At 63.9% G+C, this 43,729-nt stretch carries 49 protein-coding genes; 18 read left to right on the forward strand and 31 right to left on the reverse strand.

From position 1 onward, the window contains the following. From MVC20_RS06970 to rpsL, 4 genes are all read right to left on the reverse strand, one after another. Window positions 1-127, reverse strand: a 127-nt coding sequence (locus tag MVC20_RS06970; RefSeq protein WP_297539853.1) for a GTP-binding protein, incomplete at its 3' end; no start/stop codon positions are given. Window positions 128-211: 84 nt separating this feature from the next. Then, entirely contained in the window at window positions 212-2,335 is a 2,124-nt protein-coding gene (fusA, locus tag MVC20_RS06975) for an elongation factor G (RefSeq protein WP_297539742.1), read from the reverse strand. A gap of 20 nt (window positions 2,336-2,355) precedes the next feature. Continuing rightward, window positions 2,356-2,826: a 30S ribosomal protein S7 gene (gene rpsG / locus MVC20_RS06980; protein ID WP_297539744.1), complete on the reverse strand. Its 471-nt coding sequence runs from the start codon at window positions 2,824-2,826 to the stop codon at window positions 2,356-2,358. Between the two features lie 12 nt (window positions 2,827-2,838). Next, complete coding sequence (rpsL, locus tag MVC20_RS06985; RefSeq protein ID WP_008281863.1) at window positions 2,839-3,210, reverse strand: 30S ribosomal protein S12; 372 nt, start codon at window positions 3,208-3,210, stop codon at window positions 2,839-2,841. 329 nt (window positions 3,211-3,539) lie between these two features. Between rpsL and MVC20_RS06990 the strand changes: the two genes are divergently transcribed. Beyond that, complete coding sequence (locus MVC20_RS06990) at window positions 3,540-4,358, forward strand: putative rhamnosyl transferase (protein WP_297539747.1); 819 nt, start codon at window positions 3,540-3,542, stop codon at window positions 4,356-4,358. Window positions 4,359-4,371: 13 nt separating this feature from the next. Then, on the forward strand, window positions 4,372-5,190 hold the full coding sequence (locus tag MVC20_RS06995; RefSeq protein WP_297539749.1) for a glycosyltransferase: 819 nt from the start codon (window positions 4,372-4,374) through the stop codon (window positions 5,188-5,190). Here MVC20_RS06995 and MVC20_RS07000 read toward each other — a convergent pair. The 4 genes from MVC20_RS07000 to MVC20_RS07015 all read right to left on the reverse strand — a co-directional run bounded on the left by MVC20_RS07000 (window position 5,129) and on the right by MVC20_RS07015 (window position 9,925). Continuing rightward, window positions 5,129-6,049, reverse strand: a complete 921-nt coding sequence (locus MVC20_RS07000; protein ID WP_297539751.1) for a DMT family transporter — start codon at window positions 6,047-6,049, stop codon at window positions 5,129-5,131. The genes MVC20_RS06995 and MVC20_RS07000 overlap by 62 nt on opposite strands. Window positions 6,050-6,126: 77 nt before the next feature. Next, the gene (locus MVC20_RS07005) at window positions 6,127-6,906 is read right to left on the reverse strand and encodes a 3'(2'),5'-bisphosphate nucleotidase CysQ (RefSeq protein WP_297539753.1); all 780 of its coding nucleotides are present in this window, start codon (window positions 6,904-6,906) and stop codon (window positions 6,127-6,129) included. Then, complete coding sequence (locus tag MVC20_RS07010) at window positions 6,893-8,239, reverse strand: TldD/PmbA family protein (protein WP_297539754.1); 1,347 nt, start codon at window positions 8,237-8,239, stop codon at window positions 6,893-6,895. Before MVC20_RS07010 ends, MVC20_RS07005 begins: the two co-directional genes overlap by 14 nt. Before the next feature lie 117 nt (window positions 8,240-8,356). Beyond that, complete coding sequence (locus MVC20_RS07015) at window positions 8,357-9,925, reverse strand: DUF2125 domain-containing protein (RefSeq protein ID WP_297539756.1); 1,569 nt, start codon at window positions 9,923-9,925, stop codon at window positions 8,357-8,359. An 81-nt stretch (window positions 9,926-10,006) separates the two neighbouring features. Between MVC20_RS07015 and MVC20_RS07020 the strand changes: the two genes are divergently transcribed. Beyond that, entirely contained in the window at window positions 10,007-10,756 is a 750-nt protein-coding gene (locus MVC20_RS07020; RefSeq protein WP_297539758.1) for an SDR family oxidoreductase, read from the forward strand. Further along, the gene (locus tag MVC20_RS07025; protein ID WP_297539760.1) at window positions 10,753-11,385 is read left to right on the forward strand and encodes an enoyl-CoA hydratase/isomerase family protein; all 633 of its coding nucleotides are present in this window, start codon (window positions 10,753-10,755) and stop codon (window positions 11,383-11,385) included. The genes MVC20_RS07020 and MVC20_RS07025 overlap by 4 nt, the downstream gene beginning before the upstream one ends. Before the next feature lie 6 nt (window positions 11,386-11,391). Here MVC20_RS07025 and MVC20_RS07030 read toward each other — a convergent pair whose 3' ends face one another. From MVC20_RS07030 to rbfA, 4 genes are read right to left on the reverse strand one after another with little or no spacing between them, the layout of a single operon-like run. Further along, window positions 11,392-11,961, reverse strand: coding sequence for a DUF1643 domain-containing protein (locus MVC20_RS07030; protein ID WP_297539762.1), 570 nt, complete (start codon window positions 11,959-11,961; stop codon window positions 11,392-11,394). Further along, complete coding sequence (truB, locus tag MVC20_RS07035; protein ID WP_297539764.1) at window positions 11,958-12,863, reverse strand: tRNA pseudouridine(55) synthase TruB; 906 nt, start codon at window positions 12,861-12,863, stop codon at window positions 11,958-11,960. The genes MVC20_RS07030 and truB overlap by 4 nt, the downstream gene beginning before the upstream one ends. 36 nt (window positions 12,864-12,899) lie before the next feature. Further along, window positions 12,900-13,658, reverse strand: a complete 759-nt coding sequence (locus MVC20_RS07040; protein ID WP_297539765.1) for a phosphodiester glycosidase family protein — start codon at window positions 13,656-13,658, stop codon at window positions 12,900-12,902. Beyond that, complete coding sequence (gene rbfA, locus MVC20_RS07045) at window positions 13,645-14,040, reverse strand: 30S ribosome-binding factor RbfA (protein WP_297539767.1); 396 nt, start codon at window positions 14,038-14,040, stop codon at window positions 13,645-13,647. Before rbfA ends, MVC20_RS07040 begins: the two co-directional genes overlap by 14 nt. A gap of 162 nt (window positions 14,041-14,202) precedes the next feature. Here rbfA and dapB point away from each other — a divergent pair, with 162 nt between their 5' ends. Next, a complete protein-coding gene (dapB, locus tag MVC20_RS07050) occupies window positions 14,203-15,021 on the forward strand; it encodes a 4-hydroxy-tetrahydrodipicolinate reductase (RefSeq protein ID WP_297539769.1) in 819 nt (272 codons plus the stop codon). A gap of 56 nt (window positions 15,022-15,077) precedes the next feature. Then, entirely contained in the window at window positions 15,078-15,431 is a 354-nt protein-coding gene (locus MVC20_RS07055) for a dihydrodipicolinate reductase (RefSeq protein WP_297539771.1), read from the forward strand. A gap of 31 nt (window positions 15,432-15,462) precedes the next feature. Here MVC20_RS07055 and sigJ read toward each other — a convergent pair whose 3' ends face one another. The 4 genes from sigJ to MVC20_RS07075 form a co-directional block, all read right to left on the reverse strand. After that, window positions 15,463-16,335 (reverse strand): RNA polymerase sigma factor SigJ, encoded by an 873-nt coding sequence (gene sigJ, locus MVC20_RS07060; RefSeq protein ID WP_297539773.1) that lies wholly within the window; start codon window positions 16,333-16,335, stop codon window positions 15,463-15,465. Further along, window positions 16,332-16,871, reverse strand: a complete 540-nt coding sequence (locus tag MVC20_RS07065; protein WP_297539775.1) for a hypothetical protein — start codon at window positions 16,869-16,871, stop codon at window positions 16,332-16,334. Before MVC20_RS07065 ends, sigJ begins: the two co-directional genes overlap by 4 nt. Further along, window positions 16,868-17,251 carry a hypothetical protein gene (locus MVC20_RS07070; protein ID WP_297539777.1) on the reverse strand — a complete coding sequence of 128 codons (384 nt, stop codon included), beginning with the start codon at window positions 17,249-17,251 and terminating at the stop codon, window positions 16,868-16,870. Before MVC20_RS07070 ends, MVC20_RS07065 begins: the two co-directional genes overlap by 4 nt. 95 nt (window positions 17,252-17,346) lie before the next feature. Further along, window positions 17,347-17,538: a DUF1674 domain-containing protein gene (locus MVC20_RS07075; RefSeq protein WP_297539779.1), complete on the reverse strand. Its 192-nt coding sequence runs from the start codon at window positions 17,536-17,538 to the stop codon at window positions 17,347-17,349. Between the two features lie 69 nt (window positions 17,539-17,607). Between MVC20_RS07075 and MVC20_RS07080 the strand changes: the two genes are divergently transcribed. From MVC20_RS07080 to MVC20_RS07110, 7 genes are all read left to right on the forward strand, one after another. Continuing rightward, entirely contained in the window at window positions 17,608-18,876 is a 1,269-nt protein-coding gene (locus MVC20_RS07080) for an RsmB/NOP family class I SAM-dependent RNA methyltransferase (RefSeq protein ID WP_297539781.1), read from the forward strand. 95 nt (window positions 18,877-18,971) lie between these two features. Continuing rightward, window positions 18,972-20,726 carry a heparinase II/III family protein gene (locus tag MVC20_RS07085; protein ID WP_297539783.1) on the forward strand — a complete coding sequence of 585 codons (1,755 nt, stop codon included), beginning with the start codon at window positions 18,972-18,974 and terminating at the stop codon, window positions 20,724-20,726. 24 nt (window positions 20,727-20,750) lie between these two features. Continuing rightward, on the forward strand, window positions 20,751-22,340 hold the full coding sequence (gene purH, locus MVC20_RS07090) for a bifunctional phosphoribosylaminoimidazolecarboxamide formyltransferase/IMP cyclohydrolase (protein WP_297539785.1): 1,590 nt from the start codon (window positions 20,751-20,753) through the stop codon (window positions 22,338-22,340). Between the two features lie 7 nt (window positions 22,341-22,347). Then, window positions 22,348-22,818 carry a signal peptidase II gene (lspA, locus tag MVC20_RS07095; protein ID WP_297539787.1) on the forward strand — a complete coding sequence of 157 codons (471 nt, stop codon included), beginning with the start codon at window positions 22,348-22,350 and terminating at the stop codon, window positions 22,816-22,818. Between the two features lie 51 nt (window positions 22,819-22,869). Then, window positions 22,870-23,385 carry a DUF3035 domain-containing protein gene (locus MVC20_RS07100; RefSeq protein WP_297539789.1) on the forward strand — a complete coding sequence of 172 codons (516 nt, stop codon included), beginning with the start codon at window positions 22,870-22,872 and terminating at the stop codon, window positions 23,383-23,385. 74 nt (window positions 23,386-23,459) lie between these two features. Continuing rightward, entirely contained in the window at window positions 23,460-24,800 is a 1,341-nt protein-coding gene (locus tag MVC20_RS07105) for a pitrilysin family protein (protein WP_297539791.1), read from the forward strand. Continuing rightward, window positions 24,797-26,110 carry a pitrilysin family protein gene (locus MVC20_RS07110; RefSeq protein ID WP_297539793.1) on the forward strand — a complete coding sequence of 438 codons (1,314 nt, stop codon included), beginning with the start codon at window positions 24,797-24,799 and terminating at the stop codon, window positions 26,108-26,110. The genes MVC20_RS07105 and MVC20_RS07110 overlap by 4 nt, the downstream gene beginning before the upstream one ends. Here the strand turns inward: MVC20_RS07110 and MVC20_RS07115 are convergent. The 4 genes from MVC20_RS07115 to MVC20_RS07130 are packed head-to-tail and all read right to left on the reverse strand — an operon-like array spanning window position 26,103 to window position 29,474. Next, window positions 26,103-27,098, reverse strand: a complete 996-nt coding sequence (locus tag MVC20_RS07115) for a tetraacyldisaccharide 4'-kinase (protein WP_297539795.1) — start codon at window positions 27,096-27,098, stop codon at window positions 26,103-26,105. The genes MVC20_RS07110 and MVC20_RS07115 overlap by 8 nt on opposite strands. Next, on the reverse strand, window positions 27,095-28,315 hold the full coding sequence (locus tag MVC20_RS07120; protein WP_297539797.1) for a glycosyltransferase N-terminal domain-containing protein: 1,221 nt from the start codon (window positions 28,313-28,315) through the stop codon (window positions 27,095-27,097). Before MVC20_RS07120 ends, MVC20_RS07115 begins: the two co-directional genes overlap by 4 nt. After that, a complete protein-coding gene (locus MVC20_RS07125) occupies window positions 28,312-29,031 on the reverse strand; it encodes a 2-dehydro-3-deoxygalactonokinase (protein WP_297539799.1) in 720 nt (239 codons plus the stop codon). Before MVC20_RS07125 ends, MVC20_RS07120 begins: the two co-directional genes overlap by 4 nt. Continuing rightward, entirely contained in the window at window positions 29,028-29,474 is a 447-nt protein-coding gene (locus MVC20_RS07130) for a TIGR01244 family sulfur transferase (protein WP_297539801.1), read from the reverse strand. The genes MVC20_RS07125 and MVC20_RS07130 overlap by 4 nt, the downstream gene beginning before the upstream one ends. A 257-nt stretch (window positions 29,475-29,731) precedes the next feature. Between MVC20_RS07130 and MVC20_RS07135 the strand changes: the two genes are divergently transcribed. From MVC20_RS07135 to MVC20_RS07145, 3 genes are all read left to right on the forward strand, one after another. Continuing rightward, the gene (locus MVC20_RS07135; protein WP_297539803.1) at window positions 29,732-30,166 is read left to right on the forward strand and encodes a universal stress protein; all 435 of its coding nucleotides are present in this window, start codon (window positions 29,732-29,734) and stop codon (window positions 30,164-30,166) included. A 27-nt stretch (window positions 30,167-30,193) separates the two neighbouring features. Beyond that, complete coding sequence (locus MVC20_RS07140) at window positions 30,194-31,729, forward strand: alanine/glycine:cation symporter family protein (RefSeq protein WP_297539805.1); 1,536 nt, start codon at window positions 30,194-30,196, stop codon at window positions 31,727-31,729. A gap of 135 nt (window positions 31,730-31,864) precedes the next feature. Continuing rightward, window positions 31,865-32,149 carry a hypothetical protein gene (locus tag MVC20_RS07145; protein WP_297539807.1) on the forward strand — a complete coding sequence of 95 codons (285 nt, stop codon included), beginning with the start codon at window positions 31,865-31,867 and terminating at the stop codon, window positions 32,147-32,149. 63 nt (window positions 32,150-32,212) lie between these two features. Here MVC20_RS07145 and MVC20_RS07150 read toward each other — a convergent pair whose 3' ends face one another. The 3 genes from MVC20_RS07150 to MVC20_RS07160 form a co-directional block, all read right to left on the reverse strand. After that, complete coding sequence (locus MVC20_RS07150) at window positions 32,213-33,562, reverse strand: aminotransferase class III-fold pyridoxal phosphate-dependent enzyme (protein ID WP_297539809.1); 1,350 nt, start codon at window positions 33,560-33,562, stop codon at window positions 32,213-32,215. A gap of 112 nt (window positions 33,563-33,674) precedes the next feature. Beyond that, on the reverse strand, window positions 33,675-34,283 hold the full coding sequence (locus MVC20_RS07155; protein WP_297539811.1) for a DsbA family protein: 609 nt from the start codon (window positions 34,281-34,283) through the stop codon (window positions 33,675-33,677). Window positions 34,284-34,310: 27 nt separating this feature from the next. After that, on the reverse strand, window positions 34,311-34,820 hold the full coding sequence (locus tag MVC20_RS07160) for a DciA family protein (RefSeq protein WP_297539813.1): 510 nt from the start codon (window positions 34,818-34,820) through the stop codon (window positions 34,311-34,313). A gap of 82 nt (window positions 34,821-34,902) precedes the next feature. On the opposite strand from MVC20_RS07160, the gene mutY reads away from it, so the two are divergent. After that, entirely contained in the window at window positions 34,903-35,964 is a 1,062-nt protein-coding gene (gene mutY, locus MVC20_RS07165; RefSeq protein WP_297539815.1) for an A/G-specific adenine glycosylase, read from the forward strand. Between the two features lie 41 nt (window positions 35,965-36,005). Next, the gene (locus tag MVC20_RS07170) at window positions 36,006-37,145 is read left to right on the forward strand and encodes an alkane 1-monooxygenase (RefSeq protein WP_297539817.1); all 1,140 of its coding nucleotides are present in this window, start codon (window positions 36,006-36,008) and stop codon (window positions 37,143-37,145) included. Between the two features lie 175 nt (window positions 37,146-37,320). Here MVC20_RS07170 and MVC20_RS07175 read toward each other — a convergent pair whose 3' ends face one another. The 8 genes from MVC20_RS07175 to MVC20_RS07210 all read right to left on the reverse strand — a co-directional run. After that, window positions 37,321-37,989, reverse strand: a complete 669-nt coding sequence (locus MVC20_RS07175; RefSeq protein WP_297539819.1) for a cupin domain-containing protein — start codon at window positions 37,987-37,989, stop codon at window positions 37,321-37,323. 42 nt (window positions 37,990-38,031) lie between these two features. Further along, window positions 38,032-39,072, reverse strand: coding sequence for a fatty acid desaturase (locus MVC20_RS07180; RefSeq protein ID WP_297539820.1), 1,041 nt, complete (start codon window positions 39,070-39,072; stop codon window positions 38,032-38,034). A gap of 182 nt (window positions 39,073-39,254) precedes the next feature. Further along, the gene (locus MVC20_RS07185; protein ID WP_297539822.1) at window positions 39,255-40,106 is read right to left on the reverse strand and encodes a cytochrome c1; all 852 of its coding nucleotides are present in this window, start codon (window positions 40,104-40,106) and stop codon (window positions 39,255-39,257) included. 10 nt (window positions 40,107-40,116) lie between these two features. Beyond that, window positions 40,117-41,439 (reverse strand): cytochrome b, encoded by a 1,323-nt coding sequence (gene petB / locus MVC20_RS07190; protein ID WP_297539824.1) that lies wholly within the window; start codon window positions 41,437-41,439, stop codon window positions 40,117-40,119. Window positions 41,440-41,451: 12 nt separating this feature from the next. After that, window positions 41,452-42,012: a ubiquinol-cytochrome c reductase iron-sulfur subunit gene (petA, locus tag MVC20_RS07195; protein WP_297539846.1), complete on the reverse strand. Its 561-nt coding sequence runs from the start codon at window positions 42,010-42,012 to the stop codon at window positions 41,452-41,454. Window positions 42,013-42,221: 209 nt separating this feature from the next. Then, window positions 42,222-42,824 carry a glutathione S-transferase gene (locus tag MVC20_RS07200; RefSeq protein ID WP_297539847.1) on the reverse strand — a complete coding sequence of 201 codons (603 nt, stop codon included), beginning with the start codon at window positions 42,822-42,824 and terminating at the stop codon, window positions 42,222-42,224. Window positions 42,825-42,884: 60 nt separating this feature from the next. Beyond that, a complete protein-coding gene (locus tag MVC20_RS07205) occupies window positions 42,885-43,505 on the reverse strand; it encodes an FMN-binding negative transcriptional regulator (RefSeq protein ID WP_297539849.1) in 621 nt (206 codons plus the stop codon). Window positions 43,506-43,509: 4 nt separating this feature from the next. Beyond that, window positions 43,510-43,729 (reverse strand): hypothetical protein (locus tag MVC20_RS07210; protein WP_297539851.1); only part of this gene is annotated, 220 nt, incomplete at its 5' end.

Below are 43,729 nucleotides of genomic sequence, written 5' to 3' on the forward strand. Positions count from 1 at the left end.
CATAGGCCCGGAACTCGCCGAAATACTTGGTGATCGCCGCCGTCAACGTCGTCTTGCCGTGGTCAACGTGACCGATCGTGCCGATGTTCACATGCGGCTTGTTACGTGCAAACTTTTCCTTTGCCATGGTTCTGGCTCCTTCTTGTGTCTGATGCGGTGCGCCGTGGCGCACCCTACGGGGGTGGTAGGGTGGGCAGATTGCCCACCGCCGTTATGCGTATTTCTTCTGGATCTCTTCCGAGATGTTGTGCGGCACCGGCTCGTAATGCGAGAATTGCATCGTGAACTGGGCGCGTCCCGAAGACATCGAGCGCAGCGTGTTGATATAGCCGAACATGTTGGCCAGCGGCACGTTGGCGTTGATCGCGATGGCATTGCCACGCTGATCCTGACCCGAAACCTGACCGCGCCGCGACGTCAAATCGCCGATGACGTTGCCGGTATACTCTTCGGGTGTCACCACCTCGACCTTCATGATCGGCTCGAGCAGTTTCGCCCCGGCTTTCTTCAGACCTTCGCGCATGCCCATCCGGCCCGCGATCTCGAACGCCATAACCGACGAGTCGACATCGTGGAACTTACCGTCGATCAAGGCGACCTTGAAGTCGATCACCGGGAACCCGGCGAGCGGACCGCTGTCCATCACCGAGCGGATACCCTTTTCGACGCCCGGGATATATTCCTTGGGCACGGCACCGCCGACGATCTTGCTCTCGAAGGTGAAGCCTTCGCCTGGCTCTGTCGGCGTGATGACCAGCTTGACCTCGGCGAACTGACCCGAACCACCCGACTGTTTCTTGTGGGTGTAGGTGTGCTCGACCTCATGGCTGATGGTTTCACGATAGGCCACCTGCGGCGCACCGATGTTGGCCTCGACCTTGAACTCGCGACGCAGACGGTCGACCAGAATGTCGAGATGCAGTTCGCCCATGCCCTTCATGATGGTCTGACCGGACTCGAGGTCGGTTTCGACGCGGAAGGAGGGATCTTCTGCTGCCAGACGGGCCAGACCCGCCGACATCTTTTCCTGGTCGCCCTTGGTCTTGGGCTCGACGGCAATCTCGATCACCGGATCGGGGAAGGTCATGGTTTCAAGCACGACCGGCTTGGCCGGATCACAGAGCGTGTCACCGGTGGTGGTCTCTTTCAGACCGGCCAGAGCGATGATGTCGCCGGCAAAGGCTTCTTCGATCTCTTCGCGGTTGATCGCGTGCATCATCATCATCCGGCCAACGCGCTCTTTCTTGCCTTTGGTCGAATTGAGCATCGCATCGCCCTTCTTCATCACGCCGGAATAGATGCGTGTGAAGGTCAGCGAGCCAACGAAGGGGTCGTTCATGATCTTGAACGCGAGCGCCGAGAAGGGCTCGGCATCATCGGCGTGACGCGCGATGTTCCGGGTCTCGGTCTCGTCATCCGGGCTGAAGCCCATGTAGGGCGGCACGTCGAGCGGCGACGGCAAGAAGTCGATCACGGCGTTCAGAAGCGGCTGCACACCCTTGTTCTTGAAGGCAGAGCCAACCAGAACCGGCACGAAGCTGAGCGACAGCGTGCCCTTGCGGATCAGCGCGCGCAGGGTCTCTTCATCGGGCTCTTTGCCTTCGAGATAGCCTTCCATCGCGTCGTCGTCCATTTCGACGGCGATCTCGATCAGGTTGGCGCGCCATTCGTCGGCCATGTCCTTGAGGTCGTCACGGATCGGCTGGCGAACCCAGGACGCGCCCAGATCTTCACCCTTCCAGACCCACTCTTCCATCTTGATCAGGTCGATGATGCCTTCGAGCTGGTCCTCGGCACCGATCGGCAGGGCCACGGGTGCGGGGGTCGCCCCGGTGCGGTCCTTGATCATCTTGACGCAGTTGAAGAAATCCGCGCCGATCTTGTCCATCTTGTTGACGAACACCAGACGCGGCACCTTGTAGCGGTCAGCCTGACGCCACACGGTTTCGGTCTGCGGCTCGACACCGGCGTTCCCGTCCAGCAGACAGATCGCGCCATCGAGAACCGCCAGCGAACGCTCGACTTCAATGGTAAAGTCGACGTGGCCGGGGGTGTCGATGATGTTGAAGCGGTATTTGGTATCCGACGTGCCCTCGGCGGTCGGATCTTCCTGGCGCTGCCAGAAGGTCGTGGTCGCAGCCGAGGTGATGGTGATACCGCGTTCCTGCTCCTGCTCCATCCAGTCCATCGTTGCGGCGCCGTCGTGGACTTCGCCGATCTTGTGGGACTTGCCGGTGTAGAACAGAATGCGTTCGGTGGTCGTGGTCTTGCCCGCATCGATGTGGGCCATGATCCCGAAGTTCCGGTAACGCTGGAGGGGATAGTCGCGTGCCATGTTTCAAATGCCTCTGAGGTTTACCAGCGGTAATGGCTGAACGCTTTGTTCGCGTCTGCCATCTTGTGGGTGTCTTCGCGCTTCTTCACGGCCGAACCGCGGCTCTGGACCGCATCGAGCAGTTCCCCTGCCAGACGCTCTTCCATGGTGTTCTCATTGCGCGAGCGCGACGCGTTGATCAGCCAGCGAATGGCAAGAGCTTCGCGACGCTCGGGGCGCACTTCGACGGGCACCTGATAGGTGGCACCACCGACGCGGCGCGAGCGCACTTCGACCGACGGCTTGATGTTGTCGAGCGCTTCGTGGAACACTTCCACGGGCGCGCGCTTGATCTTGCCCTCGACGCGCTCGAGCGCGTTGTAGACGATCGCTTCGGCGACGGATTTCTTGCCGTCGATCATCAGGTTGTTCATGAACTTGGTCAGAACCCGATCGCCATACTTGGCGTCGGGCAGGACTTCGCGTTTTTCTGCGGCGTGACGACGAGACATCTGTGATTCCTCTTACTTCGGACGCTTCGCGCCATATTTCGAACGGCGCTGCTTACGATCCTTGACGCCTTGCGTATCGAGCACGCCGCGCAGGATGTGGTAACGCACACCGGGAAGGTCTTTTACACGGCCGCCACGGATCAGAACCACAGAGTGCTCCTGAAGGTTGTGGCTCTCGCCGGGGATGTAGCTGATGACCTCGAAGCCATTGGTCAGGCGCACCTTGGCAACCTTACGCATGGCCGAGTTCGGCTTCTTCGGCGTCGTTGTATAGACGCGCGTGCAAACGCCACGCTTCTGCGGGCAGCCCTGAAGATGCTGTGACTTGGTGGTTCTGACTTTCGGCTGCCGCGGCTTGCGGATCAGCTGTTGGATCGTTGGCATTCCGGTTCTTTCCCCGTCTCTCAACACATGTGTCTGCACAAGGACCAGCCCCATGCGGTTAATCAAAAGCGAATCGCGCGTCCGCAATACGCAAAGACCGCAATCGCACCCTGCATTCCGGGTCCGACGCGGTGGGTTTCCAGAGGATCGGGGCGCATTCGCCCGGATCTTGACCACTACAGTTCTGATACAGGCGACGGGGCGACCCCCTCAGCCATGGATGGGGCGCGTATAGGGGGAGTCGCGGGGGTTGTCAACAGGTCCGGACTTGCGTTCACCACGGGCCAATGCCACAGTCGTTCCAAGCAATTCAAGGCATGCGGCGCAGGATGGAGAATGCAAATTCGCAGGTGATCGGCCTGTGCCGGTTTTCCTATCCAGCCCTCGGTGGGTTTCAGGTCGAACATACCGAAACCGCAGAGCGCGAGGCGTATTTATACGCCCCCGAACGCATGCAGGAACGCTTTCGCCTGTTCGAGCAGTTTACCCTGCCTCCCTTGCGCGCGCAGACCGATCCGGATTTTACCTTGCTGGTGGTCATCGGCCCCAACATGCCCCGGCGCGATCACGAGCGGCTGATGGACAATCTCGCGTCGCTGCCACAGGCCCGCGTCGTGACCCGCGAACCGGGGCGGCATCGTGACGTGATGCGCGAGGTCATCAACGCAGCCGTTCTCGACAGCGATCAGCCATCCCTCCAATTCCGCATGGATGATGATGATGCGGTCTCTGTCCGCTTTGTCGAACGCCTGCGCAAACTGGCCCAGGCCGCGCGTGGCCTCTTGCGCAGCAACCGCCATGTCGCGATTGATTTTGTCAACGGTTTTGTCGCCACCCCCACACCCGAGGGTATCATGGCCTCGGCCACATTCCAGCATATGTGGACCCCGGCCCTCGCCCTCTCTGTTCGCCCCGGGGTGCGCCATACGATCATGAACTATTCCCACGCGCGCCTCTGGCAGAACATGCCCACCCTCTCTTGGCCCGAGGAACCGATGTTCGTGCGCGGGCACAACGGCTATAATGACTCGCGCCAAAAGGAAGGGGTGCGCATGCCCAAGCTCTCGTTGCTCGATGCCGAAGGCGAGGCACTCTTTCGCGATCATTTTCACATCGACGCGGACCGGGTCCGCGCGAGCTTTCGCTAGGGGACCGCAACAGATGCGTGTGATCGGGATTTGCCGGTTTTCATATCCCGCCCTGGGCGGCTTCAAACGCATGCATGACACGGTCGAGGAGCGCGAGGCCTATCTCTATGCCCCCGCCCGGATGGAACTGCGGTTTCGCCATTTCGAATGCCTGACCCTGCCCTCCATCGCGGCGCAGCAGAACCCCGATTTCACCTTTCTCGTGATGATCGGACAGAATATGCCCAAACCCTATCTGGAGCGCCTGCATGATCTGACCGCCCCGGTGCCGCAGATCAAGATCATCGAAAGCGAACCGATGAAGCATCGCCTTGCCATGCAACTGGCGATCAAGGAGGAACTGGGCGACGATACCGACCTCTCCATGCAATTCCGCCTCGATGATGACGATGCGGTCGGTCTCGGCTTTGTGCGTAGCCTGCGCTGGTTCGAGAAACACACCCGCACCATGCGCAAGAGCTGGCGCTACATGGCCATCGACTATAACCGTGGCTATTCCGTCACCCTGTCAGAACGCGGGATCGTCGCCGAAGAACTGCAAGCCCCGTTTTGGGCCTGCGGCCTTGCCGTGCTCTTTCGCCCCGGCGATCCGATGACCGTGATGAACTTTGGCCATCACAAGCTGCATTTCGACATGCCCACGCTGATCCAGCCCGGCCCGCATATGTATCTGCGCGCCAAACATGCCGATAACGACTCTCACGCCAAATACAAAACCGGCCCGATGCACCCGATTGATGCCCGCGAAGCTGCCTTTTTCAAGTCTCAGTTCAACGTGGACGAGGACCAAGTGAAAGCTGTTTTTTCAAATTCGCCTTGGCCCGCCGGTTGATCTGCGCCTCGCGGTACAGCGTAAAGAGCCCGCTGGCCACCACGATTGCCGCCCCGACCAAGGTCAGCGTCTGCGGCCAGTCGCCGAACACCAACCACCCCAGAATCAAGGCCCAAATCAGGCTGGTGTACCGAAACGGTGCCACGAAACTGATCTCGCCAACCCGCATCACCATGATTGAAAACAGATAGCCGCCGATGATCATCACCGCCGCGCCACAGATCAACAGCGCGGCCTGCCCATCGAGCGCGACCCACTCGCCTGTCAGGCTTCCCAGACCGAAGAAGGCCATGATGAAAAACGAGTTGAACAGCGTCACCAGCATCGAAGGCACATCGCGCGACAACCGCCGTGTGGCCAGATCGCGCAGCGTGACAAAGGCCACCGCCGCCAATCCGTAGACCGAATAGATGTTGAACCCTTCGGTGCCTGGCCGCACGATCAGCATCACGCCGACAAACCCGGCCAAGATCGCCGCCATCCGCCGCCAGCCCACCGGCTCGCGGAAAAAAAGCGCGGCGGCCAATGTCAGCGTCAGCGGCAAGGCCTGCATGATCGCGCTGATATTGGCCAGCGGCATATGGTAGAGAGCCGAGACAAAGAAATAGGCCGATCCGATTTCGCCCACCAGACGCCAGAACACCGGCCCCCAATCCTCGCGCGGCAAATGCCGCTTGAGCGCGCCCATCTTCCACGCGATCAGCGCAACAAGGATCGTCGTCACCACCCCGCGCAGAAACATCACCTGAAAGAGCGGAACCTGCCCGGCCAGCCCCTTGATCATGGCATCGTTCAGCGTGAACGCGGCCATTGACCCCATCATCAGAAGGGCACCGGTCAGATTGTCGGAGCGGGGCATGATGTGCCTGTTATTTAATCCTGTCGCCCGCGCATTAGACGCGGATCACCAGCGGGCGCAAGGGGGCGCTAGGTGGATCACGCGGCCAAGGCGGCGTGCAGCGCCCCATGCAACAGCGGGTTTGCCGCCAGCACGCCATCGACCATCGGCACCGGATTGTTGAACCGGAGCGGCACGGCGCGGCGGTCCGATGTGACCGCCCCCGCCTCGCGCAGGATCAGATCGCCCGCCGCAATGTCCCATTCCCATGATGGGCGCAGGGTCATCATCGCGTCATACCGCCCCTCGGCCACAAGGCTCAGGCGATAGGCCAGCGAGGGGCGAAAGGCACGGGCGACCTCGGGCACGCGGCCCCCCCGCCAATTCTCGGGCGCGTAATTGGGCTTGGCCGCCAATATCGACGCACCCGCCAGATCCGCCCGCGCCGTTGCCCGGATCGGAACACCGTTCAGCGTGGCCCCCTGCCCTGCGGCGGCGGCATAGAGCTTGTCGCGCATCGGCAGATAGACCACGGCGGCGATCACCACGCCGCCCTTGGCCACCGCCAAGGAATGGGCCCAACTGTCGCTGCCTTCGATGAAACTGCGCGTGCCGTCGATAGGATCGACGATGAACACCCGCTCCGCCTCCAGCCGCGCGGCTGTATCCTCGGTCTCTTCCGACAACCAGCCATAGCCGGGCCGCGCCGCGCGCAAGCGCTCGAGCAGCATGGCATTGACCGCCAGATCCGCCGCCGTCACCGGCCCGGCACCCCCCGGTTTGTCCTGCATGTCGAGCGGCCCGCCAACATAGCCCGTGGCAATGCGCCCCGCCGCATAGGCGGCCTCGGTCAAGAGCGCCAGATCATTCCCCGGCAAGCGTCAACCCCTCGACCAGCAGCGATGGCACCACCCGGCCGACATGCAGCCGCGCATCATTGGCCGGGATCATCCGGCGCAGCATCTCGGGGAGGCTTCCCGCGATGGTGCATTCGTTGACCGGATAGGCAATCTCGCCCTTCTCGACCCAGAACCCCGCCGCGCCCCGCGAATAGTCGCCTGTGTTGGGATTGATGGTAGAGCCGATCATCGACGTCACCAAGAGGCCCGTGCCCATCTCGCGGATCAGATCCTCCCGGCTCTGCGTGCCTTGGGTGAGCGCGATGTTCCACGTCCCCGGCGAGGGCGCGGAAGACGTGCCGCGCGTGGCATTGGCCGTGCTCTGCATCCCCAGCTTGCGCGCCGTGGCCAGATCGAGCGTCCAGCCCATCAGCACGCCATCCTGCACAATCGCCCGCTTGGCGGTCGGCAGCCCCTCGGCATCAAACGGGCGCGATCCGCTCACGCGCGGACCGTGCGGATCCTCCAGCACCGACAGCGCCTCGGGCAGCACCTGCTCGCCCAAACGCCCCCGCAGCCAGGACGACCCCCGCGCCACCGACGCCCCGTTGGCCGCCGCCAGCAGATGCCCGATCAAAGACCCGGAAATGCGCTCGTCGAACAGCACCGGATAGGCCCCGGTGCGCGGGCGACGCGCGCCCAGACGTTCCACCGCGCGCAGACCGGCCCTTTGCCCGATGTCCGACGCATCCCGCAAATCGCTGGCGAAAATCCGGCTGTCGCCATCATAATCGCGCTCCATCCCGGTGCCCGATCCGGCGATCGCCACGCAGGAAACCCCTGTTTCGCTGCGCGCGTAACCGCCCGAAAACCCGTTGCTCGCCGCGATATGCACGGCCCGGTGGCTATAGCCCGCCGTCGCCGATTGCACCTGGGTCACACCGGACACAGCCAAGGCCGCCGCTTCCGCCTCTTGCGCCATGCCCGCCAGGGCATCGGGTGCGGGCTCAGGCGCCGGATCACACAGTTCCAGCGCCGCCACATCCCAATCTTTCGCCAATTGCCCCGGCTCGGCCAGCCCGGCATAGGGATCAACCGGCGCTTCCCGCGCCATCGCGACCGCCCGCTCGGCCAGTGCCGCAATCGTCGCGGCCCCGGTATCCGAGGCCGACACGCTTGCCTGTCGCCCGCCGATCAGAACGCGCAGACCGATGTCCACACCCTCGGCGCGCTCTGCCTGCTCCAGCTTGCCACCGCGCATGTCGATTGTGGTCGACTGCCCGCGCAGGGCAATGGCATCCGCCGCCTCGGCCCCTGCCTTCAGGGCCGCGTCAATCAACGCATGGGTCAATTCATCGAGCGCTTTCGCCATCGGCATCTCCTTGTTGCCGCCCTGAGGTAGACCGCCACCCCCTCACGCGCAAGCCCGCGACGAAGCAAAAGGCCACGCGCCTGCGCCCGTGGCCCTGTCTTGCCGCTCATCTCCGCGTTATTTCAGGCGTTGCCCATTGGCCAGCACCTGACCTTCCTCGGTCACTTCGATGCGCGAGGTCAGTTCATCCTCGCCGCTGCCGGCGCGCGCGAACATACCCGCCATCATACGCACCATCATCGCCTGATCCTCGGCCACGAATCCCATCCCGATCAGCTTGTCCAGAAGGCCATTGCCCCCCACCAACCGCAGATCAATCGCGCCTTCCGGGGCTGGCACCCCGTCAAAGCTGGTCAGGTCCGTCTGATCAAAGGTAAACGCCCCCGCCCCGGTCAGCTTGGCCCCCGCAAGATCGACCGTCAGGTCATTGAGCACGACGCTCTCGATCTCGCCGGGCACCTCGTCCCCCTCTTCCAGCTTGGCCATCTGCGCAGGGTCCAGCAGGTCGTAAAAGAGCCGCCCCTTCCCCGACACATCAACGCTGATCGTGGCCGGATCACGCGGCAATTGCGCGCCCGGATCGAACATGGCCCAGATTGCATCGGCCATGGTGAATCCCCCGAACTCGAGCGCCAAGGCAAAGTCCTGCGCCGCGTCGCTTTTGACCACGGGCATCGCGAAATCGAACCCCATACGCGCCATCTCGGCCGTCACGGGAAAGGGCAGCCCGCTTCCGGCCAGGGCAATGCTGACGTCGCGCCCCTCGCCGCCATAGCGCAGACCATCCGGCCCCATGCCCACCTGCAGGGTTCCGGATGCCGAGCTCTGGGTGCCTTCGACCTCGTCATCGTCATTGGTCAGCCTGTAGGATGTGTTGCCCTCTTCATAGGCGATCTGACTGTTCACCCGAAAACCTGCGCGCAGCGCGGCGGCCATGTCGCTGGTGTCCACGCCATCGACGATATCGCCATTCCCGGTCATGCTGAGCCGCGCCATCGTGCCGTTGACCCGGGCACGCCCCCCTTCTTCGGGGTCGGTAAAATCAATCGCATAGGCCACGGGACCGGCGGTCATCTCTTGGGTGACCGCGCGCGTGGCCCCGTCCAGCGTGCTCTGATGCCGCCCGGCCATATCGAGCATGCGAACCTCGGCGACCCCGATCTCGACCGTCTGCGCACCGGCAACGACATCATCCAGCGTCATCGCCACCTCTTGCGCGGTGTAATCATAGGTCATTGCACTGGCATCGCCGGTCACAAGCATCTCCATGCCCGTTTGCGCCACCTGCATGGTGACCGCAACCTGCTCGCCCGCCTCATCCTTGAGGTCCATCGCAATCGGCATGACCGCAGGCAGGATCACGGCCACCGATCCGTCGCCTTGTTCGACCAGTTGCATCTCGCCCATGCGCACCTCGACGGTGCCACCCTCTTCGGGCACCTCCATCCGCATCGCCAGATCGCGGATCGTCAGCGTATCGCCCGCCTGCGCCGTCTCGGCGGTGACAGCATAGCCATTGCTTTCCAGATAGCTTTGCCAATCCTGCCAGACCTCTGCCGCAGTCAGATCGGCGAATCCGGCCGTCGCCGACAGGCAGAGCACAGAGGTCGAAGCGGCGAGCGTGCGGATATAGGACATGAAGAGCACCTTTTTGAAATCGGGGTTGCCGACAACTTCGGTTGTCACCGCCGCTTGGTCAAGGGATGATCTGACTGGAACTTGGCCAGCCCCGGCGTTAGGACAAGGGCATTCAAGAAGGGAAATACCATGGATATGCAGGGCAAATGCGTTCTCATCACAGGCGCCAGCAAGGGCATCGGCGCCGCCGCTGCGCGGGTTTTCGCCGCCGCCGGGGCGAATGTCGCGCTGGCGGCGCGCAATGGCGACGCAATTGCCGACCTCGCGGGCGAGATCGGCCACGCGGCCATCGCCATCCCCTGCGATGTCAGCCGCTTTTGGGAGATGGAGGCCGCCGTCGCCGCCTGCCACACCGCCTTTGGGCATCTCGATGTACTGATCAACAACGCCGGCGTGATCGAACCGATCACCGCCCTGTCCGAGGCTGATCCCGATGATTGGGCGCGCGCCATCGACGTGAACCTCAAGGGCGTGTTCAACGGCATGCGCGCCGCCCTGCCCGGCATGATCGCGCGCGGCGCAGGCACCATCCTCACCGTCAGTTCCGGCGCGGCCCATAACCCGCTTGAAGGCTGGAGCGCCTATTGCACCTCCAAGGCCGGAGCCGCGATGCTCACCCGCTGCGCCACCCTCGAAGCCGCCCCCGCGGGCATCCGCGTCATGGGCCTCTCGCCCGGCACGGTGGCCACCGACATGCAGCGCGAGATCAAGGCCAGCGGCGTCAATGCCGTCAGCCAGTTGGACTGGTCCAGCCATATCCCGGCCGATTGGCCCGCCCGCGCCCTGCTCTGGATGTGCGGCCCTGACGCTGCCGAGTTCGCCGGACAGGAAATCTCGCTGCGCGACGAGGCGATCCGCCGCCGGGTGGGCCTGATATGAGCGCGGATGCTCTGGTCACGCTCGAACGCGACGGCGGGCTCTGGATCGCGACCCTCAACCGCCCGGACAAGGCCAATGCCCTGACCGAGCCGATGCTCTCGGACCTCGCCGACATCGCAGAGGCCGCCCAAGAGGCCCGCGTGTTCGTGCTGACCGGAGCGGGCAAGGTGTTTTCCGCCGGCGCCGATCTGGACGCCGCGCGCGCCGGCCTCGCCACCAGCCCGGTCTGGGAACGCCTCTCGGGTGCCATTGCCGCCCTGCCCGGTCTCAGCATCGCCGCGCTTAACGGAACGGTCGCAGGCGGGGCCACAGGCATGGCGCTTGCCTGTGACATCCGCATCGCCGCCGAGGGCGCAGGCGCGTTCTACCCGGTGATGAAACTGGGCTTCCTGCCCCAACCCAGTGATCCCGCCCGCCTTGCCGCTCTGATCGGCCCGGCCCGCGCCAAGATGATCCTTCTGGCCGGGGCACGGCTCAGCACCCAAGAGGCGCTCGACTGGGGGCTGTTCGACCGTGTCGTCCCCGGCGACAGCCTGATGCAATCGGCCCGTGATCTGGCCGCTAACGCCCTCGCCGCGTCGCCCGATCACGCGGCGGCGCTCAAGGCGATGTGCCGCGCGGCGGAATGACCGCGCTCAGACCGGCATCGGAAACGGTCTGAGGATCGTATCCTTGCGCAGGTATAGCGGATGCTTGGCCGAACCGTCCTTGTTCAACCCCAGACACATCAGCGGCTTGCCCGTGGCGGCAATCTCGCGCAGCGCGTGCCGCACGATGCCCTGATAGCGCGCGTGAAGTTTCCCATAGGCCAGCACGACAAGCTCTGATTGCTCCGCCATGGCCACCAGCGCCGGGATGTTCGCGGCGCTGCACGCCACATCCGGCTCGCGCGGCAGGTCTTTGGGCGAGGTCGCCCGCCAATCCAGCATGTTGCCCTTGAAATAAAAGGAATATCCCCAATCCTTGGCAAACATCACCTCGCGGTGACAGGTCGGATCGGAGACTTCGGCACTGGCCACCGACGGGTTCATGCCCACAAAGAGCACCCGGCGCGGTGTCGCCCCTTCGGGTGTCCAATCCCGGCTCAGAACCTGACGGTATCGCCCACAGGCCGAGTATTCCGCCCCCCCCACCACACCATCGGGCAGGCGCAAGCGCACCTTGCCGCCCGGATCGTGCAGGTGATCCGGGGCACCACCATTCATTGGTTGAACACCCGGCTGGGGTGCAATTCCCCCGCCTTGTAGCGGCCCACGGCCACCGCCTTGCCGTCAATTGCAGCCCAGCATTCATCGCCATATTCAATGCCCGTCGCGATCACCATGCCGGGATTGCCATTGCGCAGACGCGTCGCCCCCTCGGGCGTGGCCGTGACCATGGGCAAATCGGCCAGCCCCTCTTCGAGCGGGCGCACATAGGCCTCCAATTCAGGGCTCTGCGCCATCCGGTCGATGTCCTCGATACTCAGGCCATCCTCGGCTTCGAACGGCCCCGACCAGACCCGCCGCAACCACGCCACATGGCCGTAACAACCCAGCTTCTCGCCCAGATCGCGCGCCACAGAGCGGACATACCCACCCTTGCCACAGGTCATTTCCAGAACCGCATGATCCGCATCTGGGCGGTCCACAAGCAGCAATTCCTCAACCCAGAGAGGCCGCGCCGCGACATCGAACTCTTCACCGTCGCGCGCCAGTTTATAGGCCCGCTGCCCGTCGATCTTGACGGCGGAATACTTGGGCGGCACCTGCATCACGTCGCCCACGAACCCGCCAAGCGCCGCCTTGATCTCTGCATCCGTCGGACGGTGATCGCTCTCGGCGATCACCTCGCCCTCGGTGTCATCGGTGTTGGTTGCCTGCCCGAGGCGTACGCAGAACGTGTACGCCTTGAGCGCATCGGTGATATGGGGCACCGTCTTGGTCGCCTCGCCAAGCGCCACCGCCAGCACGCCCGTCGCCTCGGGATCAAGCGTGCCCGCATGGCCCGCCTTTTGCGCCTGCAACGCCCATTTCACCTTGTTGACCACGGCGGTCGAGGTCATGCCAGCGGGCTTGTCCACCACCAGCCACCCCGAAATCTCGCGCCCCTTGCGTTTGCGTGCCATGCCCGGCCCTTTGCCTGTTGCCTAAGCCCGCAGCGCCTAATCCACTGCCGTGCCCGCGTCAATCACCGCGCCCACCATCGGCCCCAAAGGAAAGCCGATGTCAGAGCGCCCAAGCGCGGGCGCATAGAGGCGCGAGACCTTGCCGTCGAAATAGAGCGCCTGACGCAGTTTCAGATGATCGCGGAAAAATCGCCCGAACGTATGGAAATTCACCGCCCGATCCGAAATCACGAAGAACGCCCGCCGTCCGTCCCGGGACGTGCCCACGCCGTTGCGGATATAGAGACTGTCGCTATCCTTCAGAAACCTTGGATGCAGCGCGCCATCAATGACCAGCATCGGGCCCGATTGGCTGGCATCCCGACAGCGCGGGCGCTCGCGCTCGAAACGCAAGGTCTCGATCACATCGGCGCGGCCCTCGCGGATGCAGAAAACCCCGTTGGGCAAGAGGCCGAAATTGCCGGGACCATCGCGAGTGACAAGGCCTCGCACCTCTTGGCCCGCCTCCACGTAGAGGCCCACCGGGCTGCGATCCGCATGATACATGCCCGCATTCATCGCAAAGACCAATGCCTTGCCCTCGGCCTTTACCTGGTCCTCGATGGCCCCGAAACTGCCCAAGGGTGTCCCGGCCTCGGCGTCGTTGAGGAAAAGCCGCAGATCGTCGCGCGCCATGTCAACGGCACACACGGTGTAGCTTTCGCCTTCAAACCGTTCGCCACGGCATTCGGCCGCCTGAACGGCACCAGAGCCAAAAGCCACGGCAAGCAAGATCCAGAGTCTAGCTTTCCACATCCCGGCGCACCGTGTCCTGGTCAAAGAGGCGTCGCGTCTCATCCATCTGATCGAATGTCTCATCCAGCCGAAAGCGCAGATCGGGCGCGTATTTCAGCCCCACCTTCTTGCCGATGATCCGCCGCAATTCATGCTTGTTGCGCGCCAGGAGCGCGATCAGATCGTCCTGCCCCTCGCCGCCCAACGGCATCACATAGGCGGTCGCAATCTTGAGGTCCGGCGAGGTGCGCACCTCGCCCACCGTCACGGAAATGCGGTTCAGATCGGGGTCGTGAATATCCCCCCGCATCAGAACCTCGGACAATGTCCGGCGGATCAACTCGCCCACGCGAAGCTGCCGTTGCGAAGGGCCGGGCCCGTCATGAAACTTGTTCTTTGCCATGTCCCGCATCTAATCGCTTGGACAGGCATTTCCAAGCACAGAAATCCGCCCGGCTTGTTCTGGGCCGAAATACTCCTGTGCCGCCCTCGCCCTGCCCGCTCTCTTGCCGCATAAAGCACAGCGCGCTATGCAGGCGCGAAACCATCACCAGGAGTTCCGCCAATGACCGACCTGCCGGGCATCGTGATCACCGGGGCCTCTGGCCGCATGGGCCAGATGCTGATCCGCACCCTTGCCGATAGTCCGCGCGCGACGCTCATCGGCGCGCTTGAGCGCCCCGGACACGCTTGGATCGGGCAGGATGTGGGTCGCGCCATGGGCGGGGCCGAGATGGGTGTGACTGTGACCGACGATCCGCTCGAGGTGATCGCACGCGCCCATGCGGTGATCGACTTCACCTCCCCCGCGGCCACGCGGGAGTTCGCCACGCTGGCCGCTCAGGCGCGGGTCGTGCATGTGATCGGCACCACCGGGCTCGACGCGGACGACCTCAAACATCTCGACGCCGCAGCGCGCCACGCTGTGATCGTGCGCGCAGGCAACATGAGCCTTGGCGTCAATCTGCTCACCCAACTGACCAAGCGCGTGGCCGCCGCCCTGGACGAGGATTTCGACATCGAGATCGTCGAGGCGCATCACAATCAAAAGGTCGATGCCCCCTCCGGCACCGCGCTCATGCTGGGCGAAGCGGCAGCAGAGGGGCGCGGGGTCGCGCTCGACCGTGTGAGCGACCGCGGCCGCGACGGCATCACCGGCAAGCGCACGCGCGGGCACATCGGATTTTCGGCCATTCGCGGCGGCGATATCGTCGGTGAACATGACGTGATCTTTGCGGCGGCAGGCGAGCGGATCGTGCTGCGCCACATCGCCACCGACCGCGCCATTTTCGCGCGCGGGGCGCTCAAGGCCGCGCTCTGGGGGCTTGGGCGCAAACCGGGTAGCTATGACATGATCGACGTTCTGGGCCTCGGCGAAAACTGATCCGATCCCGGCGCTCTCGCGTATCCAGTGCAAACCACTTTTGGTCTGGTGTCCCGATGCGCGTTCTTTCTGCTGCCCTGCTGTTCCTCGGACTGGCCGCCCCTGCCATGGCAGAGGGCTTTGCCCCGGTAACCAAACGCGACCGGTTCGTGTCACTGATCGAAGGGCGGGACCTGACCCGCTTTGGCATCACCCTCAGCGTGACCTCTGATGGCCAGATCAAAGGCCGCGCCTTTGGCCGGGACGTCACCGGCGCATGGCGCTGGAATGGCGATTACTTCTGCCGAGACCTCTTTTGGGGCAAGATGGACCTCGGCCCGAACTGTCAGGCGGTGCGCCTGAATGGCGACACGATCCGCTTCATCTCGGATCAGGGCACGGGGCAGTTTGCGGATCTTTACCTGCGCTAAGCCCGCGAATGCTAAACCCGGAATAGTCGCGTCAAGCTCTCACAACGTTCAACAGCTTGTCGGGATTGCGCATGATGTAGATCCAGTCGATCTTGCCCGACGGGTCCAGCGTCAGTGTGTACAGCACATCCTCCGCTCCCCCATCGAGAATCGCAAGCGCGGGCGCACCATTGGCCTGCACCCACCGCGGCACCGCAGGACCGGCCTTTGCCGCGACCGCGAGGATCACCTGCGCCACCTCTGACGCCCCCATGAGCGACCGCAGCGCCGCGCGCGCCTTGCCGCCGCCATCGCTGATGGCTGTGACATCGGGCGAGAGCATGGCAAGTACCGTGGCGTGATCCTGTGCCATCGCCGCCTGTGCGAAGCGGTCGAGCGCCACCCGAACCGCGCTCTGGTCAGGCGCGAAACGCGGGCGCACCTCTCTCAGGCGCGCGGCGGCGCGACTCACCATTTGAGGACAGGCGGTCTCACTGCGACCAAGCGCGGCAGCGATTTCGGCATAATCGGCATCGAATACCCGACGCAGGAGGAACGCCGCGCGATCCTCGGGGCCAAGCCTTTCCATCGCCCACAGAAGGGCAAGATGACACTCCTCAGCCAGCGCCACCCGCGCCGCGCCATCGGCCTCGTCCACTTCGGCGATGATCGGTTCGGGCAGCCACGGGCCGACGTAATGCTCGCGCCGCGCCCGCGCGCGGCGCAGCGCGTCCACCGCCAATCGCGTCGTCACCTGCCGCAGCCATGCGCGCGGCGCCTCAACCGTTGCCGCATGTGCGGACCAGCGCAGCCACGCGTCCTGAACCACGTCTTCGGCCGCCGCGCGCTCGCCCAGCATCCGGTAGGCCAGTGCCGTCAGGTGCGGGCGCTCGGCCTCGAAGAGATGCAGCGCGTCACCGGTCATGGATCTGCCTTCACAACCGCGATGTCCTTTTCGCCCAGCCTGATCGCATGGCAGGCCGCGCCATGCCCCAGCCCGCGCTTGAGCACCGGATAGACCCGCCCCGAGGCGGCAGCAAACGCTGCGGCGATGGCCGCACGCGCCCCGTGCCGCCGAACGATCTCGGCGCGCAATGTCTCGGCATCCTCCGCCCCTTCGATTGCCGCCTCTGCAAAGCAAAAGCCAAGACCCACCGCCCCAGCCGCCGCGAAATCGCGCCTCAGGCAGGCGGCCAGACACGCGGAGTCCACCCCCTTTGCCAGCGCGTCGTTACACACAAGCTGCGCGCAGGGGCCGCAATCGCCGTCCAACACAGAAGCAAGGATCGCGCCCGCCCAGATGTCGGGATCAGGCCCGGTCAACCGGCTCAACGCAGGCAGGAAAAGATAGCGCAGCCCTGCACCGGGCCATGCATCGGTCATCCCCTGAAGGTAGGTCGTGTCATACTCATGGAGCCGCGCAAAGCGTCGGAACCCGATGTTCAGCAGCCAACGCATCATGACCTGCCCTCCGGTGCCTTGATCCTTAGGCACAACACGGCGACCAGCGCAATCAACCCGGGCAGCACGGTGGCGACGATCTCGCCCGCCCCGCCATGCGGCCCGTGATCGACCGCCTCGGCAAGGTGCAGCCCGCCATGCATGAGTGGGAATCCGGCCCCCGCGAGCGCCACCCGCCAGTCGCGCAGCACCGCCCCGGCACCCAGTGCCAATGCAGAGGCCACAAAGGCAAGACCCACGTCGCGGAAAAAATGAATGTTGAACGCGCCGGTGTCGGACACGCCGGGAATGGTGGCGTAGAATCCCCCGGGCGAGACCACGAGCCAAAGCCCGATTCCCCCGCACCACGCCGCTACAAGAGCTATGAAAGATCGCGTCATTTAGCACCTCCTTGTCCCGTAAAGACGAAACGGAGGGCCGAGTTGTGACAGGCGATGTTGAAAAAGAGCGGGGATCGGGGGCTATCCCGCCCGGTTTAGAAATCGATGGCGAGGCCCTTTTTCTCCCAATCGCCATAGCGTACGGGCTCCAGCCCCTCGCGCCGCCCCCCCAATTCGCGCGGCAGGTCCAGTGCCTCGGCGGCCTTGCGCCGTGCTTCGGCCTCGGCCAATGCACGTTTGGCGGCGGCGGGCAAGTCGCGGTGCTGGTCGCTGTCATCATCGGTCATGGGCGGGCTTTCCTTGGCAAGACCCTCTTGATATATCGCACAGCCAACCGCTCGCCAAGGACATGGCCCATGAAAAAGAACCAGCCAACCGCCCGCTCCGCTGCGGCGCATCTGCTCGACCGCGTGCTGGGGGATGGACGGCTGCTCTCGGATCTCATCGCCGGGGGTGCGCTCGATGCGCTCTCCCCCGCCGACCGCGCGCGCGCGCAACGGCTGGCCTCTGAGACGCTGCGTGGGCTGGCGCGCGCCGACCGCCTCTTGTCCCGCCACCTGCGCAAGACACCGCCTCTGCCCGTCCACAACGTGCTGCGTCTGGCCACGGTCGAACTGGCGCAGGGCGGCGAGTCGCATGGTGTGGTCAATGCCGCCGTTGACATCGTGGGTCAGAGCGCGCGGCACGCTTCGCTCAAGGGTCTGGTCAACGCGGTGCTGCGCAAACTGGCCGACGAGGCACCGCGCAGTTGGAATGACCTGCGTCTGCCCGGCTTGCCCGACTGGCTGCGCGGTCCGCTGGTCGAGGCCTGGGGCAAGGCGGCCGTTACCGCCATGGAGCGCGCGCATTTCGCTGGTGCGGCCCTCGACATCACCGTGAAATCAGACCCCGAAGGTTGGGCCGAGGCCCTCGGGGCCACGCTTTTGCCCACCGGCTCGCTGCGGCGCGCCGATCCGGGGCAGGTGTCGGCGCTGCTTGGCTATGCCGAGGGCGCGTGGTGGGTGCAGGATGCCGCCGCCGCGCTGCCTGTGCAGGTCTTGGCCCCGCAACCCGGCGAAAAGGTGCTTGATCTCTGCGCCGCACCGGGCGGCAAGACGCTGCAACTTGCGGCGGCAGGGGCCGAGGTCACGGCGATTGACCTCTCCGAACGCCGCATGGCGCGGGTGGCCGAGAACCTCGCGCGCACCGGCCTTGCCGCCACCTGCCGGGTCGAGGACGCGCGCACCCATCAGGGCGGTCCCTATGATGCCATTCTGCTTGACGCACCCTGTTCCGCGACCGGCACGATCCGGCGTCACCCCGATCTGCCCCATGCCAAGGACGGCTCTGACTTTGGCACGCTGATCGCGCTGCAGTCCGAGATGCTGGACCATGCGCTGGCCCTGCTGAAACCCGGCGGGCGGCTCGTGTTTTGCACCTGCTCGCTCTTGCCCGACGAAGGCGAATGCCAGGTGGAAGAGGCGCTGGCACGTCACCCCGGCCTGCGCGTCGACCGCAACGCCCTCGAGCATCCCGGACTTGACCCGGCCTGGATCACCGAAGAGGGCGGGCTACGCCTGCGGCCCGATTACTGGGCAGACCTGGGCGGAATGGATGGATTCTACATCGCCTGCCTGCGATTTTAACGCCACCAGCCCTGTCAAAGAAACGGTGACTTGACCACCCCCCACCGCTATAGTGCCTTCATCAACGCCGCGAGAAGCGTCCAGAGGCACGGCATATGTCCACATCCGAACCCTTGCCAGAACGCTGGCCAGAGCGCTGGTCGCGCCTTCTGAACCGCGTGGCGGCGCGCCGCGCCGCGCTCAGCCGCCCCGCCACCGCCTTTCTGTCGCAGCCAGAACCGCGCAGCATCGGCTACCTTGCCCGTGGCCGACAGCTCTGCGCCGGGAATTTCGTCTTTGCCGGCCATTTGATCGAAGCCCCCGACACCAACATCTGGGATCTTGATCCGCCCGACGCAGCCTTTGCCGCGCAGTTGCACGGGTTCGGCTGGCTTGACGATCTGGCGGCGGCGGGTGATGCCGTCGCGCGCACCAGGGCTCAAGCCTGGCTCTGGGCTTGGATCGACCGCTATGGCAACGGCACCGGACCGGGCTGGACCCCGGACCTGACTGGCCGCCGCTTGATTCGCTGGATCAGTCAGGCGCTCTTCGTGCTCAGCGGGCAACCCTCGCAGGCGTCCGCCCCTTTCTACCGCTCTCTCGCACAACAAACCGCCTTTCTGGCCCGCCGCTGGCAAGCCGCCCGCCCCGGTCTGCCCCGGTTCGAGGCGCTGACGGGCCTCATCTATGCCGGTCTGTCGCTTGAGGGGATGCACCCCCATCTCGGACCGGCCCTGAGCGCCCTCGCGCGCGAATGTGACAGCCAGATCGACGCGCAAGGCGGCGTGCCCACGCGCAATCCCGAAGAACTGCTCGAGGTTTTCACCCTGCTCACCTGGGCCGCCATGGCCCTCAGCGAATCCGGCAAAACGGCCGGCGAGGCGCATTGGCGCGCGATCGAACGCATTGCCCCCACCCTGCGCAGCCTGCGCCATGCCGATGGCGGTCTCGCGCGCTTTCACGGCGGCGGGCGCGGGCTGGAAGGGCGGCTCGACAGCGCATTGGCCACCAGCGGCGTCAAGACGCGGCGCATGGACGGTTTGGCCATGGGCTTTGCCCGGCTCGGCGCGGGCCGCACCAGCCTTATCATCGACGCGGCGCCGCCCCCCACCGGCCCGGCCTCTGCCGGGGCGCATGCCTCAACTCTGGCACTCGAACTGACCTCGGGGCGGCGCCCGCTGATCGTCAATTGCGGCTCGGGCCACAGCTTTGGGCCGGACTGGCGACGGGCAGGACGCGCCACGCCCTCGCATTCGACACTTGTGCTTGCCAGTGGCTCCAGCGCGCGGCTCAGCACGGACAAACGCCATCCCGACTGGCTGAGCGAGGCCCCGCGCACTGTGCCGGTCAACCTGAGCAAAGCCCCAGACGGGCTGCGTTTCGAGGGCGCGCACGATGGCTATCTGCGCAGCCATGGCCTGACCCATGTCCGGCAACTCGATCTGACCTCGGACGGCCGTGGGCTTGCGGGCGAAGACATGCTGCTCGCCATCGAAGAGATGGACAAGCGCCGCTTTGATCGCGCCCTTGACGACAGCCGAATGCAGGGCATCACCTACGATATCCGCTTTCATCTGCACCCGGATGTCGACGCATCGGTCGATATGGGCGGTGCGGCGGTGTCCCTGGCGCTGCGCAGCGGTGAAATTTGGGTCTTCCGCAGCGACGGGCGCGCCGCTTTGTCCTTGCAACCGAGTGTGTATCTTGAAAAAACGCGGCTCAAACCGCGTGCGACCAAACAGATCGTTTTATCCGGCCGCGCGATGGACTATGCGACCCATCTGAGATGGTCACTGGCCAAGGCGCAAGATACCCCGGTCGGCATCCGCGATGTCGAGGAGGAGGCGCTTGATCCCGTGGCCGACGACTGAACCGACAAGGCAGGACCGCCCGACATGACCGATCAAGCGCCCATCACCCGCGCCCTTCTCTCCGTTTCCGACAAGACCGGGCTTCTTGAGCTCGGTCGCGCATTGGCCGAACGCGGGGTCGAACTCCTGTCCACCGGAGGCACCGCCAAGGCGCTGCGCGACGCGGGGCTCGCGGTGCGTGACGTGGCCGAGGTGACAGGCTTTCCCGAGATGATGGACGGACGCGTCAAGACCCTGCACCCGATGGTGCATGGCGGCCTTCTGGCGCTGCGCGACAACCCCGAGCATCAGGCGGCGATGCAGGCGCATGGCATCGGTGCCATCGACCTTCTGGTCGTCAACCTCTACCCGTTCGAGGAAACCGTGGCGCGCGGCGGCGATTACGAAACCTGCGTCGAGAATATCGACATCGGCGGCCCGGCGATGATCCGCGCGGCGGCCAAGAACCACGGCTTTGTCAGCGTGGTGGTGGATGTGGCCGATTACGCGCCGCTTCTGGCGGAACTTGATGCGCATGACGGCCATACGACACTTGCCTTCCGGCAGCGTCTGGCACAGATCGCCTATGCCCGCACCGCCGCCTATGACGCGGCGGTCAGCACTTGGCTCGCGGGGGCCATTGGCGATGCCGCGCCGCGCCGCCGCGCCTTTGCCGGAACGCTGGCACAAACCCTGCGTTACGGCGAAAACCCGCATCAGGCGGCGGCCTTCTACACCGATGGCTCGGAGCGCCCCGGCGTGGCCACGGCCCGCCAAGTGCAGGGCAAGGAGCTGAGCTACAACAACATCAACGACACGGACGCGGCCTTTGAACTGGTCAGCGAATTCGCCCCCGCCGATGGCCCCGCCTGCGCCATCATCAAACATGCCAACCCCTGCGGCGTGGCGCACGGCGCGACGCTGCTCGAGGCCTACAAACACGCCTTCGACTGTGACCGCACCTCGGCCTTTGGCGGCATCATCGCGCTCAACCAGCCGCTCGACGCTGCCACCGCCGAAGAGATTGCCGAGATCTTCACCGAGGTGGTGATTGCCCCCGGCGCAGACGCTGGCGCCATGAGTATTTTTGCCAAGAAGAAGAACCTGCGCCTGCTCTTGACCGATGGGCTGGCCGATCCTGCCACTGCCGGGCGGATGATCAAGCAGGTCTCGGGCGGCTACCTCGTGCAGGACAAGGACAACGGCCGTATCAACGCCGCCGATCTCAAGGTTGTGACCAAACGCGCGCCCGATCCGCGCGAACTGGAGGATCTGCTCTTTGCGTGGAAAGTGGCGAAACACGTCAAATCCAACGCCATCGTCTACGTCAAGGACGGGGCCACCGTCGGCGTGGGCGCAGGCCAGATGAGCCGGGTCGATAGCTGCCGCATCGCGGCGCGCAAGGCCGTGGACATGGCCGAAACCCTCGATCTTGCCGCGCCCCTGACCCAAGGCAGCGTCGTGGCTTCGGATGCGTTCTTTCCCTTTGCCGATGGGCTGATGACCGCCGCCGAGGCGGGTGCCACCGCCATCATTCAGCCCGGCGGCTCGATGCGCGATGACGAGGTGATCGCAGCGGCGGATGCGGCGGGGTTGGCCATGGTCTTCACCGGCATGCGCCATTTCCGGCACTGACGCGCCGATGCGGATCGTATTCTGGACGGCGTTCTGGGTCTTCCTGCTGGATCAGGCCACGAAATATCTCGTGGTGCATATGATGGACCTGCGCAGCCTCGGGTCCATCGACCTCTGGCCGCCGTTCATCAATCTGCGCATGGCGTGGAACTACGGGATCAACTTCGGGATTCTGGCGGGCGATGATCCGCTCACCCGGTGGGTGCTGATTGCCGTGGCGCTGGTCATCTCGGGCGCGGTCCTGTGGTGGGTGCATAGCGAACCCTTGGGCCGCTGGCACCGGTTCGCCGCAGGGCTGCTGGTGGGCGGCGCTCTCGGCAATGTGATCGACAGGCTGATCTATGGGGCGGTGGCGGATTTCCTCAACATGTCCTGTTGCGGCATTTCCAACCCCTATGCGTTCAACGTGGCCGATATCGCCGTGTTTGCCGGTGCCTTTGGCATGGTTCTGCTGCCTTCGGGCAAAAAGCCCTCGTGACCTTGCGCCTTGAATGCGATAAAGCTCCCATGACCTTGCAGGAGAGTGGCGATGACGATGCCGCGAAAGACAGTTCTGACCTTTCTTGTGGCCACGCTCGTGGCCGGGTGCGGCGGGCGCGATGACGTCACGCTGAGCCGTATCCGCCATACCGGAAACGGCCCGGACGAATTTTCCATCATCCCCGGCAAGCCCCTGCAAACGCCCGAGGATCTGGGCAGCCTGCCCGCGCCGAACCCCGGCGGCAGCAACCTCACCGATCAGAACCCCCTCGCCGATGGCGTGGCCGCCCTTGGCGGCAATCCGGCAGGCGGGGTCGCGAGCAATGGCGCGCTTGTCAATCACGCCAACCGTTTCGGGGCCACCACCCCGGCCATTCGCCAGACCCTCTCTGCCGAGGACAAGGCGCTGCGTCAGGCCCATGGCCGCGTCGATGTGCTGCGCTTCCTGCCCGGCGACGATTACGTGCAGGCCTACCGCCGCGAGTGGCTGGATGCCTATGCCGAAGAACGCTACCTGCGCAATCGTGGCGTGGTCACACCGGCAAGTCCGCCCCCGCCAAAGTGAACGTGACCCCGCTTGAAACGGCGCGGCCAAGGCGTATCTAGCAGATCAAACGCGACTTAGACCGGAGACCGTATATGCGACATTTCCTCGCCGGGCTGACGCTGGCCCTTCTGCCGCTTGCGGCACCGACATCGGCCTCGACCGCCGATCAGGTGACGCATTTCACGCTCGACAACGGGCTTGATGTGGTTGTGATCGAGGATCATCGCGCGCCCGTGGTCACGCAGATGCTCTGGTATCGCGCCGGGTCCGCCGACGAGACACCGGGCGTGTCGGGTGTTGCCCATTTCCTCGAGCATCTGCTGTTCAAGGGCACCAAGACCATGGAACCGGGCGAATTTTCCGCCACCGTGGCGCGCAACGGCGGCTCGGACAACGCCTTTACCAGCTACGATTACACCGCCTATTTCCAGCGTATCGCGGCCGACCGTCTCGACCTCATCATGCGGATGGAATCGGACCGCATGACCAATCTGCAACTGGACGAAGCCGATATCATGACCGAGCGCGACGTGATCATCGAAGAGCGCAATCAACGGGTCGAAAACAGCCCCGGCGCGCTGTTCCGTGAACAAAAGAACGCGATGCAATATCTCAATCACCGCTACGGCGTGCCGATCATCGGCTGGCGACACGAGATGGAGGCGCTCGATCTCGACGCGGCACTCGATTACTATCGGACCTTCTATGCGCCCAACAACGCCATCCTGATCGTCGCGGGCGATGTCACCCCCGAGATTGTGCGCACCCTGGCCGAAACCCACTACGGCCCCATCGCCGCCAATCCCGACCTGCCCGAACGCGTCCGCCCGCAAGAGCCACCGCAACTGGCGGAACGCCGGATCACTATGCGCGACGCGCGCGTATCGCAACCCTATGTCACCCGCTCCTATCTGGCACCCGAGCGCGACAGCGGCGCACAGGAAAAAGCCGCGGCACTGACCCTGCTCGCCGATATTCTGGGCGGCGGTCAAACCTCGCTTCTGGCCGAAAAACTTCAGTTCCAGACCCAGACAGCGGTGCAGGTCGGCGCGTCTTATTCGGGCCTGTCGCTCGATGACACCACCTTTGACCTCTTTGTCGTGCCCGCCCCCGGTGTCACACTGGAACAGGCCGAAGCCGCGATGGACGAGGCGCTGATCACCTTTCTCGAAACCGGCGTGGATGCCGACCAGCTTGAGCGTATCAAGATGCAATTCCGCGCCTCGGAAACCTATGCCCGTGACGATGCCGGCGGCTTGGCCCATCGTTATGGTCAGGCTCTGACCCAAGGCCTGACCGTGGCCGATGTGCAGGCATGGCCCACTCTCATCCAGGACACCACCGCCGAAGAGATCATGCAGGCCGCGCGCGATGTGCTGGACCACACCCAATCCGTCACAGGCTGGCTTATGGCACCGGAGGTCACGCAATGATCCGTTTCGTTCTGAGTTTCATCCTGCTATTGGCCGCGCTGCCCGCGCGCGCCGAAATCGAGGTGCGGGAAATCACCACGCCCGGCGGGCTCGATGCCTGGCTGGTCGAGGATCACTCGATCCCCTTCGTGGCGCTCGAACTGCGCTTTCGCGGCGGTGGCTCTCTTGACCCCGAGGGCAAGCGCGGTGTGACCAATCTCATGGTCGGACTGCTCGAAGAAGGTGCCGCCGAGATGGACGCGCAGGGTTTTGCCCGCGCCTCCGAATCCCTTGCCGCCGATTTCAACTATTCGGTCAATGATGACCGGGTCAGCGTCTCTGCCCGCTTCCTCACCGAGAACCGCGATCAGGCGATTGATCTCTTGCGCGCAAGCCTCGTGGAACCGCGCTTTGACCCGGACGCCATCGAGCGTGTGCGCGCGCAAATACTCTCGATTATCAACTCCGCCCAAACTGACCCGCGCGATATCGTGGCAAAGGCGTTTGACGGCCTCGTATTCGGCGATCATCCCTATGGATCATCGCTTGATGGCACGGCTGAGACTGTGACAGCCCTCACCCGCGACGATATCGTGGCCGCGCATCAGGGCGCGCTTGCGCGGGATCGGATCTATATCTCCGCCGTGGGCGACATCACCGAGGCAGAGCTTGCCGCTCTGCTCGACAGGCTTCTTGGCGGCCTGCCCGAAACCGGCGCCCCCCTGCCGGGCGCGGCTGATCCCAACCTGCCCGGCGGCGTCAAGGTCACGGATTTCGCCACCCCGCAATCCATCGTGGCCTTTGCCCAACCCGGCATTGACCGCGATCATCCCGATTTCTTCGCCGCCTATATCCTCAATCATATCCTCGGCGGTGGCGGCTTTGAAAGCCGCCTGATGACCGAGGTGCGCGAGAAGCGTGGGCTGACCTATGGTGTCTATTCCTACCTTGCCGACAAGGACGCGGCCCAGCTTTGGATGGGGTCCGTCGCCTCTGCCAATGACCGTGTCGCCGAGGCGATCAGCGTCATTCGCGCGGAATGGGCGCGGATGCACACCGACGGTGTCACCCCGGAGGAACTGGAAAACGCCAAGACCTATCTGACCGGCGCCTATCCCCTGCAATTCGAGGGGAACGGCCCCATCGCCGACATCGCCGTCGGCATGCAGATGGAGGGGCTTCCCACCGATTACATCACCACCCGCAATGACAAAGTGAATGCCGTCACGCTCGAGGACATCAACCGCGTCGCGCGCGACCTCCTTGATCCCGAGGCGCTCACCTTTGTGGTGGTGGGTCAACCCGAAGGGCTGGACAGCACGCTCAACTGACCCCGCCGCCCTGACGCAATCCCACCCGCGTCAGGGCCGCATCCAGGGGGGCCTTGTCCGGCAGATTCAGCCGCATCGGCAGGCTTAAGACCTTACGCCGAAACGCCTCTGGCAAACGCACGGCATCCTCTTCCGTCGTGACCAGTTGCGCCGCCCGCAGGTAGGCCTCGCGCTCCAGCCGCGCGAGCAGACCCGCACCATAGGCCTCCTCTGTCGCCAGAGCCTCGCAGCGCACAGGCTCTGCTCCAAGACCGCGCAGGGTGGCAAAGAAAAGCTCTGGATCTTCTCCCCCCGCAAAGGCCAAGAGCCGCGCCCCCGCCCACTCCATGCCGGTGGGCAGCGGTTGCAGATCGCCCGGCATCCTTGGCATGTCGAGCCGCGCACGCCAAAGCTCTGCAAATCGCTCTTGGGCGGAACGCGGCCCGATCGGGATCAGCAGATCAACCCGCGCCAACGCCATCACCAGTGGTTCCGCAAGCGGCCCCGCCGGGCGACAGCGTCCGTTGCCAAACCCGCGCACCGCATCGACCACGCCAATGGATACATCCTTGACCAGCGCCGGATCGCGCAACCCGCCCATCATCACGAGACAATCGGCCCCGCCTTCCGCCAAGGCCGCGCGCGCGCCCGATGCCCAGTCGGGCGCAACCCATGTCGGCGCGAAATCCGCAGCAAGCAGCGCAGCCGCCCCAACCTCTGCCGCCCCATGGCGGCGCGGCTCTATCCGGAGCGGTCCGCTTCCTCCACGCGCAAGAATGACCGGCTGAAGGTCCAGCCCCTGCACATGCCCCACAATCGCCAGTACCGCAGGCAGAGGGCCGACACCCCCCGCCGCCAATGCATCGACCGAGATCACCGGCACCGGCGCGCGCCAGCCCTCGCCCCCCACACGCCCGCCGCGCGCCCGCCAGTGCGCCCAAGGCGTCAACAACCGCGCGCGCAGGCCGGGCCGGTCCGGTGGCGTGAACCAATGCGCGGGCAAGCTCATCGCGCGGCGTCCAGCCGGTCCAGCCGATCCAGCAGCATATCCTGAATCCGGTCCGTCACCGCCGCCCCGCGCGAGGCCACATCCCAGGCCGCATGGGCCATCACCGCCGCCTGATCCGGCGCAATCAATCGCTGCACCGCCGCCGTGAGCGTCGCGCTGTCGCGCACGATCCGCGCTGCCCCCGCCTCGGCATAGCGCGAATACCGGTTGAGGTAGCGGCCCACATTCGGGCCATAGAGGATCGCCGATCCATGCGCGGCAGGCTCGTTGGGATCGCGCCCATGCTGGCCCGAGACCAGCGACGAACCCATGAATGTCACCGGGGCCAGGCGATACCACAGGCCCATCTCGCCCCGCGTATCCGCCAGAATCACCTGCGTTGTCTCGCTTGGCATTTCGCCTTCGGACCAGACCGCGACCCGCCAGCCCTGCGTGTCCAACATGGCGCGCATCTCGGCGCAATCCTCCAGATCGTCCGGCACAACGATCAGAACGCTACGATGCGCCAGACGGCTCACCTCTCGGTGCGTCTCCAGCACCGTGGCCAGCTCGTCGCGGTGGATACGCGACGCAAGCCAGATCGGACGGCTGCGCAAGAGGCCTGCCATCTCTTCGCGCTCGGCGGCCCTGAATGGCAGCGTCATCGCCCCTTCCTGAAACGCGCCCGTAACGGTCACGATCCGCTCGGGTGCCCCAAACCTGCGGACCAGCCGGGCCGCCGCTTCGGTTCGGGTCAGGATTTCCGTAAACAGCCCCAAGACTGCACGCGGCATATCGGGAAACCAGCGCCAGCTTGCCCGATCCAGGTTCTCCTCATCGGCATCGACGAGATAGAGCGGAATGTTCATCCGCGCCGCACAAATCAACAACGCAGGGCGCAGATCGCCACCGGTCCATAGGCAGATATCAGGCCGCCAATGGCCCAGAAATGCCTCTGCTGCGGGCAGGTTATCCTCGGGAATCGTCTGCCAGATGACGGATGGCGCCGTGTCGGTGCGCGCGGGTGTCGTGGCCGCCGTGGTCAGCAAGAGATGCAGACCCCGCCGCTGCGCCGCCAAACGCTCGGCCAGATGCACCAGCGTATCGGCCCGCGCCGCATCGACCGCATGCGCCCAGATGAGCGGCCCCGGCGGGCGCGCCCGATCCGGCGCAGGCCCTGCACGTCCGGCGCGGCGCGCATAGGCCAGATAGGCCGAGAGGCTGAGCGACCGGCTCATGCCAGTCTCTCCGCCAGTGCCGCAAGGGCAGGCGCGGTCAGGCTCTCGGGCGCAGTCACCTCAACCGGCACACCATGCCCGCGCAAGGCCGCCGCATAGCTCTCGGCCTCATCGCCCGACCCGATCAGCATCACACTCTGCCCCAGCCAGTAGGGGCGCGCGGCGGCCAGTTCCGCCGCCAGAAGATGCCCGGTGATGGCGGCACGATCCCCGCGCACCTCGGCCCCGCGCAGATACGCCGCCAGACGCTCCGGGCGGCTCAGCGTATCGGCCAAGGCCACATCACATGGCTCTGCCGTACCCCCCAGGAGCCGCACCAACCGTGGCGTCATGAAGCTTTGGCAACTCACGGCCTCACCGGCGCTCAGATGCACCCAATGGCTCAGGTCGCGCCCGACCACCCAGGCCACCCCGTCCCACTGCGCCCGCCCCCGCAAGAGACCGATCAGCAACAGCCGCACCCAGGCGTCGATCACATCCGGCGGTGCGTCCTGCACAAGCGGTGCCAGCCCCCGTGCAGCCTGCGGCGTGATCTGTGCGGGCAGGTGATCGCCCTGCCCTTCCCCGATCCGGAAAATCCTGTGCGGCAGCGGTGTGACGCTCGCCCGCGCGTCCGCCTCATCCCGGCCCTCTGCCTGCCGGACGATCCGCGCACCTTGCATCACAAAGGCGCGCGCCCTCTCTCCGTCATGGCCAATAACGGCCCAGTCGATCATTGCCGGCGTTCAAGCTGCGCCACGAGACCGGACATGTCATAGCCCGCCTCGGCGGTGGCGCGCAGGATTTCATCCCCGCCCAGATCGCCAAACCGCGTCATGCTCCACAGCATCGTACAGCGCGTGCCGGTGCGGCAATAGGCAAGGATGGGCTTGGGCATCTCGTCGAGCGCCGCGCGAAAGTCGTCCAGCGCCGCCTGTGTCATTTGCCCCGACACGATGGGCACCCACCGCACCGCAAGGCCCGCCGCCTCTGCTGCCGCTGCAACGGCATCATAGGCCGGTTGCCCGTAATCCTCGCCGTCCGGGCGATTGCACAGGATCGAGCGGTATCCGGCACCGGCAATGGCGGCCACATCCTCTACCTCGATCTGCGGGGAAACGGTGAAGTCTTGGGTAATCGGGCGCAGGTCCATGAGGCTCTCCAGCAGGGTTTGGCCCATCTATGCGCAAATCCCCGCCCGGATTCAATGGCACAGACGCGACAGTGACAGAGCGGCGCGCGGCGATACGTCACGCGCGCGCCTCGGCGCCAAATACGAAGAATCTTGCAGCACATCCCGATTTTTGCCGAAATTTACGGCATTCGGCCTGCAAATCCGGGAAATCCGGGAAAACCGCAGACGTAACCTCTGGTAGAGTAGACTACCGGGTGCCGTCGGGATGCCCGGACCACAACAACAGCGAGGGAGATCCTGTCATGTCTGGAAAATTCGTCGTCGGCTACGACGGCAGCGTGTCATCGCGGCGCGCCCTGGAGTTCGCGGTCGATCGCGCACGCGCTCAAGGCGGCACCATCGTGCTCGCGCATGTGCTGGAATGGTCGCCCTATTCCTTTCTGACGGCCAGCGAGTTGGAAGAACGCCACAAGCGCCGCCGCGAAGAGATGGAGCGCGCGGAAAAGGCGATCACCTCGACCGTGGTCACCGAGTTGCAGGACAGCGGCATGCCGGTGGAAACCGTGATCCGCTATGGCAATACCGCCGATCTGCTCTGCCGCATCGCCAAAGAGGTGAACGCCGTCCAGATCGTCATCGGCCGTGACGGGCAATCGGCAATCGGCGCGCGGGTGTTCGGTTCGGTCGCGGGTGCGCTCGTGCAGACGGCCCCGGTGCCCTGCACCATTGTTCCATAACAGCAAGAAACAACAGGGATGATACATATGAAACGACTCGCATTTCCTGCGGCGGCGGCAGGGGCGGCCTTGCTCGCCATGCCCGCCCATGCACAATCCATCGACGAAAAGGTGAACCAGATTTTCTCAAGCTCGACCGGCTGGTTCGTCAATCTGATCTTTTCCAACTTTCCGGGCACGTCCTTTCCGTGGATCGTGGCGTGGCTCGTGATCGGTGCCACCGTGTTCACGCTCTATTTCGGCTTTGTCCAGTTCCGCGCCGTGGGCCATGCCATTGCCCTCGTCAAAGGCGACTATTCCGACCCGAACGATGCCGGTGAGGTCAGCCATTTTCAGGCGCTCGCCACTGCCCTTTCGGGCACCGTGGGCCTCGGCAATATCGCGGGTGTCGCCGTCGCGGTCAGCATCGGTGGCCCCGGCGCGACCTTCTGGATGATCCTTGCGGGCCTCATGGGCATGGCATCGAAATTCACCGAATGCACCTTGGGCGTGAAATACCGCAACGAATACCCCGACGGGCGCGTTTCGGGCGGCCCGATGTATTACCTGACCAAGGGCTTTGCCGAACGCGGTGTGCCGGGCGGCAAGATCCTCGCCGTGCTCTTCTCGATCTTCTGTATCCTCGGCGCGCTTGGCGGCGGCAACATGTTTCAGGCCAATCAGGCACATCAGCAGATTGCCGGCATCGTCGGCGAATTCCCGGGCTGGATCACCGGGGTGATTTTTGCCGGTGTGGTCTTTGCGGTGATCGTGGGCGGTCTCAAATCCATCGCCCGCGTGACCGAGAAAGTCGTGCCCTTCATGGGCATCCTCTATGTCGGCACGGCCCTCATCATCATCCTCATGAACGCCGATCAGATTGGCTGGGCCTTTGGCCAGATCTTCGAGGGGGCCTTTACCGGGCTTGGCGTCGCGGGCGGCATGGTCGGCGCGCTTATCCAAGGCTTCAAACGCGCGGCCTTTTCCAACGAGGCAGGCGTCGGGTCTGCCGCTATCGCCCATTCGGCGGTGCGCACCAAGGAACCGATCACCGAAGGCTTCGTTTCGCTGCTCGAACCCTTCATCGACACCGTTGTGATCTGCACCATGACCGCATTGGTGATCATCATCACCGGACAGCTTGTGGCAGGGCCCGATGGCAATTACCTCCTCAACGAGGCGGGCACCGCGATCCAGACTGTCGGCGGCACCTCGGGCGTGGGCCTCACCTCGGCGGCCTTTGGCAGCGCGATTAGCTGGTTCCCCTATGTGCTGGCCGTCGCGGTGATCCTCTTCGCCTTCTCCACCATGATCAGCTGGTCCTATTACGGCCTCAAGGCCTGGACCTACCTCTTCGGCGAAGGCGAGACCAAGGAACTGGTGTTCAAGGTGATCTTCTGCATCTTCGTGGTGATCGGCGCGGCCGCCAACCTTGGCCCGGTGATCGACTTCTCGGATGCGGCGATCTTCGCCATGGCGGTGGTCAACATCATCGGTCTCTACATCCTGATGCCCATCGTCAAACGAGAGTTGAACGGCTATCTCAGCCGCCTGAAGTCCGGCGAAATCAAGAAGTTCGAGTAACTTTTCGCCCAATCGGAAATTCACGGGGGCCAGCGGACATCCGCTGGCCCCTTTGGTTTCTGAGAAATCATACATAGCTCGTAGGGATCACGGCATGACGATGTGCCATCAAATTTTCCATACGGAGGAATAATTATGGATAAAGAAACTTATCAGGCAAAGCTTCAGGCCCAACTCGACCAATGGAAAGCCGAGATCGACAAGCTTCAGGCGAAATCGCGCGAGGCCTCTGCCGATATGCAGATCAAGTACGAGGAGCAGATCAAGAACCTGCGCGAAAGACGCGACGAGCTGGAGGCAGAGCACGAAAAGATCAGATCCGCCAGCGCTGAAGCGTGGCGAGATTTCAAGACCGGCGCGGACGCGGCTTGGGACAACATGTCCAAGGCGATGAAATCGGCATGGAGCCGGTTCAGCTAAGCCATGATCGTAAAAGAACCAAGCGCCGCTTAGGGCGCTTGGTGTGGCTCAGCTTGGTGTGGCTCAGGCCGCCGCGAACCCGGCATCGAGCGACGACAGGATCACGTCGACCTCAGCCTCGGAAATCACCAAGGGCGGCGACATCAGGATGTTATGCGCCCCCAGTCGCACCATCGCGCCCGCCTCATACGTCGCCTGATGCACCCGCTTCATGGTCGCGGCATCCATGGGCGTCTTCTTCGCACGGTCGCTGACAAGCTCGATCCCCATCATCAGACCGTGACCGCCGCGCACATCGCCGATGATGTCATATTTTTCGGCCAGCTTCTTGACCCCTTCATAGAGCTGCGTGCCGCGCACGGCGGCATTGCTCTTGGTATCCAGCCGCAGCGTTTCCGACAGGCACGCCACCACAGCCGCCGCGCCCACGGGATGCGCCGAATAGGTGTATCCGGTCCAGATGCTGCCCTCTGGCCCCGCCTTTTCAAAGACATCGGCCACCTTGTCACCCAGAACCACGCCCCCCACCGGGAAATAGCCACTGGTGATGCCCTTGGCGATGGTCATCATGTCGGGCTTGACGCCCCAGTGCCGCGCGCCGGTCCAGTCGCCGGTGCGCCCGAACCCGGTGATCACCTCATCCGAAATCATCAGGATGCCGTAGCGGTCGCACACCTCGCGCATGAGCCGCATGAAGGAGGCATCCGGCACGATCACGCCGCCGGCACCTTGAATGGGCTCCATGATAAAGGCGGCAATGGTCGAGGCATCCTGAAACTCGATCTCGTCCACCATGGCGGCGGCAATCTTCTGCGCCAACTTGGCGCCATCGGTCTCGTCAAAGGGATTGCGATAGGTATAGGGGCTGGGCAGGTGATAGCAGCCCGGCAAGAGCGGCTCGTAATTGATGCGGAACCGGTTGTTGCCATTGACCGAGGCCCCCCCCCAATGCGTGCCGTGATAGCCTTTCTTGAGGCTCAGAAACTTGGTGCGCGTGGGCTCGCCGCGCAGGCGGTGATATTGCCGCGCCATGCGCAGCGCCGTATCAACGCTGTCCGATCCGCCAGAGGTGAAGAAGACGCGCGTCATCCCATCCTCGGCAAAGAATTCCTGCACCGCATAGGACGCCTCGATCGCCGCCGGGTTGGTCGAGCCGGCAAAGGCCGAATAATAGGGCAATTGCCAGAGCTGATCGGAAATCGCCTGCTTCACCACGTCATTGGAATAGCCAAGGTTCACGCACCACAGGCCCCCGACGGCATCCACCGGATCATGCCCGTCAATATCGGTGATCCGCACTCCTGCGGCGCTTTTGATGATCTTGGGCGCGTTGGCCTGCTGCTCGCCGGGATGCCCCATCGGGTGCCACAGATGGCGCGCGTTCATCTCACGCAGGAAATTGTCGTCTTTCATGGGGGTCTCCGGCATTGGTGGGAATTTGATCAAATTCTGCCACCGCCGCGAGAGACTGTCCAGAGGGATTAAGGGGCCGGAACACCAATCCCGGCCCGTCCCGCGTGGCGGATCACTCCGCCAGCTTTTCCTCGATGATGGCCTTGAGATCGTCATAGGCCATGTTGGAATATTTCTGCTCGTTGATCACCAGGGTCGGCGTCGACTCGACCCCATGCGTCTCGGCATTTTCCTGATACCAGGCCACCAGCGCCTTTGCAGTGTCGGTGTCGTTCAGGCAGGCCTCGACCGCGTCCGGCTCAAGCCCTGCAACCTTGCCGATGCGGCGCAGGTTGTCGGCAATCGCGGCAGGCTCGCCTTGGGTCCATTCGCGCTGCTGCTCATAGAGCATATCCGAGATGCCAAAGAACTTCTCGCCCCCGCCACAGCGCGCCACCATCGACGCCCACAGGCCGAACCGGTCAAAATAGACATCGCGATAGACGAAATGCACCTTGTCCGTGTCGATGTAATCGGCCTTCAATTGCTTGAGCGGCCCTTTGTGGAAATTCGCGCAATGCGGACAGGTAAAGGACGCATATTCGATGATCGTGACCTTGGCATCCTCTGGCCCCATCGTCATTTCGACGATCTGCGACGTATCGGGGGCGGCCTCTTGCGCCACGGCGGGGCCTGTGAGCATGGCAAGGGCAAGCGCCCCGGTTGCGATCATGTGTTTCATGTCTTTATCCTTGGTCTGATGGGTCGGTCAGTGTTGCGACTTGGTTAACACGTTGCGCGCCAGCCTTTCCAGCGCGGCCCGCAACCCGTCGTCTGTGACAGGCGCGGCAAGGCTCGTGGCGGCCTCGAGTGTCTCGGGCGGCACGGCGGGCGCCGGCGCCACCTTGGGCCGATGTGAGAAATCCACCTGCCCCTCGGCAAAGCCTACGGGGGCAGTCTGGGTGATCCGAATACGCGTAATGGCGTTGTAGCCGTAAACGGCATTGACCCGCTCGCGCAGCTTTTCCTTTTGCATCTCCAGCATCGGGGCCTGCGCGCCGGTCGTGAGCAGCGTGAGCGTTGCCCCCATCCCCTGCCGCGCATAAGAGACCTCGACCGGGCGGGCAATGGCCGCGATGTCCTCGCCCACCACTTCGGCCCAATGGGTCAAGAGCCGCGATTGCGCGAAGCCACGGCTCTCCGAGGCGCGGCGGATGCTGGTCTGCAGCAACGCCGAGGTGCGTTTGAACCCGTATGTCGCGGCCTTGCGGCTGGTCATGGTTGGCGCTCTCCTCATTGGCGCTAATCTATGGCATGTGACAGGGGATACCAGAGCAGATTGCGAGGCAGAGGGATAAACTATGCGTTATTTCGCCGAGGCTGAGAGCCTTCTCGCGTGGTATGATACCCATGCCCGCGACCTGCCATGGCGGATCAGCCCCGCCGCCCGAGCAGGCGGCGCGCACCCCGATCCCTACCGCGTCTGGCTCAGCGAAGTGATGCTGCAACAGACAACCGTCGCGGCGGTCAAATCCTATTTCCTGCGCTTCACAACGCTCTGGCCCACCGTTGCCGATCTGGCGGCGGCAGAAGATTCTGCCGTGATGGGCGAATGGGCGGGCTTGGGCTACTACGCCCGTGCCCGCAATCTCCTGAAATGCGCCCGCGCGGTCGTGCGCGATCACAACGGGCACTTTCCCGACACGCTCGACGGCCTGCGCGCGCTACCCGGCATCGGGCCCTATACCGCCGCCGCCATTGCCGCCATTGCCTATGATCAGCCGCATGTGGTGGTGGACGGCAATGTCGAACGGGTGATGGCGCGGCTCCATGACATCCACACCCCCCTGCCCACCGCCAAGCGCGAACTGACCGAGGCCGCTGCCCGCCTCACGCCCCGCTCGCGCCCCGGCGATTACGCCCAGGCGGTGATGGATCTTGGCGCCACCATCTGCACGCCCAAATCCCCTGCCTGCGCTCTCTGTCCCTGGCGCACGCCTTGTGCCGCCCATGCCGCAGGCACCGCTGCGGATCTGCCCCGGAAACTGCCCAAGACCGCCAAACCGCTCCGCCATGGTCACGCCTATGTTGCCCGTCGCGCCGATGGCGCATGGCTCTTGGAGCGCCGCCCCGACAGCGGCCTCTTGGGCGGGATGCTGGGCTGGCCCGGCAGCGATTGGGGCGATACCCCATCCCCCGCCCCGCCCATCGCCGCCCACTGGCAGGAGCTGGAGGCCGAGGCGCGCCACACCTTCACCCATTTCCACCTCCGCCTCCGCGTCCACGTGGCGCTTCTGCCAGAGGATGCGACACCAGAGCGTGGCCAGTTCCTGCCTGACGCAACGTTTCGTCCCGCGGAATTGCCTACCGTCATGCGAAAGGTCTTTGACCTTGCGCGGGCTGCGCTAAACTCTCCCGCGTGATATGCCGTGATATGTAAGTGTTAACTGCACAGGACACCCCCATGATCCCCGCCGCACAGGTTGCCCAACTGCACCGCGCTTTGCCCTTCTGGATGTCTCTGCTTCTCCTGCCTGTGGGGGTTCTGGGGGCGCTCAACGGCGGCTGGACCGTCCTGCTCCTGCCGCTCACCACGTGGTATTTCTTCTCGATCCTCGACGCCTTTCTCGGGCTTTATACCGAGAATGCCGATCTTGAGACGCGCGACGATCAACTCACCTGGTATCGCGCCATCACCCTGATCTGGGCGCCTTTGCAATTCGGGCTGCTCTATTGGCTGATCTGGTATGTCACCGGCCCCGGTGACGCCCATCTCAGCCCTCTGGAAACCATCCTGCTTTTCTTTGGCGTGGGGGTGATCACCGGCACGGTCGGGATCAATTACAGCCACGAACTCATGCATCAAAAGAACCGGGGCGAGCGGTTCATGGGCGACATTCTGTTGGCGATGGTGCTCTATTCGCATTTCCGCTCTGAACATCTGCTGGTGCATCACCGCTATATTGGCACCCCCCGCGATCCGGTCACGGCGCGCTATAACGAGGGGTTCCACCGCTTTTTCCCGCGCGTGCTCCGGCAAAGCTGGCACTCGGCATTCAAGGCAGAGGCCGACATGCTGGCCCGCCGCAACCTGCCGTGGCATGACCTCAAGAACCCGTTTTTCAAATACTGGGCGCTGCAAGGGTTCATGGTCCTGCTGGCCGGGCTGATCGGCGGCTGGATCGGCCTTGCCCTCTTTGTCTGGCAGGCCTTTGTCGCGATCTGGCAATTGGAGCTGGTGAATTACATCGAACATTACGGCCTGACGCGCAAACATCTGGGCGACGGCAAATACGAGCATGTCCAGCCGCGCCATAGCTGGAACGCGGCGCACAAGGCGTCGAACTGGCTCTTGATCAATCTGCAACGCCATTCGGATCATCACTACAAACCCGACCGCCGCTTTCCGCTCTTGCAGAACTACACCGAGGCGGACGCCCCGCAACTGCCCTATGGCTATCCGGTGATGACCTTGGCTGCCATGGTCCCGCCCGTTTGGCGGCGGGTGATGAACCCCCGCGTGCGCCGCTGGCGCGAGATGTACTATCCCGAGATCACCCATTGGCGCCCCTACAACCGCGCGAGCAATCCGATGCCGCGCTAAGGCTATGCGAAGCGGCGCGCGGGGGCGGGAAAAAGGCCAGAGCGGATCGCGTCTCATCGGGGTCACATCGCCCCGCCTCCCGCGCCGGGGACTCTACGCTGACTTGGCGAGATCCCGGGTCAAGCCCAGGACGGGTGTGGATTCGATGGGGCGCAACACGCCCTAGAATAGAATATCACGCCGCAATCTGATCGAGCAGATGCCCCGTCTTCACATAGATGAGGCAGCCTTCGTCGGAATAGGGCTTGTGCTCTGACAGATGCGGGCTGCGCAGCCAGGTCCCCGCCGGGTAGCTGCCGTGCTCATCGGCAAAGGTGCCTTCGATCACGAATATCTCTTCGCCGCCCCAATGCCGATGCGGTGTGAACCGCGTGCCGGGCGCCCAACGCACCAGCGCCACATTCTCATTCACAGCCGTATGCAGCGGCAGCACGCTCAGCCCCTCGACCAGACCGGGGCGAAACTCGGAATTCTTCGTGTCGACGTTGAACTGCACGGTATCCGATGGATCGAACTGATAGAGCTTCACAAGGATCGTGCAACCGTCCTTGGTATGCGGCTTGTGACGTGTGCCAATGGGATTGCGCACATAGGATCCCGCCGGATAATCGCCGCTCTCGTCGGAAAAGACCCCCTCCAGCACGAGATATTCCTCGCCGCCATCATGGGTATGGGCGTCGAAATACGAATCCGGCGCGAACCGCACGATGGTGGTTGCACGCGCCACCTCATCCCCGATCCGGTCCAGCATCATCCGCTCGACCCCTGTCGCGGGGGATTGCACCCAAGTGTAATCCTCGGGCCGGATCACGACACGTTGGGAAAAATCTGCATTGATGCGCATGGCGGTCCTCCTGAGGGGTAGCTAGGCAAGGGACCGACAAATTCAAGCCGTCTCGATCACCGCCCGTGCTTCGGCAAAAGACAGTAACCGACGTGCCTTTTCGTCCCAAAGATGCAGCCGCGCATTGGCAAGGCTCTCGCGAATGGTCATCCGGTTGATCTGGGCCAGCTGCGCATGATCCCGCAATGCTTCGGGCAGACGGTAGAACGGGATACGGCTGTTGACGTGATGGACATGGTGAATCCCGATATTTGCACTCAGCCATTGCAGCCAGCCGGGCAGCACATAATGCGAACTGCCCTCAAGGGCGGCATCATGCAATTGCCAATTTTCCTCGGCCTCCCAATGGGTCGTCTCGAACTGATGCTGCACATAGAATAGCCACACCCCAGCCGTCGCCGCCAGAACGGTCGAGGGCAAAAAGATCAACAGGATCGGCATCGCCCCGCCAAACCACGCCACCAGGCCCAGCACCGCCGCCAGAACAGCATTGGTCGCCATCGCGCTGACCCAATACCGCCCCTTGCCCATGAACCCGAGCGGCAGGCGGTTCTCCAGCAGGAAGATATAAGACGGTCCCAACCCGAACAGCACCAGCGGGTTGCGATAGACCCGGTATTTCAGCCGCTGGAATGGCGTGCGCGCCGCGTATTCCGCCACGGTCAGCGTGTCGATGTCACCAATGCCCCGCCGCCCCAGATTGCCCGCCGAACTGTGATGGATCGAATGGGCATGTCGCCAGACGTCATAGGGCGTCAGCGTCAGCACCCCAAGCGCGCGCCCCAGCCAGTCGTTCAACGTCCGGCTCTTGAAAAACGCGCCATGGCCGCAATCATGCTGGATCGCAAAGAGGCGCAACAGGAACGGCGCGGCACAAAGCGCGAGCACGACACTCAGAAAAGGGCTCAGCGATAGTGCCCACCACGCCAGCCCCCAAAGACCAAGAAACGGCACAAGCGTGACCAGCAATTCATAGGTGGCGCGGGGGAAATTCGGCTCGCGGTATCTTGCAAGGATTTGGGCCCATTCCCTGCCAGTGCGTGTTTCGAGTTGCGGCAAAACGGGGTGAGATTGGTCGAGCATGTGCCTGTATTTTTTGGTGGCGATGACGATCTCATAGAGGATTGGAAGGCGTTTGCAAACGCTGCGTCACCTTGCGCCCTGCGCTATTTGATCACGTCCAGAGATAATTCTGACCCGACGTCACGCAAAAGCCCCGCAAGACGGGCTTGCGGGGCTTTCTTGTACCTCGAGTCGCGACTCGATCAGCTCGTCTTCTTGCCCTTGACCGGGGCCCAGATCCGCTTGTTGGTCAGATAGAGCAGCACCGACAGGATGGTGAGGAAGATCACGCCCGTCAGGCCCGCATGCTTGCGCGCCATCATCTTGGGCTCCGCCGTCCACATCAGGAAGGCCGCGACGTCTTCGGCCTGCTGTTCCAGCGTGGCCTCGGTACCGTCGTCGAACTCGACATCGTCACCCCAGAGCGGCTGACCCATGCCGATCCAGCTACCGGGAACGGTGTGATGCCCATGCTCGTCCTTGCACTGCTCGGGATAACCACCGGCGGTAAAGGCCGCATTATAGCTACCGGGGAAATCCTCGGGCGCACATTCCGGCGCTTCGTGATAGCCGGTCATCAGCGAATAGATGTATTCCGCCCCACCCATGCCGTTGAAGAGTTGGCTCAGACCGGTCCCATAGGGGCCATGAAAGCCAGCGCGCTTCTTGGCCATCAGGCTCAGGTCCGGCGCCCCGGCCGAGGTCACAGCCGGGAAATGGTCGGTCGGTGTGGCCGTCCGGAAATCGTCAAGCTCCGGATCGAACACTTCGAACTGCTCGGAATAGGCAAAGACCTGATCCTGGGGCAGATGCGGCCCACCCTCGTCGCCGAGGGTGCGCAGCGGCACATACTTCAAACCATGGCAGGCCGCGCAGACCTGCGTATAGATTTTCAGACCGCGCTGAAGCTGGTTCTGGTCGAACTTGCCGAACGGACCTTCAAAGGAAAAGGCGACGTCCTCGATATGCCCCTCGCCCCCGGCGGCCAATGCGCCACCGGTCGAGAGGGACAGGGCCACAAGGGCCGCAATGCCTGTTGTCTTGAACATTGTCATCCGTCCTTTCTTATTCGGCGGGCGTGTGGGCCTTGCCATAATGCGCATCGAAGTCTTCTTCGATGGTGGCAGGCTGGGCCTCGGGTTTCTCGATCACGCCCAAGAGCGGCAGGATCACCAGGAAGTAGGCGAACCAGTAGGCCGACGCGATCAGCGAAATCGTCGAATAGGGCGGCTCTGCGGGCATCGCCCCCACCCACATCAGGACGACAAAGTCGATCGCCAACAGCCAGAACCACCACTTGAACATCGGGCGATAGCGGCCCGAACGCACCGAAGAGGTATCAAGCCAGGGTGCCAGCGCCATCACCGCGATGGCCCCGAACATCGCCAAGACACCAAAGAACTTGGCATCCACGATACCACCGGTGATCCAGTTGGCGAACATCACGACCCAGACATCGGCGGTAAAGGCGCGCAGGATCGCGTAGAACGGCAGGAAGTACCATTCCGGCACGATATGCGCGGGCGTGACCAGCGCGTTCGCTTCGATGTAGTTGTCGGGGTGGCCAAGGTAGTTGGGCATGAAACCCACGATGGCAAAGAACACCACCATGATCACGGCCAGGGCAAAGAGGTCCTTGATCACGAAATAGGGCCAGAACGGAACGGTATCCTTCTGCGCCTCTTCCTTGGAGGTGCGGCGCACGTCCACGCCGGTCGGGTTGTTGTTGCCCGTGGTGTGGAACGCCCAGATGTGCAGCGCCACCAGAGCGGCGATCACGAAGGGCAAGAGGTAGTGCAACGAGAAGAAGCGGTTCAGCGTGGCATTATCCACCGCCGGCCCACCCAAGAGCCAGGTCTGGATCGACTCGCCGATGAACGGGATCGCGCCAAAGAGACCGGTGATCACCGTAGCCCCCCAGAACGACATCTGACCCCAAGGCAGCACATAGCCCATGAACGCCGTGCCCATCATCATCAGGTAGATGAGCATGCCGATGATCCACGTGATCTCACGCGGGGCCTTGTAGGACCCATAGTAGAGACCACGGAAAATATGCAGGTAAACGGCGACGAAGAACAGCGATGCGCCGTTCATATGCAGGTAGCGGATGAAATGGCCACCGTTCACGTTGCGCATGATATGTTCGACGCTGGCAAAGGCCAGATCGACATGCGGCGTGTAATGCATCACCAGGATGATGCCAGTGACGATCTGCAGCACCAGACAGAAGGTCAGAACGATCCCCCAGATCCACATCCAGTTCAGGTTCTTGGGCGTGGGGATCATGATGGTGTCATAGAGCAACCCAACGATGGGCAGGCGCGAATGAAGCCATTTCTCGCCGCCCGTCTTGGGCTCGTAGTGATCGTGCGGAATTCCGGACATTTGCGCGTTTCCTTATCCCAGTTGGATCGTGGTTTCGTCGATGAATTCAGCGACGGGAATCCACAGGTTCTGAGGCGCCGGTCCTTTGCGAATCCGGCCAGCCGTGTCGTAATGCGAGCCGTGGCAGGGGCAGAACCAGCCGCCGAAATCGCCCGAACCGTCGCCGATGGGCACGCAACCCAGATGGGTGCAGACGCCGATCATCACCAGCCACTCGCCCGCCTCATCCAGCGTGCGGTTCTGGTCGGACGCATCAAGCGCCATGTTGTTGCGGTTCTGTGCATTCTGGTCCGGCAGTTCGGCCAGATCGACGGCGCGGGCGGCTTCGATCTCTTTTTCCGTGCGGCGGCGGATAAACACCGGCTTGCCCAGGAACTTGACGCTGATCTGCGTGCCCGGTTCGACGCCCGACACATCCACACGGATCGAGGACAGCGCCTGCACATCCGCCGAGGGGTTCATCTGGTTGATCAGCGGCCAGATGGCTGCGCCTGCGGTCACGGCACCCGCGCCAGCGGTCGCATAATAGAGGAAATCCCTCCGGGTGCCTTCGTGATCTTCTGCGTGGGACACGAGAATTACTCCCTATATATCAGAGCCGCAATCGGCCTCATACGATTTCAGGCCACAGGATTCCCATGGCCAGCATGTGCGGCTATTTAGCGAGGCTTTGGGGGGCCGTCCAGCCTGCATTGCCCCTAGATTTCAACAGAGCGCGCATCTGTCGCGCTTCACGGGTCCTGTTCGGCAAGCCGGGCGCGGCCCTCTCACGCCGACCACGCTTACGCGGGGGCAGTTTTCACCATGCTCTCGCGTGCGCTCATCCTGGCATACCAGGCCTCCAGCGCAGGATGCCCCACCCGCCAGGCGCGCGCGTCATGGCGGAAATCGAGATAGCCCAGCGCACAGCCCAACGCGATATGGCTCATGTCGAGAGGCCCGGCGAGATGGCTCATCCAGCGCGCCTCAACGGCATCCAGCGCGCGCGCCGCCTTGGCCCACTGCCCCTCGACCCACGGGGCATAGCGCATGTCCTCGGGCCGGAACCGTGCTTCATAGGTCATCGCCAGCGCCGCCTCCATGATCCCTTCGGCAATCGCCTCCAGCGTCAGCACCTCCCAGAGCCGCGCTTCGGGATAAAACCGCCCGCCCGCCTGCTGATCCAGATAGCGGGTGATCACCCGGCTGTCGTGGATCGCCGGACCGTCGAGCCGCACCAGCGCGGGAATCTTGCCCAGCGGATTGGCCGCCGCCGCCTGCGGATCGGTCTCAAGCGGCGTGGTGGTCACGTCGACCACCTCGACCTGATCCGCCAGACCGCTTTCCAGCAAGAGCACACGCACCTTGCGCACAAAGGGGGACAAAGGCGAGGAAATGAGTTTCATGACGCGCTCCTTGAGGTTTTGGCGTGACCCTAGGCCCAGCCCCCGGCGCTGTAAAGCCGCTCAGCCGGGCGGCGTGCGCATCCATTCCGCCAAGAGGTCGGTCTCTTGCCCCTGCCCGGCCGGGCCCAGATGATCGGCGGCACGCAGACGCACCTCCTCGGGCTTGTTCTGCCCCAGTTTCCACGTGCCCGCGATTTCGTCCACCCGCATCGCACAGGGCACGATCTGCCGCATCATTCGGTCCAGCACCTCGGGCGTCATCTTTTCGACCCGCCATTCCGGCTTGGGCGCAAGCCGCGCCTCGAACTCCGCCGATTGCCGGTCCAGAAGGTCGCGCATCCCCTCTTGCGGCTGCACCATGACCTCTCCCACCAGATGCACGGCGACATAGTTCCACGTCGGCACCTGATCCTCGACCCCATACCAATCGGGCGAAACATAGGAATGCGGCCCCTCGATCGCCAACCGCGCCTTGAGCGGCCCGGTCAAGAGCCGCGCAATCGGATTGGAACGTACCAGATGAAACTCGGCCTGCGTCCCATCCGCATTCAAGAGAAACGGAATATGGCTCATCAATGGCCCCTCGGGGCTGCAAACGGCCAGGATCCCGAAGCCGCGTGCGCGCGCAAATTCCAGATTGCACGCCGCCGTGGCCTGACGAAAGGCGGGATTGGGATGCATCGCCCTATTCCCCGCGTCGGGGGCAGAGAACATCCTCGACCGCCTTTGCCACCCGCAACAGCCGCTCCTCGCCATAGGGCTGCCCGCAGAGCATCAGCCGACATTCCCCAAGTGGCCTGCCTTCTGACGTCAAGATCGCCTGATTTTGCCTGCTGGACAAGCATTTTTCGCCCCAACCGGCGTCTTTGGTCGCACAAGCAGCTGGAACAGGGCGGATCAGACGG

Origin of the sequence: Roseovarius sp. (assembly GCF_027019125.1) — a bacterium.
GTDB lineage: Bacteria > Pseudomonadota > Alphaproteobacteria > Rhodobacterales > Rhodobacteraceae > Roseovarius.

What these genes read in the sequence shown, in the direction of transcription:
- fusA (WP_297539742.1), bottom strand. Translation starts at nt 2,335, where the DNA reads ATGGCACGCGACTATCCCCTCCAGCGTTACCGGAACTTCGGGATCATG.
- rpsG (WP_297539744.1), bottom strand. Translation starts at nt 2,826, where the DNA reads ATGTCTCGTCGTCACGCCGCAGAAAAACGCGAAGTCCTGCCCGACGCC.
- rpsL (WP_008281863.1), bottom strand. Translation starts at nt 3,210, where the DNA reads ATGCCAACGATCCAACAGCTGATCCGCAAGCCGCGGCAGCCGAAAGTC.
- MVC20_RS06990 (WP_297539747.1), top strand. Translation starts at nt 3,540, where the DNA reads ATGGAGAATGCAAATTCGCAGGTGATCGGCCTGTGCCGGTTTTCCTAT.
- MVC20_RS06995 (WP_297539749.1), top strand. Translation starts at nt 4,372, where the DNA reads ATGCGTGTGATCGGGATTTGCCGGTTTTCATATCCCGCCCTGGGCGGC.
- MVC20_RS07000 (WP_297539751.1), bottom strand. Translation starts at nt 6,049, where the DNA reads ATGCCCCGCTCCGACAATCTGACCGGTGCCCTTCTGATGATGGGGTCA.
- MVC20_RS07010 (WP_297539754.1), bottom strand. Translation starts at nt 8,239, where the DNA reads ATGGCGAAAGCGCTCGATGAATTGACCCATGCGTTGATTGACGCGGCC.
- MVC20_RS07020 (WP_297539758.1), top strand. Translation starts at nt 10,007, where the DNA reads ATGGATATGCAGGGCAAATGCGTTCTCATCACAGGCGCCAGCAAGGGC.
- MVC20_RS07025 (WP_297539760.1), top strand. Translation starts at nt 10,753, where the DNA reads ATGAGCGCGGATGCTCTGGTCACGCTCGAACGCGACGGCGGGCTCTGG.
- MVC20_RS07030 (WP_297539762.1), bottom strand. Translation starts at nt 11,961, where the DNA reads ATGAATGGTGGTGCCCCGGATCACCTGCACGATCCGGGCGGCAAGGTG.
- truB (WP_297539764.1), bottom strand. Translation starts at nt 12,863, where the DNA reads ATGGCACGCAAACGCAAGGGGCGCGAGATTTCGGGGTGGCTGGTGGTG.
- MVC20_RS07040 (WP_297539765.1), bottom strand. Translation starts at nt 13,658, where the DNA reads ATGTGGAAAGCTAGACTCTGGATCTTGCTTGCCGTGGCTTTTGGCTCT.
- rbfA (WP_297539767.1), bottom strand. Translation starts at nt 14,040, where the DNA reads ATGGCAAAGAACAAGTTTCATGACGGGCCCGGCCCTTCGCAACGGCAG.
- dapB (WP_297539769.1), top strand. Translation starts at nt 14,203, where the DNA reads ATGACCGACCTGCCGGGCATCGTGATCACCGGGGCCTCTGGCCGCATG.
- MVC20_RS07055 (WP_297539771.1), top strand. Translation starts at nt 15,078, where the DNA reads ATGCGCGTTCTTTCTGCTGCCCTGCTGTTCCTCGGACTGGCCGCCCCT.
- sigJ (WP_297539773.1), bottom strand. Translation starts at nt 16,335, where the DNA reads ATGACCGGTGACGCGCTGCATCTCTTCGAGGCCGAGCGCCCGCACCTG.
- MVC20_RS07065 (WP_297539775.1), bottom strand. Translation starts at nt 16,871, where the DNA reads ATGATGCGTTGGCTGCTGAACATCGGGTTCCGACGCTTTGCGCGGCTC.
- MVC20_RS07070 (WP_297539777.1), bottom strand. Translation starts at nt 17,251, where the DNA reads ATGACGCGATCTTTCATAGCTCTTGTAGCGGCGTGGTGCGGGGGAATC.
- MVC20_RS07075 (WP_297539779.1), bottom strand. Translation starts at nt 17,538, where the DNA reads ATGACCGATGATGACAGCGACCAGCACCGCGACTTGCCCGCCGCCGCC.
- MVC20_RS07080 (WP_297539781.1), top strand. Translation starts at nt 17,608, where the DNA reads ATGAAAAAGAACCAGCCAACCGCCCGCTCCGCTGCGGCGCATCTGCTC.
- MVC20_RS07085 (WP_297539783.1), top strand. Translation starts at nt 18,972, where the DNA reads ATGTCCACATCCGAACCCTTGCCAGAACGCTGGCCAGAGCGCTGGTCG.
- purH (WP_297539785.1), top strand. Translation starts at nt 20,751, where the DNA reads ATGACCGATCAAGCGCCCATCACCCGCGCCCTTCTCTCCGTTTCCGAC.
- lspA (WP_297539787.1), top strand. Translation starts at nt 22,348, where the DNA reads ATGCGGATCGTATTCTGGACGGCGTTCTGGGTCTTCCTGCTGGATCAG.
- MVC20_RS07100 (WP_297539789.1), top strand. Translation starts at nt 22,870, where the DNA reads ATGACGATGCCGCGAAAGACAGTTCTGACCTTTCTTGTGGCCACGCTC.
- MVC20_RS07105 (WP_297539791.1), top strand. Translation starts at nt 23,460, where the DNA reads ATGCGACATTTCCTCGCCGGGCTGACGCTGGCCCTTCTGCCGCTTGCG.
- MVC20_RS07110 (WP_297539793.1), top strand. Translation starts at nt 24,797, where the DNA reads ATGATCCGTTTCGTTCTGAGTTTCATCCTGCTATTGGCCGCGCTGCCC.
- MVC20_RS07115 (WP_297539795.1), bottom strand. Translation starts at nt 27,098, where the DNA reads ATGAGCTTGCCCGCGCATTGGTTCACGCCACCGGACCGGCCCGGCCTG.
- MVC20_RS07120 (WP_297539797.1), bottom strand. Translation starts at nt 28,315, where the DNA reads ATGAGCCGGTCGCTCAGCCTCTCGGCCTATCTGGCCTATGCGCGCCGC.
- MVC20_RS07125 (WP_297539799.1), bottom strand. Translation starts at nt 29,031, where the DNA reads ATGATCGACTGGGCCGTTATTGGCCATGACGGAGAGAGGGCGCGCGCC.
- MVC20_RS07130 (WP_297539801.1), bottom strand. Translation starts at nt 29,474, where the DNA reads ATGGGCCAAACCCTGCTGGAGAGCCTCATGGACCTGCGCCCGATTACC.
- MVC20_RS07135 (WP_297539803.1), top strand. Translation starts at nt 29,732, where the DNA reads ATGTCTGGAAAATTCGTCGTCGGCTACGACGGCAGCGTGTCATCGCGG.
- MVC20_RS07140 (WP_297539805.1), top strand. Translation starts at nt 30,194, where the DNA reads ATGAAACGACTCGCATTTCCTGCGGCGGCGGCAGGGGCGGCCTTGCTC.
- MVC20_RS07145 (WP_297539807.1), top strand. Translation starts at nt 31,865, where the DNA reads ATGGATAAAGAAACTTATCAGGCAAAGCTTCAGGCCCAACTCGACCAA.
- MVC20_RS07150 (WP_297539809.1), bottom strand. Translation starts at nt 33,562, where the DNA reads ATGAAAGACGACAATTTCCTGCGTGAGATGAACGCGCGCCATCTGTGG.
- MVC20_RS07155 (WP_297539811.1), bottom strand. Translation starts at nt 34,283, where the DNA reads ATGAAACACATGATCGCAACCGGGGCGCTTGCCCTTGCCATGCTCACA.
- MVC20_RS07160 (WP_297539813.1), bottom strand. Translation starts at nt 34,820, where the DNA reads ATGACCAGCCGCAAGGCCGCGACATACGGGTTCAAACGCACCTCGGCG.
- mutY (WP_297539815.1), top strand. Translation starts at nt 34,903, where the DNA reads ATGCGTTATTTCGCCGAGGCTGAGAGCCTTCTCGCGTGGTATGATACC.
- MVC20_RS07170 (WP_297539817.1), top strand. Translation starts at nt 36,006, where the DNA reads ATGATCCCCGCCGCACAGGTTGCCCAACTGCACCGCGCTTTGCCCTTC.
- MVC20_RS07175 (WP_297539819.1), bottom strand. Translation starts at nt 37,989, where the DNA reads ATGCGCATCAATGCAGATTTTTCCCAACGTGTCGTGATCCGGCCCGAG.
- MVC20_RS07180 (WP_297539820.1), bottom strand. Translation starts at nt 39,072, where the DNA reads ATGCTCGACCAATCTCACCCCGTTTTGCCGCAACTCGAAACACGCACT.
- MVC20_RS07185 (WP_297539822.1), bottom strand. Translation starts at nt 40,106, where the DNA reads ATGACAATGTTCAAGACAACAGGCATTGCGGCCCTTGTGGCCCTGTCC.
- petB (WP_297539824.1), bottom strand. Translation starts at nt 41,439, where the DNA reads ATGTCCGGAATTCCGCACGATCACTACGAGCCCAAGACGGGCGGCGAG.
- MVC20_RS07200 (WP_297539847.1), bottom strand. Translation starts at nt 42,824, where the DNA reads ATGAAACTCATTTCCTCGCCTTTGTCCCCCTTTGTGCGCAAGGTGCGT.
- MVC20_RS07205 (WP_297539849.1), bottom strand. Translation starts at nt 43,505, where the DNA reads ATGCATCCCAATCCCGCCTTTCGTCAGGCCACGGCGGCGTGCAATCTG.